Source organism: Polaromonas aquatica (genome assembly GCF_042659145.1).
Taxonomy (GTDB): Bacteria; Pseudomonadota; Gammaproteobacteria; order Burkholderiales; family Burkholderiaceae_C; genus Polaromonas; species Polaromonas aquatica.
The window spans coordinates 666,296-723,105 of sequence record NZ_JBHSRS010000018.1 but is presented as its reverse complement, the minus strand read 5'-3'; the positions used below and the strand labels follow the sequence as shown (position 1 = coordinate 723,105).

General features: G+C 62.6%; 52 protein-coding genes and 1 riboswitch (2 of these 53 running past the window's edge). Of the genes, 22 read left to right on the top strand and 30 right to left on the bottom strand.

Annotation, left to right across the window (positions count from 1 at the left end; translation table 11 throughout):
* From lplT to ACFQND_RS11895, 3 genes are all read left to right on the top strand, one after another.
* Nucleotides 1–703, top strand: partial view of a lysophospholipid transporter LplT gene (gene lplT, locus ACFQND_RS11905; RefSeq protein ID WP_371438462.1) — the 3' portion only. Its footprint begins 578 nt before the window's first position; only the last 703 of its 1,281 coding nucleotides appear in the window; the start codon falls outside the window, past its left edge; its stop codon occupies nt 701–703.
* A 158-nt stretch (nt 704–861) separates the two neighbouring features.
* Nucleotides 862–1,728: an EamA family transporter gene (locus ACFQND_RS11900; protein WP_371438463.1), complete on the top strand. Its 867-nt coding sequence runs from the start codon at nt 862–864 to the stop codon at nt 1,726–1,728.
* An 88-nt stretch (nt 1,729–1,816) separates the two neighbouring features.
* Nucleotides 1,817–2,308, top strand: coding sequence for a glutathione peroxidase (locus ACFQND_RS11895; RefSeq protein WP_371438464.1), 492 nt, complete (start codon nt 1,817–1,819; stop codon nt 2,306–2,308).
* Nucleotides 2,309–2,383: 75 nt separating this feature from the next.
* Here the strand turns inward: ACFQND_RS11895 and ACFQND_RS11890 are convergent, their stop codons facing one another.
* From ACFQND_RS11890 to ACFQND_RS11845, 10 genes are all read right to left on the bottom strand, one after another.
* The gene (locus ACFQND_RS11890) at nt 2,384–3,064 is read right to left on the bottom strand and encodes a helix-turn-helix transcriptional regulator (RefSeq protein ID WP_371438465.1); all 681 of its coding nucleotides are present in this window, start codon (nt 3,062–3,064) and stop codon (nt 2,384–2,386) included.
* A 31-nt stretch (nt 3,065–3,095) separates the two neighbouring features.
* Nucleotides 3,096–3,557, bottom strand: a complete 462-nt coding sequence (locus tag ACFQND_RS11885; protein ID WP_371438466.1) for an EVE domain-containing protein — start codon at nt 3,555–3,557, stop codon at nt 3,096–3,098.
* A gap of 10 nt (nt 3,558–3,567) precedes the next feature.
* Nucleotides 3,568–3,945: a VOC family protein gene (locus ACFQND_RS11880; RefSeq protein WP_371438467.1), complete on the bottom strand. Its 378-nt coding sequence runs from the start codon at nt 3,943–3,945 to the stop codon at nt 3,568–3,570.
* 73 nt (nt 3,946–4,018) lie between these two features.
* On the bottom strand, nt 4,019–5,239 hold the full coding sequence (gene glcF, locus ACFQND_RS11875) for a glycolate oxidase subunit GlcF (RefSeq protein ID WP_371438468.1): 1,221 nt from the start codon (nt 5,237–5,239) through the stop codon (nt 4,019–4,021).
* A 5-nt stretch (nt 5,240–5,244) separates the two neighbouring features.
* Nucleotides 5,245–6,015: a YoaK family protein gene (locus tag ACFQND_RS11870; RefSeq protein WP_371438469.1), complete on the bottom strand. Its 771-nt coding sequence runs from the start codon at nt 6,013–6,015 to the stop codon at nt 5,245–5,247.
* Nucleotides 6,016–6,017: 2 nt separating this feature from the next.
* Complete coding sequence (gene glcE, locus ACFQND_RS11865) at nt 6,018–7,127, bottom strand: glycolate oxidase subunit GlcE (protein ID WP_371438470.1); 1,110 nt, start codon at nt 7,125–7,127, stop codon at nt 6,018–6,020.
* Between the two features lie 124 nt (nt 7,128–7,251).
* Nucleotides 7,252–8,181 carry an SMP-30/gluconolactonase/LRE family protein gene (locus ACFQND_RS11860; protein WP_371438471.1) on the bottom strand — a complete coding sequence of 310 codons (930 nt, stop codon included), beginning with the start codon at nt 8,179–8,181 and terminating at the stop codon, nt 7,252–7,254.
* Between the two features lie 182 nt (nt 8,182–8,363).
* The gene (locus tag ACFQND_RS11855) at nt 8,364–9,806 is read right to left on the bottom strand and encodes an ammonium transporter (protein WP_371438472.1); all 1,443 of its coding nucleotides are present in this window, start codon (nt 9,804–9,806) and stop codon (nt 8,364–8,366) included.
* A gap of 40 nt (nt 9,807–9,846) precedes the next feature.
* Entirely contained in the window at nt 9,847–10,185 is a 339-nt protein-coding gene (gene glnK, locus ACFQND_RS11850) for a P-II family nitrogen regulator (RefSeq protein ID WP_007873831.1), read from the bottom strand.
* 64 nt (nt 10,186–10,249) lie between these two features.
* Nucleotides 10,250–11,059: a TorF family putative porin gene (locus ACFQND_RS11845; RefSeq protein WP_371438473.1), complete on the bottom strand. Its 810-nt coding sequence runs from the start codon at nt 11,057–11,059 to the stop codon at nt 10,250–10,252.
* A gap of 208 nt (nt 11,060–11,267) precedes the next feature.
* Between ACFQND_RS11845 and ACFQND_RS11840 the strand changes: the two genes are divergently transcribed.
* Nucleotides 11,268–12,812 carry a YifB family Mg chelatase-like AAA ATPase gene (locus tag ACFQND_RS11840; RefSeq protein ID WP_371438474.1) on the top strand — a complete coding sequence of 515 codons (1,545 nt, stop codon included), beginning with the start codon at nt 11,268–11,270 and terminating at the stop codon, nt 12,810–12,812.
* Nucleotides 12,813–12,833: 21 nt separating this feature from the next.
* Here the strand turns inward: ACFQND_RS11840 and ACFQND_RS11835 are convergent, their stop codons facing one another.
* From ACFQND_RS11835 to metH, 3 genes are all read right to left on the bottom strand, one after another.
* A complete protein-coding gene (locus ACFQND_RS11835) occupies nt 12,834–14,159 on the bottom strand; it encodes an HdeD family acid-resistance protein (RefSeq protein WP_371438475.1) in 1,326 nt (441 codons plus the stop codon).
* A 166-nt stretch (nt 14,160–14,325) separates the two neighbouring features.
* Entirely contained in the window at nt 14,326–15,129 is an 804-nt protein-coding gene (locus ACFQND_RS11830; RefSeq protein ID WP_371438476.1) for an outer membrane lipoprotein, read from the bottom strand.
* A 262-nt stretch (nt 15,130–15,391) separates the two neighbouring features.
* Nucleotides 15,392–18,214, bottom strand: coding sequence for a methionine synthase (gene metH / locus ACFQND_RS11825; protein WP_371438477.1), 2,823 nt, complete (start codon nt 18,212–18,214; stop codon nt 15,392–15,394).
* Nucleotides 18,215–18,228: 14 nt separating this feature from the next.
* A riboswitch (S-adenosyl-L-homocysteine riboswitch) is annotated at nt 18,229–18,325 on the bottom strand.
* A 74-nt stretch (nt 18,326–18,399) separates the two neighbouring features.
* On the opposite strand from metH, the gene ACFQND_RS11820 reads away from it, so the two are divergent.
* Entirely contained in the window at nt 18,400–19,008 is a 609-nt protein-coding gene (locus tag ACFQND_RS11820; RefSeq protein ID WP_371438478.1) for a cyclic nucleotide-binding domain-containing protein, read from the top strand.
* 105 nt (nt 19,009–19,113) lie between these two features.
* Here ACFQND_RS11820 and ACFQND_RS11815 read toward each other — a convergent pair whose 3' ends face one another.
* A complete protein-coding gene (locus tag ACFQND_RS11815) occupies nt 19,114–20,160 on the bottom strand; it encodes a homocysteine S-methyltransferase family protein (RefSeq protein ID WP_371438479.1) in 1,047 nt (348 codons plus the stop codon).
* Between the two features lie 70 nt (nt 20,161–20,230).
* On the opposite strand from ACFQND_RS11815, the gene ACFQND_RS11810 reads away from it, so the two are divergent.
* The 4 genes from ACFQND_RS11810 (at nt 20,231) to ACFQND_RS11795 (ending at nt 26,258) form a co-directional block, all read left to right on the top strand.
* Nucleotides 20,231–20,623 (top strand): rhodanese-like domain-containing protein, encoded by a 393-nt coding sequence (locus ACFQND_RS11810; protein WP_371438480.1) that lies wholly within the window; start codon nt 20,231–20,233, stop codon nt 20,621–20,623.
* On the top strand, nt 20,535–22,541 hold the full coding sequence (gene recQ, locus ACFQND_RS11805) for a DNA helicase RecQ (protein ID WP_371438481.1): 2,007 nt from the start codon (nt 20,535–20,537) through the stop codon (nt 22,539–22,541). Before ACFQND_RS11810 ends, recQ begins: the two co-directional genes overlap by 89 nt.
* Before the next feature lie 178 nt (nt 22,542–22,719).
* Nucleotides 22,720–24,441: a sensor domain-containing diguanylate cyclase gene (locus ACFQND_RS11800; RefSeq protein ID WP_371438482.1), complete on the top strand. Its 1,722-nt coding sequence runs from the start codon at nt 22,720–22,722 to the stop codon at nt 24,439–24,441.
* Nucleotides 24,442–24,551: 110 nt separating this feature from the next.
* Nucleotides 24,552–26,258, top strand: a complete 1,707-nt coding sequence (locus ACFQND_RS11795) for a sensor domain-containing diguanylate cyclase (protein ID WP_371438483.1) — start codon at nt 24,552–24,554, stop codon at nt 26,256–26,258.
* A gap of 76 nt (nt 26,259–26,334) precedes the next feature.
* Here ACFQND_RS11795 and ACFQND_RS11790 read toward each other — a convergent pair whose 3' ends face one another.
* The 8 genes from ACFQND_RS11790 to ACFQND_RS11755 form a co-directional block, all read right to left on the bottom strand.
* On the bottom strand, nt 26,335–27,351 hold the full coding sequence (locus ACFQND_RS11790; protein ID WP_371438484.1) for an ABC transporter substrate-binding protein: 1,017 nt from the start codon (nt 27,349–27,351) through the stop codon (nt 26,335–26,337).
* 120 nt (nt 27,352–27,471) lie between these two features.
* Nucleotides 27,472–27,801 (bottom strand): 4Fe-4S dicluster domain-containing protein, encoded by a 330-nt coding sequence (locus ACFQND_RS11785; protein ID WP_371438485.1) that lies wholly within the window; start codon nt 27,799–27,801, stop codon nt 27,472–27,474.
* The gene (locus ACFQND_RS11780; protein ID WP_371438486.1) at nt 27,798–29,444 is read right to left on the bottom strand and encodes an FAD-binding protein; all 1,647 of its coding nucleotides are present in this window, start codon (nt 29,442–29,444) and stop codon (nt 27,798–27,800) included. Before ACFQND_RS11780 ends, ACFQND_RS11785 begins: the two co-directional genes overlap by 4 nt.
* Nucleotides 29,445–29,621: 177 nt before the next feature.
* Nucleotides 29,622–30,608 (bottom strand): Bug family tripartite tricarboxylate transporter substrate binding protein, encoded by a 987-nt coding sequence (locus ACFQND_RS11775; RefSeq protein ID WP_371438487.1) that lies wholly within the window; start codon nt 30,606–30,608, stop codon nt 29,622–29,624.
* A gap of 34 nt (nt 30,609–30,642) precedes the next feature.
* Nucleotides 30,643–32,283: an FAD-dependent oxidoreductase gene (locus ACFQND_RS11770; RefSeq protein WP_449301351.1), complete on the bottom strand. Its 1,641-nt coding sequence runs from the start codon at nt 32,281–32,283 to the stop codon at nt 30,643–30,645.
* An 81-nt stretch (nt 32,284–32,364) separates the two neighbouring features.
* Nucleotides 32,365–32,919 (bottom strand): VOC family protein, encoded by a 555-nt coding sequence (locus tag ACFQND_RS11765; RefSeq protein WP_371438489.1) that lies wholly within the window; start codon nt 32,917–32,919, stop codon nt 32,365–32,367.
* Nucleotides 32,920–32,959: 40 nt separating this feature from the next.
* On the bottom strand, nt 32,960–33,316 hold the full coding sequence (locus tag ACFQND_RS11760) for an NIPSNAP family protein (protein ID WP_371438490.1): 357 nt from the start codon (nt 33,314–33,316) through the stop codon (nt 32,960–32,962).
* Between the two features lie 5 nt (nt 33,317–33,321).
* A complete protein-coding gene (locus ACFQND_RS11755) occupies nt 33,322–34,302 on the bottom strand; it encodes a fumarylacetoacetate hydrolase family protein (protein WP_371438491.1) in 981 nt (326 codons plus the stop codon).
* Nucleotides 34,303–34,535: 233 nt separating this feature from the next.
* Here ACFQND_RS11755 and ACFQND_RS11750 point away from each other — a divergent pair, with 233 nt between their 5' ends.
* Nucleotides 34,536–35,357 (top strand): IclR family transcriptional regulator, encoded by an 822-nt coding sequence (locus tag ACFQND_RS11750; RefSeq protein ID WP_371438492.1) that lies wholly within the window; start codon nt 34,536–34,538, stop codon nt 35,355–35,357.
* 23 nt (nt 35,358–35,380) lie between these two features.
* Here the strand turns inward: ACFQND_RS11750 and ACFQND_RS11745 are convergent, their stop codons facing one another.
* Nucleotides 35,381–37,744, bottom strand: coding sequence for an ATP-binding protein (locus ACFQND_RS11745; RefSeq protein ID WP_371438493.1), 2,364 nt, complete (start codon nt 37,742–37,744; stop codon nt 35,381–35,383).
* 206 nt (nt 37,745–37,950) lie between these two features.
* Here ACFQND_RS11745 and ACFQND_RS11740 point away from each other — a divergent pair, with 206 nt between their 5' ends.
* Nucleotides 37,951–39,153 carry a threonine ammonia-lyase gene (locus ACFQND_RS11740; protein WP_371438494.1) on the top strand — a complete coding sequence of 401 codons (1,203 nt, stop codon included), beginning with the start codon at nt 37,951–37,953 and terminating at the stop codon, nt 39,151–39,153.
* A gap of 134 nt (nt 39,154–39,287) precedes the next feature.
* On the opposite strand, the gene ACFQND_RS11735 is transcribed toward ACFQND_RS11740, so the two are convergent.
* Nucleotides 39,288–39,749, bottom strand: coding sequence for a glycine zipper family protein (locus ACFQND_RS11735; RefSeq protein ID WP_371438495.1), 462 nt, complete (start codon nt 39,747–39,749; stop codon nt 39,288–39,290).
* A 133-nt stretch (nt 39,750–39,882) separates the two neighbouring features.
* Between ACFQND_RS11735 and ACFQND_RS11730 the strand changes: the two genes are divergently transcribed.
* Both ACFQND_RS11730 and ACFQND_RS11725 read left to right on the top strand, forming a co-directional pair.
* Nucleotides 39,883–40,038: a hypothetical protein gene (locus tag ACFQND_RS11730; RefSeq protein ID WP_371438496.1), complete on the top strand. Its 156-nt coding sequence runs from the start codon at nt 39,883–39,885 to the stop codon at nt 40,036–40,038.
* A gap of 477 nt (nt 40,039–40,515) precedes the next feature.
* A complete protein-coding gene (locus ACFQND_RS11725) occupies nt 40,516–42,375 on the top strand; it encodes a phosphoenolpyruvate carboxykinase (GTP) (protein ID WP_371438497.1) in 1,860 nt (619 codons plus the stop codon).
* A 133-nt stretch (nt 42,376–42,508) separates the two neighbouring features.
* Here the strand turns inward: ACFQND_RS11725 and ACFQND_RS11720 are convergent, their stop codons facing one another.
* The gene (locus ACFQND_RS11720) at nt 42,509–43,012 is read right to left on the bottom strand and encodes a hypothetical protein (RefSeq protein WP_371438498.1); all 504 of its coding nucleotides are present in this window, start codon (nt 43,010–43,012) and stop codon (nt 42,509–42,511) included.
* A 146-nt stretch (nt 43,013–43,158) separates the two neighbouring features.
* Here ACFQND_RS11720 and ACFQND_RS11715 point away from each other — a divergent pair, with 146 nt between their 5' ends.
* Nucleotides 43,159–44,115 carry a LysR family transcriptional regulator gene (locus ACFQND_RS11715; RefSeq protein ID WP_371438499.1) on the top strand — a complete coding sequence of 319 codons (957 nt, stop codon included), beginning with the start codon at nt 43,159–43,161 and terminating at the stop codon, nt 44,113–44,115.
* 74 nt (nt 44,116–44,189) lie between these two features.
* On the opposite strand, the gene ACFQND_RS11710 is transcribed toward ACFQND_RS11715, so the two are convergent.
* Nucleotides 44,190–44,372, bottom strand: a complete 183-nt coding sequence (locus ACFQND_RS11710) for a hypothetical protein (RefSeq protein WP_377413505.1) — start codon at nt 44,370–44,372, stop codon at nt 44,190–44,192.
* A 183-nt stretch (nt 44,373–44,555) separates the two neighbouring features.
* On the opposite strand from ACFQND_RS11710, the gene ACFQND_RS11705 reads away from it, so the two are divergent.
* Both ACFQND_RS11705 and ACFQND_RS11700 read left to right on the top strand, forming a co-directional pair.
* A complete protein-coding gene (locus ACFQND_RS11705; protein ID WP_371438501.1) occupies nt 44,556–46,085 on the top strand; it encodes a sensor histidine kinase in 1,530 nt (509 codons plus the stop codon).
* A 236-nt stretch (nt 46,086–46,321) separates the two neighbouring features.
* Nucleotides 46,322–46,930 (top strand): outer membrane beta-barrel protein, encoded by a 609-nt coding sequence (locus tag ACFQND_RS11700; protein ID WP_371438502.1) that lies wholly within the window; start codon nt 46,322–46,324, stop codon nt 46,928–46,930.
* 161 nt (nt 46,931–47,091) lie between these two features.
* On the opposite strand, the gene ACFQND_RS11695 is transcribed toward ACFQND_RS11700, so the two are convergent.
* Complete coding sequence (locus tag ACFQND_RS11695; protein WP_371438503.1) at nt 47,092–47,520, bottom strand: VOC family protein; 429 nt, start codon at nt 47,518–47,520, stop codon at nt 47,092–47,094.
* A 63-nt stretch (nt 47,521–47,583) separates the two neighbouring features.
* On the opposite strand from ACFQND_RS11695, the gene ACFQND_RS11690 reads away from it, so the two are divergent.
* Nucleotides 47,584–48,429 carry a metallophosphoesterase gene (locus ACFQND_RS11690; RefSeq protein ID WP_371438504.1) on the top strand — a complete coding sequence of 282 codons (846 nt, stop codon included), beginning with the start codon at nt 47,584–47,586 and terminating at the stop codon, nt 48,427–48,429.
* Nucleotides 48,430–48,770: 341 nt separating this feature from the next.
* Complete coding sequence (locus ACFQND_RS11685) at nt 48,771–49,334, top strand: hypothetical protein (RefSeq protein WP_371438505.1); 564 nt, start codon at nt 48,771–48,773, stop codon at nt 49,332–49,334.
* A 29-nt stretch (nt 49,335–49,363) separates the two neighbouring features.
* On the opposite strand, the gene ACFQND_RS11680 is transcribed toward ACFQND_RS11685, so the two are convergent.
* Entirely contained in the window at nt 49,364–52,195 is a 2,832-nt protein-coding gene (locus tag ACFQND_RS11680; RefSeq protein WP_371438506.1) for a PAS domain S-box protein, read from the bottom strand.
* Nucleotides 52,196–52,403: 208 nt separating this feature from the next.
* The gene (locus ACFQND_RS11675; protein ID WP_371438507.1) at nt 52,404–53,336 is read right to left on the bottom strand and encodes a LysR family transcriptional regulator ArgP; all 933 of its coding nucleotides are present in this window, start codon (nt 53,334–53,336) and stop codon (nt 52,404–52,406) included.
* A 129-nt stretch (nt 53,337–53,465) separates the two neighbouring features.
* On the opposite strand from ACFQND_RS11675, the gene ACFQND_RS11670 reads away from it, so the two are divergent.
* The gene (locus ACFQND_RS11670) at nt 53,466–54,773 is read left to right on the top strand and encodes a D-amino acid dehydrogenase (protein ID WP_371438508.1); all 1,308 of its coding nucleotides are present in this window, start codon (nt 53,466–53,468) and stop codon (nt 54,771–54,773) included.
* Here ACFQND_RS11670 and ACFQND_RS11665 read toward each other — a convergent pair.
* On the bottom strand, nt 54,755–55,708 hold the full coding sequence (locus tag ACFQND_RS11665; RefSeq protein WP_371438509.1) for a helix-turn-helix transcriptional regulator: 954 nt from the start codon (nt 55,706–55,708) through the stop codon (nt 54,755–54,757). The genes ACFQND_RS11670 and ACFQND_RS11665 overlap by 19 nt on opposite strands.
* A gap of 106 nt (nt 55,709–55,814) precedes the next feature.
* Between ACFQND_RS11665 and ACFQND_RS11660 the strand changes: the two genes are divergently transcribed.
* The 3 genes from ACFQND_RS11660 to map all read left to right on the top strand — a co-directional run.
* Nucleotides 55,815–56,315: a hypothetical protein gene (locus ACFQND_RS11660; RefSeq protein WP_371438510.1), complete on the top strand. Its 501-nt coding sequence runs from the start codon at nt 55,815–55,817 to the stop codon at nt 56,313–56,315.
* Nucleotides 56,316–56,390: 75 nt separating this feature from the next.
* Nucleotides 56,391–56,645, top strand: a complete 255-nt coding sequence (locus tag ACFQND_RS11655) for a ParD-like family protein (RefSeq protein ID WP_371438511.1) — start codon at nt 56,391–56,393, stop codon at nt 56,643–56,645.
* Nucleotides 56,645–56,810 carry the 5' end (the start) of a type I methionyl aminopeptidase gene (gene map, locus ACFQND_RS11650; protein ID WP_371438512.1) on the top strand. The gene runs 626 nt beyond the window's last position, so only the first 166 of its 792 coding nucleotides appear in the window; its start codon is at nt 56,645–56,647; the stop codon falls past the right edge of the window. Before ACFQND_RS11655 ends, map begins: the two co-directional genes overlap by 1 nt.

Here is a 56,810-nt window from a genome sequence, read left to right as displayed (position 1 = left end):
CCCAAGCACCGGCGTCGAGATGCGGCCCATGCCGCGCAACAAGCTGGAGTTGCTGCCCGACTTCTGGAACTGCAACGCCGCCCTGTGGCGCGACAAACTGGGCCAGATTTCACTGTCCACCACGACACTATTCTGGGGCGTGTCGGGCAATTTGCGCTACATCGTGCTGGCCTGGAGCGCCGCCGCGCTGGGCTACAGCACCACACAGGCGTCATCGCTGGTGGGTGTGGTTGCTATCGGCACGGCAGTGGGTGCGATTCTGGCGTCCATGCGCATGCGGCTGGACCAGGCCCCCCTGGTGATGCCGCTGGGCATCGCCATGGGCTTGCTGGTAATCCTGATGAACTTCATCACCAACGTCTGGGTGGCGGCGCCTTTCCTGATTTTGCTGGGCGGCCTGGGCGGCTTCCTGGTGGTGCCCATGAATGCCTTGCTGCAACACCGGGGCCATAACCTGATGGGTGCAGGCCGTTCGATTGCGGTACAGAACTTCAATGAGCAGGCCTGCATCTTGAGCCTGGGCGCCTTCTACAGCCTGTCCACCGGCCTGGGCCTGTCGGCCTTTGGCGCCATTACAGCTTTTGGCGTGGTGGTAGCAGGCTTTATGTGGCTGATCCAGCGCTGGCACAAAAGCAACTGCATCAAACACAAGGAACAGGTGGATCACCTGCTCAACATCGCCCGCAGCGATAACACCCACTGATGCAGGAAGACAAAGGCGGCAGGCAATTTTCCGCCGGGCCGCAGCAGGGCAGCGCAATGCCTGAAACCAGAAGCCCCGAAACCAACCAATTTTCCGCCGGGCCGCCCCAAGGAAAATTAGCCCCCTCGGGGGGCAGCGCATTACACGAAGTGAAAAGCGTGGGGGCGTTGCTTCCCGCATGCGCACTGGTGTTCAATGCCTTTGTCTGGGGCGTTTCCTGGTGGCCGCTGCGGCAACTGCAAGGCCACGGCCTGCACCCCCTGTGGGCTACCGCACTGGTGTATGTGATCGTGTTTAGCGGGCTGCTGCTGGTGTACTTCAAGAGCTGGCGCGGTTTTGTCGCGCACCCGCAGCTATGGCTGCTGGCCCTGGCTGCGGGCCTGACCAATGTGGGGTTCAACTGGGCCGTGACGGTGGGCGATGTGGTGCGGGTCGTGCTGCTGTTTTACCTGATGCCGGCATGGTCGGTGCTGGTGGCCTGGGTCATGCTGGGCGAAAAACCATCGGCCGCATCCCTGCTGCGGCTGGCGCTGGCCATGGCGGGCGTTCTGATCGTGCTCAAGACGCCCGACTCACCATGGCCGGTTCCGCAAAGCGGCGCCGACTGGCTGGCCCTGATGGGCGGTTTTTGTTTTGCAGTGACAAATGCCTTTTTACGCAAATTCAGCCACGCACCCAGCGGCTCACGCATGCTAGCCATGTTTGGCGGCGCCGGGGTGCTTGCCACGGTAGTCGCACTGGTTGGCATGTCGCAACAGGTGGTACCCGCCCCGGCCCTTCAGGCTGCGGGCATCCCGGTTCTACTGGGACTCAGCCTGGCACTCATGATCAGCAATGCTGCACTGCAATATGGTGCCGCACGGCTTGCTGTCAGCACAACCGCGCTTGTGATGCTGACCGAGATCCTGTTTGCCAGCCTGTCGGCGGCGGCGTTTGGCGCAGCCGAATTCACGCCGCGCATTTTGCTGGGCGGCAGCCTGATTGTGGCCGCGGCCGTGCTGGCGGCAATGGCGCCAGCGAAATAGGGCCCTCACGCTCGCTCTCTGCGCGTAACCCCTTGCCCCGCGTTTTTCGCTTCGCGTTACAGTGGCTGTTCACATCAGGAGCAGACTTATGAGCACCCCTAGCGTTTACGACTTTGAAGCCCGCCAGATCAACGGCAAGGACATCCCGCTGTCGGAGTTCAAGGGCAAGGTCATGCTGATCGTCAACACGGCCAGCAAGTGCGGGTTCACGCCGCAGTTCGGTGGGCTTGAAGAACTGCACAAGAGTTACGCGGACAAGGGCCTGGCAGTACTGGGCTTTCCGTGCAACCAGTTCGGCTCGCAGGACCCGGGCGCCGATGGCGAAATTGCGGAGTTCTGTCAGGTGAACTACGGCGTGAGTTTCCCGATGATGGGCAAGATTGACGTCAACGGCCCTGCGGCGCACCCGCTGTACAAATGGCTGAGTGCGGAGGCTCCCGGATTGCTGGGCAGCAAATCCATCAAGTGGAACTTCACCAAATTCCTGGTCGGCAAGGACGGCCAGGTGATCCGGCGTTATGCGCCGACCGACAAGCCAGCAGACCTGGCCAAGGATATCGAAGCGGCGTTAGCCGTCTGATATCTTAAAAAAGGGCTGTAGCCTCCGTTTTATGTGCGCAGACAGCTACCAAATCAATAGCAAAAAAGAAAAATTTCAACGCGTTTTGACAGTGCGCAGAAAGTCTGCCAGCGTGCGGCCGGCCTCGTGCCCGAAACGCTCATCCAGCGTTTTCAGCGATGCGATGCGGTCCATACGGAAGGCGCGAAAGTCCTGCCGGCTTTCACACCAGGCAGCCAGCGTCCACACCGTCCCCCAATAAAAGCAGCCCAGCGGCCACAACACGCGCCGGCTCTTTTTGCCTGCGACGTCGCGGTAATCGACATGCACCTTGCGGCGCGACTGCACGGCCTCGCGCAGCAACTGCAGGGTCTTCTGAGTGCCAGTGTCGAACACCATCGCGGGTGCATAAATCGGCAGGCTTTCCGCAGCGGCCCGGGTGGCCGCCGGCAGCACCGGGAAGATTTTTCCCAGCGCCGCCTCTGCACCCGCCGCCATGGACGGGTCCAGCCAGGCTTGCGCCAGCCGCACCGACGCCACCAGCGCGCCGGCTTCCTCCTGCGTGAACATCAGCGGCGGCAAGTCAAAGCCCACGCCCAGCCGGTAACCGACGCCCGCCTCGCCTTCTATGGGCACACCCTGATGCTGCAGGTCGGCGATGTCGCGGTAAATGGTGCGCTCCGACACCTCCAGCCGCTGCGCCAGAAAGTGGGCCGTGGTGAGGCGGCGGCCACGGATCAGCTGCACAAGTTGAAAGAGGCGATCGGCGCGGCGCATGGTCCGGACTTTAGCGCAGCAACAAAAGCACTCAGACAGCCTGGATGTGCAAACCCAGTTGCACCAGATCGGCCTGCATGGCGCGAGCGATCAGCCGCATGTCATGGTCGTTGACCTCAAACAGGCCGAAGCGGAATTTATAGCCCCAGCGCTGGCGGTCTTCCACAAACTCAAACTGGTCGAGCAAGGGCAGGATGGACGCCTCCTGCGCGGCGACATACGCCACATCGCGGCGGTACGGCACAAAGCCGTTGCCCATGTCGAATGCATAAGGCACCCCGGGCTGCACGATCCCGACAGAGACAAAACGCTGAAAATGATCGTTCGCGCCGAAGACGACCGTGGGCGAGTAGTACACCACCCGGTCACCCGCTGCAATACGCTTGAGTGGCGCAAGCTTGCCATGGCCGACCTGCATATACCCAATGGAAGCCGCACACCCGCGCCGGGCGTGTTCGGCGCTGGCCACGGCTATCCAGTTCCTGCGGCGCATGCCAGCAGCCTCAAGTCAGCGCGTGCAGGCCGACGCGGTTGCCATCCAGGTCGGTGATGTGGGCAAAAAAGCCCATGCCCGGCGGCAGGGCCTGGCGCGGCAGTGCAATTTTGCCGCCAGCCTTTGTCACGCGTACCAGGGCAGCATCCAGCGAGGGTGAAGCGTCCAGGTAAACCAGCGTGCCGCCAGTGCCAGGCGCGGGTGCGGCCGGGCCGCATATGAGGGCACCGCCAATGCCGTCCTTTTCAGCGTCATAAGGAAACACGGCTCCTTCGGAGGTCGCCATGTCTTCGCGGCGCATTTTGCAGTTGAGGACCACCTCGTAAAAAGCCTGGGCCTGGTCAAGTTTTTTGCTGGGTATTTCAAACCAGCTGATGACGTTTTTCATGAAAGCTCCTGATGCGTTGAGGAAGCCTCGATGATGCGAAGGGGCTACTGACAGCGTGTTGTCAGTAGCCTTGTCAGGTCATGGCGTCATCAAGCAACTCAACCCAATGCCGAACAGGCGTCTTGGTGCCGCTTTGCAGGTGGGTGATACAGCCGATATTGGCGGAGGCGATCACCTCGGGCTTCATCTCAGCCAGGTTTTCAAGCTTGCGGTCGCGTAACTGGTACGCGATCCCCGGGTTGAGCACGGAATAAGTCCCCGCCGAGCCGCAGCACAGATGTGATTCGCAACTGGCGACCCTGATCTGGAAGCCAAGCGCGCCCAGGTGCTCTTCAACACCGCCGCGCAGCTGCTGGCCATGTTGCAGCGTGCAGGGCGGATGGAAGGCGATCTGGCCGGCCCTGGCAGCGACGCGCGCCCGCAGGGGCTCGACCAGCCCGGGCAGCAGCTCGCTCAGGTCGCGCGTCAGTGCGCTGATACGCGCGGCTTTTTCAGCGTACTGCGCATCGTCCTTGAGGATGTGGCCGTAGTCCTTGACCGTGACACCACAGCCCGAAGCGTTCATCACAATGGCCTCCACACCCGCTTCGACAAACGGCCACCAGGCATCGATGTTGTTGCGCATCTCTGCTTTGCCGCCATCATGGTCATTCAGGTGAAACTTGACGGCGCCGCAGCAACCCGCCTTGGGCGCCACCACGGTTTCAATACCCGCCGCATCCAGCACACGGGCCGTGGCCGCGTTGATGTTGGGCATCATGGCCGGTTGCACGCAGCCTTCAAGCAGCAGGACCTTGCGGGCGTGGCTACGCCCGGGCCAGCTACCGGCGGACTGCTTCGCGGGCACCTTGTTTTTAAGCGTCGCAGGCAACAGGCCGCGCACCGCCTGGCCCAGCTTCATGGCGGGCGCAAACAGCGGCGACGGCAGGCCCTCCTTGAGCGCCCATCGCACTGCCGTCTCGCCCAGGGGACGCGGCACACGCTCATCCACCAGCTTGCGCCCTATGTCCACCAGATGGCCATACTGCACGCCGCTGGGACATGTGCTTTCGCAGTTGCGGCAGGTCAGGCAACGGTCCAGGTGCATCTGGGTTTTGCGGGTAGGCGCCTCGCCCTCCAGCACCTGCTTGATCAGGTAAATGCGGCCGCGCGGCCCGTCAAGCTCATCGCCCAGCAACTGGTAAGTTGGGCATGTCGCCGTGCAAAAACCGCAGTGCACACACTTGCGCAAAATCGCCTCCGCCTCAAGGCCGTCGGCGGTGTTCCTGAATTCAGTCGAAAGATTGGTCTGCATGATGTTCAGGAAGGCAAACGGGCGGCCCTGGCCTTGCGCCTCAGGGTGCGTCGCCAGTCCGAAAAAAGAGGTGGCACAGACAAGGCCAGCAGTCCAATGGCCAGAGGAACCACCCAGATAAAACCGATGTACTTGAAACCCACCGCACCCACCAGGCCGCCCGTGACAAACATGCCCAGCAAGGTGGCAAACAGGCGAAGCTTGATGCGATTGGCCCGCACCCGCGATTCCGGCGGGCGTTCCGTGCGGTTCCAGTAAAACAGTTTGCCCAGCTCGATGCCCAGGTCTGTGATGACCCCTGTCATGTGCGTGGTGCGGATCTGTGATGAGGAAATTTTACTGACCAGCGCGTTTTGCAGGCCCATGGTGAAAGCCAGCACCAGCACGGTCAGCGGAACGGCAAACGGTGTCTGGTGGCCTAGGGTGGCGCCCATCAAGCCAAAGACCAGCAGCAATATGGCCTCGACCAGCAAAGGCAGCGCGTATTCGCTGCGCAGCCAGTTGTGGCGCGACCAGTTCACCAGCACCGCCGTCACGGCGGCCCCGGCCGTGAACGCCAGCAGGGCACCGGCCGCGCCCAGCACCAGCTTCATGTTGCCGAGCACCAGGTTGTCGGCCAGCATGGATGCAAAACCGGTCATGTGCGAGGTGTACATGCTGACCAGCAAAAACCCGCCCGCATTGATGGCGCCGGCATTAAACGCCAGCATGCCGCCCAGCAGCCGGTTGGTCGAGGCCGTCCGGTGCTGTCCTGTGATGTGACGCAAGCGGCGCATGCTTACCAGTCGGCCGACATTCGGCCACGGTTGAAAATACCAGCAGGGTCAAATTCACGCTTGAGTTCGCGGTGAATCCGGTCCAGGGGCGATTTTAAAGCATCAAATCGGGCCATGGCCGCCGTCCCGACTGCGCCACCAGCTATAAAAAGAGTAGCATGCCCGCCGGCATGCGCAGCCACATCGCGCAACTGCTGCCCCTGCCCGGCATCCGCACGCACCCAGCGCTGGCCGCCATGCCACTCCACCAGCGGCGATTCAGGCAAGTCAAGCACAGGAGCGGTTTGCGGCACCGAAAGGCGCCACAAATCCTGTGTGTTGCTGCGTTGCCGGAACCACGGCAACTGCTGGTCGCGGCAGGCGAGCCAGTCGGCTGCGGCTTGGGGTCCGTCCTGCCTCTCGCCACCCAGGGTTTTGCAGGCAGCTTCGACCGCCGCTTGCGCGCCACGCAGCCGCAGGCAAAGCGTGCCCACACCGGCATCTTCCACCCAATAGCTCGCGTTGAGTGGCAATGGCCGGCCGCCCCAGGCATTGAGCCAGTCCAGCGCCTGCGCCTGGCTGCATTCAAAACTCAGCTTGGCCTCCATCGGAGCCATCGGCAGCACCTTGAGGCTGACCTCGGTGATCAGGCCCAGCGTGCCCATGGCGCCCACCATCAGGCGAGACACGTCATAACCCGCGACGTTCTTCATGACCTGGCCGCCAAAGGTCAGCAATTCACCACGGCCGTTGATGAGCTTCAGGCCCAGCACGTAGTCGCGCACAGCGCCAGCAGAAGCGCGCGCAGGACCGCTCAGGCCGCTGGCAACCATGCCGCCTACGGTCGCTACGCCTGCAAAATGCGGCGGCTCAAAAGGCAGGCATTGACCCTGTGCCGCCAGCAACGCCTCGAGTTCGGCCAGCCGCGTACCCGCGCCCACAGTGACCACCAGCTCGCTCGGCTCGTAACTGGACACACCGGCAAGCGCTGCGGTGTCAAGCAGTTCACCCTGCAGAGACTGCCCATAAAAATCCTTGCTGCTGCCGCCGCGAATGCGCAGCGGTGCGCCCCCGGCTGCAGCGATACGCACCCGCTCCGCCAGGGCGCCTGTGACATCAATATCTGCAAACATGGTGACGATGGTAAGCGGCTACGGGATCTGCCGTTTTGATTTTTTTGAACGTGGCCTGTTCAGATTTTTGCAGCGGGAAGCTTTTGCTGCGACAAAAGGGCCACCGGGCCGGTCTCTCATCGACTTAATCGATGAAAAAATTCACAGGCAGCCCCGGCACATCCATTTGCATGGAGAACACACAGCCCGAGCCGGGGAAAACCTGCAACTCGTGCTCAGGGCGGTTCTGGCGCGCGCTTGTGAGGTACAGCGTCTGCAAATCACTGCCCCCAAAGCACGGCATGGTGGGGCATTGGGCCGGCACGGCGATATCGGCCAGCAGTTCACCCTTCGGCGAAAGCTTTACAAGCCGCGCGCCTTCAAACATGGCAACGTAATAGTTGCCCTGGACATCTACAGCAGCGCCGTCGGGCCGGCCGCCGTAACCGGACATGCCCGACTGCCAGTCCGGTGGTTTGCCCGGCCACTGCCTGAAAACACGCTCATTGCGCATGGCGTTGCTTTCACAGTCCCAGTCCCAGGCGCGAACGGTGTGGCTGGGCGTGTCGGCCCAGTACACCGTCTTTTCATCGGGCGACCACGCCAGCCCGTTGGCGACCGTGGCATCGCCGGCCTTCAATTCCAGCAGGGGCTCTTCGCCATTGCGGCGATCGAGTGAAAAAAGTCTGGCCTGGCTGGCATCGCGTGGCTCATATATGGTGCCTGCCCAGAATCGGCCGCAGGGGTCAGCCTTGCCGTCATTAAACCGGGTGGTGGCTTTGTCATGATCCGCCGCCACCATGCACTGCAGCGTCCCGCCCCACTCGTGTGCGCGATAAATGCCATCACGCAGCGCAATCACCAGGCCCGTACCCTCGCCTGCCGCGTTGCGCGCAGGCGCGATGCAGCCGGGCTCGGAGGGCATGGACCAGCTCTGCACGCTGCCCATGAAAACATTCAGGCGATGGATCTGCCGGCCGGGAATGTCCACCCAGTAAAGCATTTGCTCATCGGGGTGCCAGAACGGCGATTCGCCCAGCGCGCTGGGTTGTTCTACAACGGTTTGCCAGGTCATCGGGGCTTTCCTTGGGCTCAGGTCTGTCAGACGCCAAGGTTAGCATTGCACCACGCACCGGGAATACAGGCAAAAAAAAGCCCACCAGCTTGCGCCGGCGGGCTGAACATCCAAAGGAGACTCTCTTTCGCTAACAGTGCACACTGGAAACCATAAGCCTCCAGGGTGCCCTTGTCAATTCATCAACGGTTGTAAGCGGTTTCACCATGCGAGGTGATGTCCAGGCCTTCGCGTTCTTCTTCTTCGCTCACGCGCAGACCAAGGGTCAGGTCGGCAATTTTGAAGGCGATGAAGGCAACCACACCGGACCAGACCACGGTGAGCAACACGCTCTTGACCTGGATCCAGACCTGCGCGCCCATGGCAAAGGTATCGGGCGTGGCGCCACCGGTTCCGCCCAGGCTTTGCGATGCAAACACACCCGTCAGGATGGCACCCAGGATGCCGCCTACACCGTGCACACCGAACACGTCGAACGCGTCATCGGCACCCAGCATCTTCTTCAGGCCATTCACACCCCACAGGCAGACCAGGCCGGCCAGCAGGCCCAGGACGATGGAGCCCATGGGCCCGACAAAGCCCGCAGCAGGCGTGACGGCAACCAGGCCGGCCACGGCACCGGAAGCGGCACCCAGCATGGAGGCCTTGCCTTTGTGCAGGCCCTCACCGGCGATCCAGGACAGGGTGGCAGCAGCCGTAGCGAGCACCGTGTTGATGAAGGCCAGGCCAGCCGTGCCGTTGGCAGCGCCAGCGGAACCGGCATTGAAGCCGAACCAGCCGACCCACAGCAGCGAGGCGCCAACCATCGTGAGGGTCAGGGAGTGCGGCGTGAACGCTTCCTTGCCGTAACCGAGGCGCTTGCCAACCATATAAGCACCCACCAGGCCAGCGACACCGGCGTTGATGTGAACCACGGTACCGCCGGCAAAGTCCAGCGCGCCGTCCTTGCCCAGCAAACCGCCACCCCAGACGATGTGGGCAATCGGCACGTAGCTGAAGGTGAACCAGAGGACCGCGAACAGCAGCACGGCAGAAAACCTGGCGCGCTCGGCAAAGGCACCGACGATCAGCGCCACGGTAATGGCGGCAAACGTGCCCTGGAATGCAACAAAGACATATTCAGGAATGGTGGTCAGCGCACCGAAGGTTTCGATCGTGACACCTTTGAGGAATATCTTGTCCAGGCCGCCAAAATAATTGCCGTCACCGGAGAAGGCCAGGCTGTATCCATAGAAGGCCCACAGGATGCTGATCAACGAGAAGATCACAAAAACCTGCACTAGCACGGAGAGCATGTTTTTGGAGCGGCCGAGACCGCCGTAAAACAGCGCAAGGCCGGGGATGGTCATCAGGATCACCAGCAATGTGGAGGTGAGCATCCAGGCCGTGTCGCCGGAGTCCAGCTTGGGGGCCGGCGCTGCAGCAGGTGCGGCAGGCGCCGGTGCAGCAGCGGCAGCAGGAGCCGCAGCCATGGCAGCTGGTGCTGCGTCGGATGCCGCTGCCTCGGCAGGTTTGGCCTCAACGGCGGAAGCGGCCGGCGCTGCCGCTGGCGCCTGGGCCAGCACGGCCGCGCCGGTGGCCAGCAGGCTGAACCCCAAAGCAAGGGAAACAAGTAGTTTTTTCATGTCAGTGTTCTCTTTTTTAGGCTTGTAAAAGGGCAGTTCCTTACAGCGCTTCCTTGCCGGTCTCACCGGTACGGATGCGCACTACTTGCTCCAGGTTGTAGACAAACACCTTGCCGTCGCCAATCTTGCCGGTGCGCGCGGCGCCTTCCACAGCTTCGATGACACGGTCGACCAGATCGTCGGACACGGCGGCTTCAATCTTGACCTTGGGCAGGAAATCAACCACGTACTCTGCGCCGCGGTAAAGCTCGGTGTGCCCTTTCTGGCGGCCAAAGCCCTTGACTTCCGTGACCGTGATACCTTGAACGCCAATACCGGAGAGTGCTTCACGCACCTCATCCAGCTTGAACGGTTTGATGATGGCTGTAACGAGTTTCATGTTCAGGTTTCCTACAGAGTGATCGACCGGAGCAGCAACACGACGTACCGCTGCTCCCGCCACATTACAGGGTTTTTGTCAGGGTGAAAATCAGGGTGCTCTTATTCAGCGACTTCGTGCTGCCGCCAGCGGTGTAGTTGAACGCCGCGTTATTGGCGTTGGTTCCGCCCTGCACATAACCACCCAGCGCAAGGCCGTTGCCGAGGTCATAGGAAGCGCCAAGGCTGTAATCGGTGTAATTTGGCACACCGCCAGCCTTGACCGCGCTTGTGAAGTAAGTCTGGCCAATCGCGGCCTTGAGGGTCCAGTTGGGCGCCACTTCCTTGGCAAAAGCGACATTCAGGTATTGCGTGCCGCGGCCGTCATTGGTGGCGTAACCGGTTCCGAAGTAGCCTTTGGACACCGTATTGGAGTACTTGGCCGAGAACGGTCCGTAGCTGGTACCGACATAAACCTCGGTGGTGTTTGCCTTGGTGGCATTCGGGTAGTAGTACTGCAGCGCGCCGACATCAAAACCCCAGTCGCCGACCGACCACTTGTAGCCGCCGTAGAAGTCCATCTCCAGCCGGGCGCGTTTGCCGGTGGTGTTGGCCACGTCAGGATCGGTGAAGCCCACGGTCGAGTTCCAGTTGCCGAGGTAAAACCCGCTGGCAAATGCGTAGTCGACGCCGCCCTGCAGCGCCGGCTTGAAGGCCGATGTACGCGAGGTGTCCTGGTCCTGGCCGCGGTACTTGTAATTGGTGGTCAGGCCGATGTTGAACGACAGGGGGGATGCCTCGGCTGCCGGGGCAGCGGGTGCAGCGGTTTGTGCGAACGCGGCGCCAGACAGGGCCAAGGTTGTTGCAAGTGCGATCTGGACGGGGACAAGTTTCATGAGGTGCTCCGCAAGGTTGTAAAAGTTAGCAAGACTATTCAAGCGAGTACCGTCTAGCATGTACCGTGCCAAGGCTAATTACCACAGGAAGGCCGGTCCACCAGTTCACCCGCAGGCACGTTACACCTGTAGCCTTAAAAACCATACCGCACCAAGTTGGCGCATCCATTGCGCACAACCTTGAAGCATTCAGAACGGGAGCCCCTTGATGAGCTTGTCTTTAGTGCATAGTCGTGCCCTGCTTGGCATGGAGGCACGGCCTGTATGCGTGGAGGTGCATCTGGCCAATGGATTGCCCAGTTTCACGCTGGTCGGGTTGGCTGAGACCGAAGTCAAGGAAGCCCGTGAGCGGGTGCGTTCAGCCATCCAGAACACCGGTCTGGAGTTTCCGGCGAATAAGCGGATAACTGTCAATCTGGCACCCGCAGACCTGCCCAAGGATTCCGGCCGCTTCGACCTGCCCATCGCGCTGGGCATACTGGCGGCCAGCGGTCAGATCGACTCCCAAAAGATGCAGGGCTATGAGTTTGCCGGGGAGTTGTCGCTGGGCGGCGACTTGCGACCCGTTCGCGGCGCGCTGGCCATGAGCCTGGCGATCAACGGCAACGCCAGCGACGTCAACGGCCCGCCACCCAGGCTGGTCCTGCCAGAAAGCAGCGCCCAGGAAGCCGGCCTGGTGCCCGGGGCCGAGATTTACAAGGCGCACCATTTGCTGGATGTTGTCAGGCAATTCCTGCCCGGCGACCTGATCCCCGAGGTGCTGGACGGCTGGAGCCGGGTACAGCCCGGCGAGCCGCAGCTGCACGCGCCCTATGCAGACATGGCCGACGTCAAGGGCCAGGCGGCGGCCAGGCGCGCGCTGGAGATTGCTGCGGCGGGCGGCCACAGCATCCTGATGATGGGTGCTCCCGGGTCGGGAAAGTCCATGCTGGCGCAGCGCTTTGCAGGTTTGCTGCCCGCCATGACCACCGAGGAAGCGCTGGAAAGCGCGGCCGTCGCCTCACTTGGTGGACGCTTTTCACTGGCCAGCTGGGCGCTCAGGCCAACCTGTGCGCCACACCACACAGCCAGCGCCGTGGCACTGGTAGGCGGCGGCTCACCACCGCGCCCGGGTGAAATATCACTGGCCCACCGGGGCGTCCTGTTCCTCGATGAACTCCCCGAGTTTCCAAGGGCCGCGCTTGAAGCACTCAGGGAGCCGCTGGAGTCCGGCCACATCACCATCTCGCGCGCCGCCCAGCGCGCGGAGTTCCCGGCCCGCTTCCAGCTGGTCGCCGCCATGAACCCCTGCCCTTGCGGATATCTCGGCTCCCACCTGCGGGCGTGCCGCTGCTCGCCCGACCAGGTATCGCGCTACCAGGGCAAGCTCAGCGGGCCCTTGCTGGACCGGATTGACCTGCATGTGGAGGTTGGCAGCCTGGCTGCCGACGAACTGGTCAACACGGCACCGGGCGAGAGCACCGGGGCCATCCGGGTCCGTGTGGTCAAGGCACGTGAACACGCCATTAAGCGCCAGGGCGGCACCAACCAGGCGCTGGACGGCCAGGCGATTGACGAGCAGTGCAGGCTGGACGATGCAGCCGCGAAATTCCTCAACACGGCTGCAGCCCGCCTGGGCTGGTCAGGCCGGAGCATTCACCGCTGCCTGAAAGTGGCACGCACGATTGCCGACCTGGCCGATGCGCCTGCCGTGCAGGTCTCGCATCTGGCAGAAGCCGTCCAATACCGCCGGGCGCTCAAGGCCGCGCACTGACCCCCTACCAGCGGCCTTTCTTCACAGGTCCTTTTTGGGGGCGCGCCGCCGCCACGCCTTCCACCACCGCGACAGGTTCAGCTTGAGGTCGCGCTGCGGGTGGGTGATGCGCCGGATCGCGCTGACGTAGTCAAGCGCCAGGCCCGGGGTCCACGCGATGGACTCCGCACGTACCCGCACACTTCCCGCCAGCCACATGTCTGGATGCACAGCCAGCCGCAACAAGGTACGCCAGAACGGTTTGTCGGCAAAAACCCCCTCCACCGCAGCGTCAATGGCCTCTGTCACGGCCACAGAACAGTTGCGGTGCGTCAGGTTATAGGTGTCGTTGCGCTGGTAGGCTTGCCAGAACGCCTCCAGGTGATCCGGGTTGAACACACGAAAACGGATACGGAAAGTCGATGGACGCGTGGCCTCTGCCTCCTGCGCATAGGATGGCAACCACATGCCGGGGTGGTCATTGCTGCTGGTGGCCCGGACCTGATGGACCACGTTTTTCTGTGTGATGGACAGGCGTATGCGCGGATGGTGGCTGATATACAGGCCGGGACCGCACTCGAGGGCCACATGGCCGGTCGAAACACTGCCCTTGCGCGAGAGGGAAAAGATATACCGCTCAATCAGCGGGAGCCGGACGCGCTCATCGTTCACCACGTCCAAAGCGGTCCAGACATGAACCACCATGGGCTCCGCACCCTGTTTTTCTGACACCGGGGCCGGGGCAGCATGCGGGACATCCGGCGAAGCCTCCCGTTTCCTTTGGTAGAGTTCAATGGCCGCGAGCCTTGAGCCGGCCGGCAGCCGCCGCAGGCGCCAGGCCCCCCGCACCAGCACAAAACCTCCGGCCATCAAGGCCATGCCCACACAAAACGAGACGTTCATCTCGGCAGGAAGTGGCCAATTGGTGGCCAGCAAGAGTGCCATCAGCAGATAGCCCCAGCCGATCAGGTGGGATGTACGCCAGCCCGGATGGCGGATGAGCAGGCTGGAAACAATCCGGACCAGGCCGTTAAAAATAAAGGCAGAAGCAAAAAGAAAACTGGTGGTCAGCGCGTTGTCCCACGGGAAATCCAGCAGCAGGCTGGCAAAAACCACCATGGCCGTGCCACGCAGCATCTCGAACCGGCGGCGGGCCCGCGTGTGGGTGGCACCCACAGCGATTTCCACCAGGCCCTGCAACAGCAGCAAGGTGCCCAGCACCCCGGTGGCGATATCCGCAACGCCATCGACCAGGTCGATCAGGACAATCGCAGCCATCGCCATGGCCAACACGCCTGCCACCAGGAAAACTTTCCAGCGCCTGATGAGCGCGTCACCGCCAAAGAGGATAAGTGCCAGCCTGAACATGCTTGCGCGTTGCAGTCAGTACGCAGTAAGCGCCAGCAGACGCTGCCTCTGCATGTGCAGAGGAACGGCCCGCGCCCCAGCCTCCAGCGCAGAGGTCGGCCCGCGCACGGAGGCAAACAACGGGACAGGTGATGTGTTGCCCACAGTCCTCGAAAACCGGCGCGGCTTAACCGCCCTGGTACACCGGTGCCGGCTGGACGACGTTGGGCGTTATGGGCTTGGGCGCGCCGTAGGTGGCGCCGTCGCTGGTGCGTATGGTTGAACCATCAATAGTGACGCGACTGCCCACGGCAGGTGGCTGGGCGACTTCCAGCGTACGGCGCGAGCCGTCTTCCATGTGCACACTCACCTGGTAGACGGTTTCCTTGCGCACGTTTTTCTCGATGGCATTGCCGGCAAAACCGCCGCCCACGGCGCCGATGATGGTGCCCAGCGTGCGGCCATTCCCCTGCCCGATCTGGTTGCCCAGCACCGCACCAAGCACCCCTCCAGCCACCGTGCCGACGCCCACGCCCGGTGGTTTGGTGGAACGTGTCACCGGCGTAACGGACTCCACCGAACCGCAAACGGCGCAAACCTGGGCGACAGGCGCCGGCGAGGGGTACGGCGAGGGCGCAGGTGTCACGCCCGAATAGCTGGGCGCGGTTGAAGGTTTCGGGGTCGGTTTGACCACCTTTTTGGCTGGCGCAGGCGCAGGTGCCGGCTTGGCAGGCGCTGCAACAGGTTTTTCAATCAGGTCATCTGCGGCAGTCGCCGATGCGGCCATCGCGGGCGCGGTTACGGCGGCCTGAGGCGCGGCAAGCGCCACCTGGGTTGCAGGGGGCGGCGCCGGAGTGCGCTGCTGGTAAATCATGGCGCCGCCCATGCCGAGCACGGCAACGCCCAGAATGCCGACGGCCGCCCACAAAGGTTTGTTGGCCGACGAGCCGGCCTGTTGACCGGGCTGTAAGTTATCGGTGGATGTGTTCATGGCAATTGCCCTCCAGGTTGAACCGGTTCGGATAGCTACGTGAAACCGAGACGAATACGTGTGCAGCTTTGGCAGGCTTGTCGCCTGCCCTCTGGCTGCCCCCTTGTGGCCTTTTTTGCAGTTTTACCACGCCGGGGACCACGCGCCTACCCTTCAACGTCCCCGGCTGCCAAAAGGTACACAAGGCACATGAATGAGCCATGTCTTTTTGTAAATGCCGCAGCCTGCCGGTGAAGCCACCGTAAAGCCGCGGGCCATACCTCTACAGATTGGGGGCCAGCAGTCGCTGCAGGTCCTCGGCGCGGGCACCGCGCCGCTGCGCGAGGTCCTGCAACTGGTCATCACCAATCCGGCCTACATTGAAGTAGGTGCTCTCGGGGTGGCTCAAATAAAAACCGCTGACGCTGGCCGCCGGGGTCATCGCCAGGCTTTCCGTCAGGGCCATGCCGATGTCTGCGGCACCCAGCAATTCAAACATGTCTTTTTTCACGCTGTGGTCCGGGCAGGCCGGGTAGCCGGGCGCGGGGCGTATGCCCTGGTATTTTTCGGCAATCAGGGCCTCGACCTCCAGTGACTCGGCCGGCGCATAGCCCCATAGGTCCTGGCGCACGCGCTGGTGCATGCTCTCGGCAAATGCCTCGGCCAGCCGGTCCGCCAGCGCCTTGAGCATGATGGACGAATAGTCGTCATGGTCGTCCTGGAAGTACTTTTCCTTCTTTTCTGCGCCCAAGCCCGCCGTGACGGCAAAAACACCGATGTAATCGGCTATTTTTGAACCATTCAGGCCTGCGGCCGCCGTGCTGTGCGCGCGAGCAGCTATCAATTCAGGAGCAAGATTTTTGGGCGCGACAAAGTCAGCCAGGCATCGGCTGGGGCGCATCACGCCTTCAACGGCGGTTTTCTCGCTTTGCTGGCGCAGGCCATACCAGGTCATGGCGACTTCGCTGCGCGACTCGTCGGTGTATATCTCGATGTCGTCGCCCACGCTGTTGGCCGGGTACAGCCCAATCACGCCGCTGGCCGTGAGCCAGCGCCCTTCGATCAGGCGGCGCAGCATGCGCTGCGCATCGGCGTAGACCCGCACGGCTTCCGTGCCGACAACCTCGTCTTTCAGAATCGCCGGGAAAGGCCCCGCCAGGTCCCAGGTCTGGAAGAACGGACCCCAGTCTATGAATTTCGCCAGTTCGGCCAGGTCAAAGTTCTTGAACACACGCCGGCCAATGAACTTGGGCACGGGCGGCGTGTAGTTCGCCCAGTCCATAGGCGTGGCATTGGCGCGTGCCTTGGCCAGCGGCCACATAGGTGTCTGCTTTTTATTGGCGTGCTGGCTGCGCACCTTGTCGTAATCGCTGTTGAGCTCGTCGATGTATTTGGTGGCCTGGTCTGACAGCAGGCTTTGCGCCACGCTCACACTGCGCGAGGCGTCGGGCACATACACCACCGGGCCTTCATAGTGCGGCGAGATCTTGACCGCCGTGTGCACCCGACTGGTGGTCGCGCCGCCTATCATCAGCGGAATTTTCTTGATGCGGAAATGGTCGTCCTTCTGCATCTCGGCCGCGACGTATTGCATCTCTTCCAGGCTGGGCGTGATCAGGCCGGACAGGCCCACGATGTCAGCGCCCTCGACCTTGGCGCGCGCCAATATTTCATGGCAGGGCACCATCACGCCCATGTTGACGACTTCGAAGTTGTTGCACTGCAGGACGACCGTCACGATGTTCTTGCCGATATCGTGCACATCGCCCTTGACGGTGGCAATGATGATCTTGCCCTTGGTCTTGACGTCGCCACCCGCAGCCTCAAGCAACAGCTTTTCGGCCTCAATATAGGGCAACAAATGCGCCACGGCCTGTTTCATCACGCGGGCGCTTTTCACCACCTGCGGCAAAAACATCTTGCCCTGGCCGAACAGGTCGCCGACCACGTTCATGCCGTCCATCAACGGGCCTTCAATCACATGCAGGGGCCGGCCGCCCTCGGCCAGGATGGCCTGGTACATCTCTTCGGTGTCCTCGGTGATGAACTCGTTCATGCCGTGGACCAGCGCGTGCGACAGGCGCTGGCGCACCGGCAGGGCTCGCCATTCGTTTTTCTTGCTGTCGTCTTTCGCACCGCTTTTTGCCGTCTCGGCGACCTCAATCAGGCGCTCGCTGGGCGTAAGTTCTTCCTCGCCATCCTTGTAAATAGGTTGGCGATTGAGCACCACGTCCTCGACACGCTCGCGCAAGGTCGGCTCAAGATCGTCGTAAACACCGACCATGCCGGCGTTGACGATGCCCATGTCCATGCCGGCCTTGATGGCGTGGTACAGGAACACCGTGTGAATCGCCTCACGCACCGGGTCGTTGCCGCGAAAGCTGAAGGACACATTGGAGACGCCGCCCGAGACCTTGGCACCGGGCAGGTTCTGCTTGATCCAGCGCGTGGCGTTGATGAAGTCGACCGCGTAGTTGTTGTGCTCTTCAATGCCGGTGGCAATGGCAAAAATGTTCGGATCGAAGATGATGTCTTCGGGCGGGAAGTCGAGCTCATCGACCAGCACGCGGTAAGCGCGTTCGCAGATTTCAATCTTGCGTTCATAAGTGTCGGCCTGGCCTTTTTCGTCAAAGGCCATGACCACGGCCGCCGCGCCATAACGCTTGAGCAGCTTGGCCTGCTCCTTGAAGGGCGCCAGCCCTTCCTTCATGGAGATCGAATTGACGATGCCCTTGCCCTGGATGCAGCGCAAACCGGCCTCGATCACGCTCCACTTGGAGCTGTCGATCATGATGGGCACACGCGAAATGTCCGGCTCGCTGGCGATCAGGTTGAGGAAGCGCACCATGGCCGCCTGGCTATCGAGCATGGCCTCGTCCATGTTGATGTCTATGATCTGCGCGCCGTTCTCGACCTGCTGGCGGGCCACGGCCAATGCGGCCTCAAAGTCACCGTTGAGGATCATGCGGGCAAAAACTTTTGAACCCGTGACATTGGTTCGCTCACCAATATTTACAAATAAGGTGCCCGCGCCAATGTTGACCGGCTCCAGGCCGGAGAGCTTCATGGGGGGCAGTACCACTGGGGGATTTCGAATTTCAGACACAACTCACCTTGCAACAAAGGTGAGCGTCGTTGCCGCAGAAGTTTCCGGGCAGAAACAACTGTAACCAAAGCCTGACGAAACGGTTGTTTCGCTGCAACGCTCCTTGGGTTACCATCATTTTAGTCGCTCGCGAAACCTTGCGCCACACCCGCGCCGCAGCAGGCAAAACTCCCGGAAAAAAATGTATGTTTGAAACCCTGTTTGGCAGGAATACGAGGGCGCAGGTCAGCGCACCCGAGCGTATGCGCCCCAAGGACCGTATGCGTGCCATTGAAGGCTCCAGCACCGCGGAACTGGCAGCCGAACTGCTGATAGCCCCGACCGCGCTGATGCAGCTCACCCCGAGTGAAGCACTCACGGTGGTCAGTTACATGATCCCGCGCAAAATTGCCATGGGCACCACCTTCATCGCCGAAGGCGACACGATGGATACCGGTTACATGGTGTTGCTGCTGGAAGGCGAGGTGACGATCGAAAGCATTGTCGTCAGCCGCCATGCGCCGGTGACGGTCAATGTGCTCGGCCCCGGCAGCCTGATCGGCGAAATGGGACTGGTGGACGGCCAGGCCCGCCTGGCCTCATGCACAGCGAGCACCGACGTGCGCTGCGCCATCCTGTCGCGCGAGGCCCTGGAACAGCTCAGCGCAGACAGCCCGAAAACAGCGGCCAAACTGATGTTCGCCGTCTCGCTGCGGGTGGCAGAGCGGCTGCGCGAAACTTCTGAAAAACTGAAGATGTACAGCCAGCTGGTACAGGCCATGCAGCAGGAAATTGATCATTTAATGCCGACCTGAGGCCCCCACGCTTTTCACTTCGTGTAATGCGCTGCCCCCCCGAGGGGGCGCTTCGCCTGCGGCCCGGCAAAGCCGGTTCCGCGGCTCTACTTGCGAAGACCCTATTCAGGCAGCTTCGCGGTAGAAAACGCCGGAACTCAATTCCCGCCTTGCCACCGGCGCCACCGCACTCGCAATCGCCTGGATGTGGTCCGGCGTGGTGCCGCAGCAACCTCCCACGATGTTGACCAGGCCTTCTGCGGCGAATTCGTGCAGCAGGCGCGAGGTCACATCGGGCGTTTCGTCAAAGCCGGTGTCGCTCATGGGGTTGGGCAGGCCGGCATTCGGGTAGCAGCTGATATAGGTGTCACCCGCCACCCGGGCCAGCTCCTGGATGTAGGGGCGCATCAGCGCCGCACCCAGCGCGCAGTTCAGGCCAACAGCCAGCGGCTGGGCGTGGCGAATGCTGTGCCAGAAAGCTGTCACAGTCTGGCCGCTCAAGATGCGGCCGGATGCATCGGTCACGGTGCCGCTGATGATGAGCGGCAGGCGTTCGCCGGAATTATCAAAATATTCGTCGATCGCAAACAGCGCGGCCTTGGCGTTCAGCGTGTCAAAAATGGTTTCCACCAGCAGCACGTCGGCACCGCCCTTGACCAGCGCCTCGGTCTGCTCGTAGTAAGCCTTGCGCAGCTCTTCAAAGCTGGTATTGCGCGCGCCGGGGTCGTTCACATCGGGGCTGATGCTGGCGGTTTTGGGGGTGGGGCCAAGGGCTCCGACCACAAAACGCGGTTTGTCCGGCGTGGAGAACTTGTCGCAGGCGGCGCGGGCAATGCGGGCTGATTCGACATTCATCTCGATGGCGAGGTCGGCCATGTCGTAGTCCGCCTGGGCGACGGTGGTCGCGCCGAAGGTGTTGGTTTCAATCATGTCGGCACCGGCGGACAGGTAACCCTCATGGATGTCCTGGATCACGTCGGGACGCGTCAGGCTGAGCAGCTCGTTGTTGCCCTTGACGTCCTTGTGGAAGTCCTTGAAGCGCTCGCCGCGGTACTGGGCTTCGTTGAGCTTGAAGCGCTGGATCATGGTGCCCATCGCGCCGTCAAGGATGGCGATGCGTTTTTCGAGGATGGCGGGCAGCTGCTGGCCGCGGGTGTAGGTGATGGGCTTCATGGCGGTCATTTTAGGCCGTCCGTTATTTACGCAATACTTTCCATGACAATATAGGGTTACGCCCCAAGACATGAAAAACCTACAACCCAAAGAAGCCTGGATCTGGCTGCAATCGCACCCCGACAGCCTGTTTGTCGATGTCCGCATGGAAATCGAGTCGCTCTACGTGGGCCGTCCACCCGGCGTGGTCAACGTGCCCTGGTACGAATACCCTGACCTGCAGCCCGATCCGCAAAAGTTTGCCGAGGCGGTCGAACGAGAAGGCACCGGCAAGGAGCAGCCGGTGTTGCTGATCTGCCGCTCCGGCAAGCGCACGCAGGATGCCGGCAAGGCCCTGGAAGCCGCCGGGTTTTCGGACGTACAGCACGTGGTTCATGGCTTTGAAGGCGAACTTGACGAGCATTTCCGGCGCTCGACGCAGTCCGGCTGGCGTTTTGACGGCCTGCCCTGGGAGCAGATGTAGGCCGCAGCCCTGCATCCAGCCTGCCCGTTTTACCCGCCCCTACGCCTTGTCATCCATCACACTTATTCCCACCCCGCTGGACATACTTGGCGAGGTCTTCGGTTACAGCGACTTTCGCGGGCCACAGCGGGCCATCGTTGACCATGTGATCGCCGGCGGCGATGCGCTGGTGCTGATGCCGACCGGCGGCGGCAAGTCGCTGTGTTACCAGATCCCGGCGATTGCGCGGCAGAACGCCGGCCACGGCGTGACCATCGTGATCTCGCCGCTGATTGCGCTGATGCACGACCAGGTCGGCGCGCTGCACGAGGCCGGTGTTTCCGCCGCTTTCCTGAATTCCACGCAGAGCTTTGAAGAAAGCAGCCAGCTTGAAAAGCAGATGCTGCGCGGCGAACTCACGCTGGTCTATGCCGCGCCGGAGCGCATCAACACGCCGCGCATGAAAGACCTGCTGCGCTCGCTCAACGAGCGCGGCAAGCTCAGCCTGTTTGCGATTGACGAGGCACATTGTGTGAGCCAGTGGGGCCACGACTTCCGGCCCGAATACCGCTCGCTCAGCCTGTTGCATGAAATGTTCCCGGACGTGCCGCGCATGGCACTGACTGCAACAGCCGACGCACTGACGCGGCAGGACATGGTGGAACGCCTCAAGCTGGAAGACGCACGGCAGTTTGTCAGCAGTTTTGACCGGCCCAATATCCGTTACACCATTGTCGAAAAAACCGATGCCACCAAACAGTTGCTGCGTTTCATAGAAAACGAGCACACAGGCGAGGCCGGCATCGTCTATTGCCAGTCGCGCAAGCGCGTCGAGGAAATCGCCGACATGCTGCAGGACGCCGGCCTCAAGGCCGCGGCCTACCACGCGGGGCTTGATTCGGCCGTGCGCCAGCAGCGGCAGGACCGCTTCCTGCGCGACGACGGCATGGTGATGGTGGCGACGATTGCCTTCGGCATGGGCATAGACAAACCCGACGTGCGTTTTGTCGCCCACCTGGACATGCCGAAAAACATTGAGGGCTACTACCAGGAAACCGGCCGCGCCGGGCGCGACGGCCTGGCCGCAAATGCCTGGATGGCCTACGGCCTGAACGACGTCGTGAACCAGCGCCGCATGATAGACACCAGCGACGCTGCCAGCGAGGAATTCAAGCAAGTGATGCGCGGCAAACTCGACGCGCTGCTCAGCCTGGCCGAAGACACACGCTGCCGCCGCGTCAGCCTGCTGCATTATTTTGGCGAAGACAGCCAGCCCTGCGGCAATTGCGACAACTGCCTGAATCCACCGGCAGTCTGGGATGCGACCGAGGCCGCGCGCAAGATGCTGAGCTGCATTTACCGCGTGCAGCAGGCCAGCGGCATCAGCTTCGGCGCGGGCCACATCATGGACATCCTGCGCGGCAAGCAGACCGAAAAGATGACGCAGTTTGCCCACGACAAACTTTCAACCTTCGGCATAGGCGCCGACCTGGCCGAAGCGCAATGGCGCGCCGTGCTGCGCCAGCTGATTGCAAAAAACATGGTGCGGGTGGATACCGAAGCCTTCAGCACACTGCAGCTGATGCCGGACGCACGGCGGGTTTTAAAAGGCGAGGCCAGCGTGGTGCTGCGCGAGCAGGCCTCGGCAGGCAAGGCCAGCCGGGCAAAAAAGAGCACCAAGACCTCCGTCAAGGGTTTGGCCGAAGCGGCGCTCAATGCCGGCGCGCTGGAAAGGCTGGCCAAACTCAAGGCCTGGCGCGCCGAGATCGCGCGTGAACACAACCTGCCGGCGTTTGTGATTTTTCATGACGCCACGTTGCGGGCGATTGCCGAACGTTCACCGCAAAGCCTTCCTGACCTGGAGGGTATTGCCGGCATCGGGAGCAAAAAGCTGGAAGCCTATGGCGCCGAAGTTCTGCGCATCTGCACCTCCGGCTGAGCACCCAATGGATTACGAATTTTGAAAAAACCGCCCATGCGGCTATCAATCCAGGAGCAAACCGCCTACCGCTCATCCCGGTAGCCCTGACGCCCGGCGCATGGACTGGCAAACAGGCCCCACCCTATTGCAAAATCGGGGGGTGCGCATTATTCAGCATATTGCTGGGAGGAGACATGTGGCGGCCCTGATACACCCGATGCTGGCTCTGCTTGCATTGCTGGCTGCCCTGCTGGTGCAGCCGGCGCGAGCCGAGGCGCCACCACTGGTGCTGGATGGCAACAACAGCCCGGCCTTGCTGGAACACTCGCTGGAAGTACTGCGCGACAGGACCGGCCAGCTCAGCATCGAGCAGATCGAACAACAGCCCGCAGCCGGGTTCACGCCGGTGATCCCCGGCAAGTCCTACACGATTGACAACGGCGCCTTGTGGCTGCGCTTTGATGCCAACATCAAAAGTGCGGCGCCGCACTGGCGGTTGACCATACCCATGCCCACGCTGGACGACGCGACCCTTTACTACCGCGACCAGGACGGCCTGTGGGTCAGGCAGCAGGCCGGTGACACCCGGACCATAAGCAGCCGGGCACAGGCCGGCCGCTACCCGGTGTTTGACCTGTCCCCGGAAACCGGGAAAACCGTACGTTACTACCTGCAGATACGGCATGTGCGTGTCCCCTACTCCATGCTTCCGCGCATTGTGAGCGACGCGCAATTCGTCGAAAGCCGGCAAAACGAGCACATGCTACTGGGCATTTATTTCGGCCTGGCCGCGCTGGCCGTCCTGCTGTCGCTTGGCAATGCACTGGCCTACCGCGACGCTGCCTTCGGTATTTTTGCGCTGTACGTCGCGATGTTCGCCAGCGCGCAGGCCACCTATACCGGCCTGGCCGGGCTGTACGTCTGGCCTGAGTGGCCTCAATTGAACAATGCCTTCGGCCTGCTGCTGCTGCTGCTGGCATCGGCCACGGGACTGTGGTTTGCACGCACGGTGATCGTGCCGCGACGCTATTCCCGCGCACTCGACGTGCTGATGCTGACGCTGATGCTGCTGCTGCCGCTGGCAGGCCTGCTGGACCTGGCCTTTTCCACACCGCTGAGCTTTTTATTGCTCCATCTGCTGATCAGCATGGGCATGGCCGCCCTGGTACTGGGTGTGGGCCTGGCGCTGTTCGAAGGCGACCGGGATACCCGCTGGGTGGCCCTGGGCTTCTCGCCGCTTTTGCTGGCCACGCTGCTGCCGCTGCTGCGCAACCTGGGCGTGGCCTCCTCCGGTTTCTGGACGGAGTATGGCCGGATCATTGCATCGGCGATTGAAGTGCCCATTCTGTTTTACGGGCTGCACAGGCGTGTGTCACAAAGCCGCAACATCAGCTCCCGCACCACGGCACTGCGCCATGCCGATCCGCTCACGGGCCTGCACACCTCCAGCGTGCTGCTGCGCAAGATGCGCCAGTCACTGGCCACGGCCGAACGTTACCAGTTGCCGTTTGCGCTGCTGATGGTGAACCTGGCCAACCTGGGCAGCCTGCAAAAACAGCACGGCCGCGAAACGGCGGACCGCGCCATGGTAATGGCCGCAGCCCGCATTCGCGGGGTCGCACAGGCCAGCGACACGGTAGCGCGGGTCGGCGACACCCAGTTTGCATTGATGATGGAAGGCCCTGTCAGCGTCGAAGCCGCCAACGATGTGGCGACCAAGCTCCTCGCCAGCGGCCTCAGGTCATCCAACCAACTGCCAGGCGCCGAGCCCCTGGTGTTCCATATTGCGGTGGGTCACATCGGCAAAGGTGCCGATGTCGCGGTAACCCAGGCCGAGGCCCGCCTTGCCCGCATGCTGCAGGCAGTCAGGACCATGGACGACGGTTCACGCAAGGCGATCCGGCAGGTGAAGTTCTGAAAATTCCGAAGAAAAGAGGCTGTAGCCCCCTGATTGCAAGCGCAACAAGCTACTGTTTTTATAGCGCTTTCTGGAGCATCAGGGCCATCACGGTATCAACCGCTTCTTTTGTGCGGTGCGCGCTCGCCCTGTGTATCCTGCTGGCAGCCGTCGCCAGCCCGGCAGCCCAGCCGGCACCGCCCCTGGTGCTGAACAGCGATACCACACCGGTCTGGCTGGACCCTTCGCTGGAGTTCCTGCTGGACAGCACCGGCCAGCTCACGGTAGACCAGATTGCACTGACGCCCGCTGAGCGTTTTACCCCGGTTGTCCGCAGCAAGCTGCACCATATTGAAAGCGGTGCCCTGTGGCTGCGCTTTGATGCGGTCATCGTTAACACGGCCTACGACTGGCGCCTGACCCTGCCGCTGCCCGGCGTGGACGAGGTGAGCCTGTACTTCCGCAATCGGGCCGGCCAGTGGGTGCATCAGCAGGCCGGCGATACCGTGCGCATGGACGTCTGGCCGCTGCCGGGGCCCTACCCGGTGTTTTCGCTCAGCCACGAAATCGGCCAGACCGTGACCTACTACATGCAGACTCACCACGCGCGCGTGCCGTTCTCGGCGCTGCCTCGCGTGGTCAGCGATACCCAGTTGCTCACCAGCCGCCAGTCCGAGCACATGCTGCTGGGTATTTATTTCGGCCTGGCAGCGCTGGTGATTGTGCTGGCGCTGGCCAATGCCCTGGCTTACCGCGACTGGGGGTTTGGCAGCTATGCGGTGTACATGACGATGTTCGCCGGGACGCAAGGTGTTTTTTCCGGCGTGGCAGGAGTCTACTGGTGGCCGTCCTGGCCGGCACTGAACAACGTTGGCGTCTTTTTGCTGCCGGTGGCGGCGGCCGCAACAGCCATGTGGTTTGTGCGCACGGTCACCGCGCCGCGGCGCTTTTCACGCGCGCTGGACTGGTTCGTGCTGGCGCTGATGGGCCTGCTGCCGGCCGTCGGTCTGTTGGACGCGGCCTTCCCGACCCCGGAAAGTTTTGCCATGATCAACACGCTGATCAGCGCGGGCATGATTGTGTTGCTGATGGTGGTCGGGGTCTCGCTGGTCGAAGGCGACCGCCACGCCCGCTGGATTGCTGCAGGTTTTTTGCCCGTACTGCTGGCCACGCTGTTCCCGCTGCTGCGCAACCTGGGGCTTATTTCCTCGGGCTTTTTGACTGACTACGGCATGATGCTGGCCTCCGCCGTTGAAGCGCCCATACTGTTTTACGGCTTGCTGCGCCGGGTGGCACAGCGCCGCGAACCGACCACGCGGGCAAGCGCACTGCGCACCGTCGACCCGCTCACCGGCCTGCATTTGGCCCAGGTGCTGGTTGGCAAGCTGCGCCAGGCATTGGGCACGGCCGGGCGTTATCCCCAGCCCTTTGCGTTGCTGGTCATCAACTTCGTCAACCTTGCCGAACTGCAAAGCCGGCACGGACGCGAAACCGGCGACCGCGCCATGGTGATGACCGCCGCACGCATACGCGCCGCGGCGCGCACCTCGGACACCGTGGCACGGGTGGGCGACAGCCAGTTTGCCCTGTTGATGGAAGACCCGATCAACGCCACTGAAGCGAATGACGTTGCCACCAAAATCCTCGCCAGCGGCCTGCGTCCTTCGAACGAGCTGCCGGATGCCGAGCCGCTGCTGTTTCATATTGCCGTGGGCCATCTCGGTGAGCCCGCCGGCGTGGCGCCGGCAGAAGCAGCGGCCTGCCTGGCGCGCATGCTGCAGGCCGCGCGGGACATGAACGACGGCTCGCGCAAGGCCATCCGGCTTGTAAAACTCTAATTATTTGAATGAAATCAGGCTCTAGCCTCCGTCAATCAAGCGCAACCAGCTATCAAATAAGTAGCAACCTCAATCATCAAACCGCCCCGGCAATTTTCCACTGCGTCACATCGAAGTCACGCCGGATCAGGTTTTCCGCCAGCAAAAAGCGCTTGACCTCCTCAATCAGCCTGATCCCTTCCGCTGGGTAGGCCGTGTCGGGGAAATGCGAGAGCGGGTAGGAGTCCTTCACCGCCGCCACCGGGAAACCGCTGGCCTCGGCATGAAAGGCGTAATACGCTGCGCTGTCGCGGCGGATGTCCTGCAGCGCCGCAGTCCGTGCGCGGCCCCAGGCAACGGGCAGGCCGGGCGCCGCAGCCAGCAGTTTTGGCGAAGCGATGATGACCGAGGTGCCGCGCAGCGATGGGTGTTTTTCAGCCTCGTCAATCACCGGGTAGCCGCGCGCTTCAAGCACCGGCCCGGTATTGATGGGTGCGGCAAATGCGGCCACAGCACCACGCTCCAGCGCCGGCTCGCCGTCACGCGGCAGCATGTGCACCACCCTGACTGATTTCAAAATGCCGGCCTCCTTGAGCAGGCCCAGCACATAACGGTGCATATAGGAGCCCAGTGCCACGCCAACCACCTTGCCCTCCAGCTCCTTGACGGTTTTGACGCCGCCGCGCGGCGTGAGCAGCCAGACATTCATGCCGACGTTGTCAAAACCCAGCAAGCTGCCCTGGAAGCCCTGCGCACGCGCCACCACGGCCGGCGTATCGCCGTAAATGCCGACGTCGAGATGCCCGGCCACAAAAGCTTCGTTGAGGTCCGGCCCGTTGGGAAACACACGGGTCACGACATCCGTGAAACCCAGTGGCGCCAGCTCACGCTGCAACTGCCCCTGCTGCAGGGCCCAGCCCGTGGCGGAAGCCGGTTTTTTCCCGGGGCCTATAAACCCCAGCCGCAATGCGCTGCCGGACGCCGCCGTTTGCGCGCGGCTCACGCCGGGCAATGCGAGTGATGCGGCAGCCGCAAGGGCCGAGCCCAGCAGACGGCGGCGTTGTGATGAATGGGAAGTTACGGTCAGACGTTTGGTGAAATTCTGGTCAGGCATGAGAGTAGTGAAATGTTTATTACTTTTCTACATCATTCGTGAACGCGAAGGCGAAGCGACGACAGTACAGACGTACGGCTAGCGAAGCCGACAAAGTGCACGGATGATTTAGAAATGGAATTAGTGGGCTCGTTTTAAAAGTTCGTAACTGGCATCTGCGCCGGCCGTGGGCTTGCGGCCTTTGCCCCAGCCTATGGCGCTGCGGTAGCTGCCCATCAGGGCCTGCGTGCCGTCCGCGTGTTCATCGACCACGGCGGCATGGTCGGCAATAGGCGCGACGTAAAGCGCGTCTTCCGGGCAGTACAGCTCGCACATGAAACAAGTCTGGCAATCGGCCTGGCGCGCAATCACAGGCGGCTTGCCCGGCACCATGTCAAACACATTGGTCGGGCAGGCGTGCACGCAGATGTTGCAGGCGGTGCAGCGTTCGGCGCTGACGATTTCAATCATGCAGTGGCCTCCACCGGGTTTGCATGCACAGACGGTGCAGCGTTGACGCCGTGCCTGCGTACCCAGACCTCATCCAGCCCGCCGCTGACCAGCCGGTGCTGCTGCGCCGGGTCAATCGCGGCATGCTCCTTGCGGCGGTGCATGCCGCGCGTTTCAGTGCGCTGCAAAGCGCTGCGGTACATCCAGCGCGAGGTCGCCAGCATGGCGGCGGCTTCGCGCGCACGCACGGCCTCCTGCGCATTGGCCGCGGGTGCACCACTGCGCAGGCGCGCCCACAGAGCGTCAAGCCGCTGCAGGGAATCTTCCAGTACATCGCCGCGTCTGTACCAATTGCGCTCGTACGGAAACACCTCGGCCTGCACGGCGCGTATCACTTCGGCGCTGTCGGGCGCATGGCTGCCCCGGCCTTGCAAAGTGACGCCGCCGGCACGCAAGGCAAGGCGTGCTGTGTTGCTGCGCACGCTGCGGCCAAACTCCGCCGCGCCCGCACCGGCCCAGAAACCCGACGACAGCGCCCAGGCCGCGTTGTGGCTGCCGCCGCCGGTAAAACCGCCGCAGATCAGCTCGCGTGTGGCCGCGTCGCCGGCAGCATAAAGGCCCGGCACAGAAGTGCCGCAGTCCTCGCTCACCACATGCAACCCACCCGTGCCTCGCACCGTGCCTTCCAGCCTCAGGGTCACCGGGAAGTGCTGCGTGAAGGGGTTGATGCCCTGGCGGTCAAACGAAACAAAGAAGTTGGGCTGGGCCGTACGCATCCAGGCCTTGATGTCGTCGTCGGCACGGTCCAGGCAGGCAAACACCGGCTGGGTTTGCAGGGTCTGGGCAATCACGCTGCGGCCGCGTGACGAACCCGCGCCTTCAATCGGCGAGCCATCCTTGTAATAAAAGGTCGCCCAGTTGTAAAACAGCGATTTGGTGACCGACGAGAACGCCGGGCCCAGGCCATAGGCATTGGAAAACTCCATGCCCGACAGCTCCGCACCCACCTCGGCCGCCATCAGATGGCCGTCACCGGTCAACACATTGCAGCCCAGCGCCCGGCTTAAAAAAGCGCAGCCCCCCGTGGCGATCACCACCGCACCGGCGCGTGCAACCCAGGTGTCGCCGCTCTGGCGATTGACGCCAGTAGCACCACACACCACGCCGTGCTCATCCACCAGCAGCTCAAGCGCCGGGCTGTGGTCAATGATGCGCGCGCCTGCAGCTTTGACCTGCTTGCGCATCAGCCGCATGTATTCAGGTCCTTGCAGCGAGGTACGGCGCAGTTGCCCGTCGGCATCCACCGGGAAGGGGTAGCCCCATTCGGTAAGTTTGTCGACGTTGGCCCAGGTCTGCGCCAGCACACGGTCCATCCACGCATGCTCGGCCAATTGCCCGCCCATGGCGAATCGGCTGGCCTTGGCGGTTTCACGCGCATCACCGACCGGCGAGACGTGCCACAGGCCGGTGCCCGAGGGCGCGGTGGCGCCCGATGTACCGCAGTAGCCCTTGTCGGCCAGCAAAACTTTTGCGCCTGTCGCAGCCGCACTGATCGCAGCCCAGGCGCCGGCCGGCCCGCCGCCAATCACCAGCACATCGACATCATGTCGCACTGATCCGGCAGCGCTGGACAGCGCTTGTGTATCAAAATCCCTTGTTCCCATCGTTCACACTCCTTGATTCAACCGCCGGATGCATCGAGAGGTCGAAGCGCGCAGCGGAGGGCCAGTTTAGGAAGCGATCACATAAATGGGAACGAATGGATTTCTATATCCTTAGTGCTTATTTGTAGGTTGGAGAAACGAAACGCCTGATTCAGATCGAGCCAAGGCGCCAGGGTATCAGGGCGCCGGTTTGATATTGGCGCTCTTGACAACGCTGCGCCAGCGCTGGGTTTCGCTTGCGATGAAATCCGAAAACTCCCTGCCGGTCAGCATGGCGCCCTCACCGCCGACCGCAATGACACCGCTCCTGAACGCCGGGCTGTTGCCGATGGCGGTCAGTTCCTTCTCCAGGCGCTGGATGATGGCCGGCGGCGTGCCGGAACGAACCAGGATGCCGAACCAGCCACCGACCACAAAGTCCGGAATTCCAGCCTCCGCCATGGTGGGCACTTCAGGCAACAGGGGCGAGCGCTTCTCGCTGGTGACCGCCAGGGCCCGGACCTGGCCGTCCTTGATGCGAGGTGCAATCCCGGCAACGGCTGCCGGCATGATCTCGATCTGTCCCCCCAGCAAATCAATGATGGCCGGGCTGCCTCCTTTATAGGGCACGTGCACGATGTCCAGGTCAAAGCGGGACTTCAACAGCTCCCCGACCAGGTGCACATTGGTTCCGCTTCCCGGAGAGCCAAAATGCAAGGCGCCGGGCCGGGCTTTGGCGAGGGCGATCAGGCCCTTCATGTCTTTCGCCGGCACGCGGGAATTGACCACAAACACCGAAGGTATCTTGGTAACAAGGGCTACCGGGCTGAAGTCGGTGGCGGCATTGAACGGCAGCTTGGCCGTCATGTGTTCGGCTATGCCGAAAATCTCCGCTGTGCCCATGAACAGGGTGTAGCCATCTGCCGGCGCCTGCGCCGCTGCCGAGGCACCGATGAGGCCGCCGGCACCGCCCCGGTTGTCGACAATGACGGACTGCCCGAGGCGCTCTCCAAGGTGATGGGCCACCAGCCGGCCCACGATGTCCGTGCTTCCCCCTGCGGGAAAAGGCACGATCAGGCGAATCGGCTTGTTCGGATAGTCCTGGGCCAGCGCGCCGCCCAGGCCCGCAGTGCATACCAGGAACAAGGCCAACAGGGCACGGGAAAATTGATTCTGACGGTACATGCTGAGTCTCCGGATGAGGTGTCAATGTCAGGCGTCAACCAGCCTTGTGGCCAGCGGGGGCTACGCCTCGCACGGTGTCGATGATTTGCTGCGGGTTCTCCGGCATGGCATCGCCGCGCCAGGCGCAATGCCCATCAGGACGCACCAGCACCAGCGCCCGCTCATACAGCCCGGCGATGGCGGGAGAGGAAATATCCACCACCGTCAATGGCATGCCACAGGCACTGGCGGCGGCAGAAAAAGCACTGGTGTCCGGCGGGGTGGCGCCCAGCCTCAGCAACACAAAACCACGGCCAAACAGGTCCAGCGTCGAACGTCCGTCGGCGAGCCAGGCGTGCGGTGCGCGATGCCCCGGCCTTGTGGTCGGCACATAAAACCGCGGGCTGTCCGCATCGGCAGTGCTGCCATCGGGCACGCAGATGGGTGAATTTTCATAGCGGTAACCCAGGTGTATACCCAGCGTTTCCCATTCGGTATGGGTTGCCAGTGCGATCGCGTCACCAACCTCGCTGCGCAGGGCTTCGCCTTGTGCAGAAGACTCTTCAATCACCGCACAGTCCTTGACGGACTTCAATGCGAAATAGTTGTGCGCGGAAGCATTGACGTTGCGCACCCCGATCGGCAGGCGCTCGGCCGAGTAGCTGTCCAACAAGGCCGGCCCGCCCCAGCCCTTGAGCATGGCTTCGAGCTTCCAGCCCAGGTCAACGGCGTCGCCCATGCCGGTGTTCATGCCAAAGCCGCCGGTCGGCGACATGGTGTGAGCCGAGTCGCCGGCGAGGAACACCCGCCCTTCGCCATAACGTTTGGCCGTCAGCTGGCTGCGACGCCACGGCAGGGCGGACAGCACTTCAAAAGGTACATCGTCGCGACCTATGCCGCGGCGAACCCATTGATCCGCGTCGCGGCAAACCTGCTCGACCTGCTCGGCATTGCTGACCACCGTCAGGCGCCAGAGCTCCCGCCCGTCCATGGCACTGATATTGCCCCAGAAGCCCTTTGGCCCGAAAAAGAGATAACGCTCAGCCTCACCCTTGTCATGACTGGCCAGCAAGGCGGAAGACCGGAAAAATATGGCCGCGGAATGATCCAGCGTTGGAGTGCCTTCCATCCCGATGTCCAGCTGGTTGCGCACCGTGCTTCCGGCACCGTCACACCCCACCATGTATTGCGCGATGACAGTTTCCTGCCTGCCGGTTTCCAGATCGGTAATTTCCGTGATGACCCTGTCGCCTTCCTGGCGAAAACTGTCCACGCGGGTGCGGTAACGCAGGTCCACGCTGTCGTATTCCTTGACACATTGGGACAGCAGCGGGTCAAACCAGAGTTGTGGGCAGCGCCACTTCTTCTCCGGGCTCTCTGCCGGTGCGGCATCCTCTTCCAGGCTGGGATAGGGATGGCGCGCCAGGAAATGGCCGGCGATGTTGGTACAGAACACCATGTTCAAACCATAGTCGCGGCGAAACGGCGTTTGCCGGATGCGTTCTGCGATGCCCCAACGGCGGCAGATTTCCATGGTGCGCAGACCGATGGCGCCGAGTTTTGGTGTCTTGATCGTGCCGTCACGCTGCTCCAGCAACATGCACGGGATACCGCGCCACGACAACTCCAGGGCCAGACCCAGACCCACAGGCCCGGCGCCGACGATCAGCACCGGGGTTTCAACTTTCTTGCTCACTGAATCCATTGCTCTGCTTTCATTTGATTTCGTTTTGACTGCAGGCCCGCACAAACACGAGGCGCGCCGCACTACCGTGGCTCAAGCCTGCTTTTCACGGGCATAACCCGATTGCGAGCCGTACAGCTTGTCGCGCTGCGACCAGTCATGCGTCTGCTCCCACAACGCCAGCACCTCGGGTGCCTCCTCTTCAAAATCCCGCAGGCGCTGCGGCGGGCAGGTTCTTGCGGTCAGCTCCAGCCGGTGGCCCGACGGATCGAAAAAGTAGATGGACAGGATGAAGTCGTCATGATTAGTGGGGCCAACCACCTTGACGCCTTTGGATTCAAGGTCGGCCTTGGCCTGCAGCACGGCATCTACGTTTTCCACCTCGAATGCAAAATGCTGGATCCAGTCCGGCGACTCCAGGTCCTTCATGTTGCCGGGGTCCTTGGGACATTCAAAAAAGGCGATGGCGCTGCCATCGTCCATTTCCAGGAAGATGTGCACGTGGGGGCTGTACTTGCCGGTGGACGGCACATGGTCCTCGCCCATGGCGTGGGAAAACTTCAGCCCCAGCACTTCGGTATAAAAATTCACGGTCTCGCGCGCATCCTTGCAGCGGAATGCTGCGTGATGCAGTTTTTTGCACAACATGATGGGTCTCCTTTTTTTTAAACAGCTTGAATGGATTTCGCTACTGCGAAACAGGTGTCTCGTCGACTGCGCAGGGGTTCTGCCACTGCGGCTTGAAGAAGGTCGTGGGCTTGAGGATTTTCGACTCCTGGCTGACCAGCAAGGGGAGCATCCGGCGCACATACGCCTGCCACTGGGGATTTGCCAGAAGTTGCGTGCGGCGTTGCTCCCGCTCGGCCAGATCCGTATAGGCCCAAAGATGCACGATCTGGTTGAGTGTCCCGAATTCGACGGTGTAATAACCCACCATGCGGCCCAGGATCCGGCATTGCACCGCCAGCCCTTCAGCCTCATAAAGGGCCAGGTAGTCGCGCCACTTTCCTGGCTGCGTGGTGTAGGTTCTTTGTTCAACCAGCATGGTGTTCAGGCCGCTTCTATGCTTTGTTCAATGGCGCCAAAAATCGACTGCCCCCTGGCATCAAACATCTCGATGCGGACCACATCGCCAAAACGGAAAAACGGCGTCTGCGCCTTGCCATATGCCAGTTCCTCATGAATGCGGGCTTCGGCAATGCAGCCGAAACCCGAACGCTCATCCTGGTTGGACACCGAACCAGCCCCGATGATGGTTCCGGCGCCCAGGCTACGCGTGCGCGCCGCATGCGCAATCAGGTCGGGGTAGGTAAAAAACATGTCCACACCTGCATTCGGCTGCCCCATGCGCCGGCCATTGACTTCTGAAATCAGGGGCAAGCTCAGCTTGAAACCATCCCAAGCCTCACCCAGCTCGTCTGGCGTCACGGCAACCGGCGAGAAGCTGCTGGTCGGCTTGGCCTGCATAAAACCAAAGCCCTTGGGCAACTCGGTTTTGGTCAAGGCACGCAGGGTGTAGTCATTGAGCAGCATCACCAGCTTGATGTGCTTGCGCGCCTGCTCAGCGTTCGTGCCCATGGGGACGTCATCCAGCACCACCGCCACTTCGGCTTCATAGTCGGCATCAAACTCTTCACCCGGCAGGCGCATCGGCTCCCTGGGGCCGCAGTAACGATCCGACAGGCCCTGGTACATCAGGGGTTCGGTCTTGTAGTTGTTCGGCATCGCGGCACCGCGCGCCTTGCGGGCTTTTTCCATGTGGTGCAGGTAGACCGATCCGTCCAGGAACTGGTAGCCGCGCGGAAACGGGCTGGCCAGGTCCTCCACCTTGAGCGCAAAGGCATCGCCGCACTGACCGGCCTGCAACTTCCGATAGACATCCTGCAGGCGGGGCTCGGCCAGGCTCCACTGGTCCATCGCCTGTTGCAAGGTATGTGCGATCTCCGGAACCGCCACCGCCTGGCTGAGTTCACGGTTTACTACGACCAGGCGGCCATCCCGGCCGCCGCTTTGAAGACTGGCGAGTTTCATTCTTTGATTTCCTACAGGTTTTGTGTGGGCCACCCGACGCTTTTTCCTGCACCGGATGCAGCAGCGGCCAATGATGCGGTTGCCACCTGCGGTTCATCTACATTTGTCCATTCAATGGACATCAAATTGCACAGGACGAGCAAGCGTCCACGCAAAGCGACGGTCTAATAGCAGTGACTTCACAAAGATCCTGTGCAGTTTTTATTTGTCCATTTGATAAACAAGGTGACATGATGAAAGAAGCAGCCGGAGAAATGAAAGGCACGCTCAGGCGGGCCTTTTCAGTGATGCGCTACCTGGCCACGGCCGGCAGCCGGGGCGCAGCCCTGACCGACATTGCCAAGTACGTTGGCCTGCCCCATCCGACCGTGCACCGGCTGCTGCACCAGCTCATTGAGGAGCGCATGGTCCGGCAACTCGAATCCGAAAAGCGCTACACCTTGGGGTCACTGACTTTTGAGCTGGGGCTCTCCGCGGCACAGCAGTTCGATATCCGCGGACTCTGCCGTCCTGTGCTGGAGCGCCTGGCGCTGGAAGCGGGCGACACGGCGTACCTGGTGATTCGCAGCGGCGACGAAGCGGTATGCATAGACCGGCAGGAAGGCCCCTCACCGATCCGGGTGATGACCCTGCAGGTTGGCAGCCGCCGGCCCCTGGGCGTAGGCGCGGGCGGCCTGGCGATTCTCGCGGCCCTGCCCACCCCTGAGCAGCAAGCCGTTCTTGACACGGTTGATGCCCAGATAGCCGGCGTCTGGGGCCTGCCACGCGACTTCCTGCAAAGCTCCATTCATGATGCCAACCGCCAGGGTTATGCGCTGATCCGCAATCGCGTGACGCCCGGGGTTAGCGCCATCGGCATGCATTTTTCGGATTCCATGGGGCGCCCCTTCGCCGCATTGAGTGTGGCGGCCATCAACAGCCGGCTGACCTCAAGCAGGATCAAGACAGTCTCGGCCTTGCTGACGCGCGGCGTGAGCAACATCCGCCAGGCACTGCGCACAACCAACGGCCGGTGGACTGCGCCACAGCCAGGGCCGGCGACTTCAATGGACTGAAGGAGGCACCGGCGCGCAGGCACTCAGTGCATGAACCCCATACTGCGCGCCTCGCGCACTTCGGGCTTGATGCGGTGCTCGGCTTCAAGCTGGCTCATGAACTCATCGGGCGTGAATGTCGCCGCGAGGATGTCGGTCTGGCGCTTAACGGCTGCGAAGTCGCCTGGACAGATTTGGGCCAGTCGCGCCAGCCGGGCTCGCAGGTCTGCTGTCAATAGCGCAGCATCACCGGCCAATGCTTCTGTCACAAACATCGTTTCACGCTGCGTTGCCGTCAGCGGCTTGAACTTGATCTTGAAGGTAAAACGCCGCAGTGCCGCCTGGTCCAGGCTCTCCAGCAGGTTGGTGGTGCAGATGAAGATGCCGTTGTAGCGCTCCATGCCCTGCAACATCTCGTTGACTTCGGTAACTTCATAAGTGCGCTGCGCGCCGCGCCTGTCCTGCAAAAAGCTGTCGGCCTCGTCCAGCAGCAGCACCGCCTTTTCGGTCTCTGCCTCCCTGAACATGGCAGCCATGTTCTGCTCGGTCTCGCCTACATATTTGCTCATCAGGTCGCTGGCCTGCTTGATGATGAGCGGCTGGTCCAGCGCCCTGGCGATGTGCTCACCCAGGGCGGTTTTCCCGGTGCCGGGTGCGCCGTAAAAACACAGGCTGCCGTGGCCGCGGCTCTTGAGCGCCTCGACAATGCGCGGCACCTCGAAACGCGATTCGACATTGAGCATGGCCAGGTCGTAAGTCGTCACACTGCGCCGGCCTATCGCCTGCTCCTTGTTGCCCAATGCCACATCGGCATTTTTAAGCTGCCGCTCTATCAGCGACTCCATCAGCGCCGGCCGGCCGCCTGCCAAAACTGCCTGCATGCCTGCAGCGTCCACCTCGGCATCCATTTTTTCCTCGGGCGCGCTGGCCAGGCGCGCAAAGCGCACCGCCGTGCGTATCTGCGCCGGCGTCAGCCCCTTGCGCGCCGTGAGTTTGGCGACAAAGGCATCATTGACCTGCACGCCTTCCAGCGTCTTGCGCACCACCACTTCACGCGCACCGGGCGGCGGTGAGCGTAACTCCAGGTGGTAGGCAAACCGCCTGCGAAAAGCCGGGTCGATCTGCTCGATGCGATTGGTGACCCAGAGCGTGGGCACCGTGTTGGATTCCAGTATCTGGTTGACCCAGGCCTTGCCATTGACGGAGCCGTTCACGGGCGAAGGCAACTGTTCCGAGCGCGCCATCAGTTGCGCGGCCTCGTTCGAGATAGGCGGAAAGACGTCTTCCACCTCGTCAAACAGCAGCGCCGAATGCGTGCTGCCCTTCAGGAAAACCTGCGCGATCTGCAGGGAGCGGTAACGGTCGCGCCCGCTCAGCGAATTGCCGTCGCGGTCGGCGTATTCGACTTCAAACAAATCCAGCCCGGCGGCGTGCGCCACAACCTTGGCGAGCTCCGTCTTGCCGGTGCCGGGCGGCCCGTAAAGCAGCACGTTCACGCCCTGCTCCTTGCCGGCCACTGCATTGCGCAGCAGCGATACCAGCACGTCTGCATCTTCCTGGACAAAAGCAAAATCCGCGAGCTCCAGGCTGCTGGGCACTGCGGGCCGCGTGAACACGGCCATCAGCTCATTCTGGTCGCGGTACTCGCGCATCAGCACTGGCGGCAGTTTTTCACTGACCTTCATCAGGTCCGCCAGGTCGGTGATGTTGTGTTCGGAGATCAGGTTCTCTACCATGCCTATGCGCTCAAGCCGCGACCCGGCCCGCAAGGCTTCGGCCACCTCGTGCGCCTTGACACCCGCCACGTCGGCAATCGCCGCATAGGCCTCGGGCGCATTGTTGACCTTGAACTCGACCAGCAGCGAGCGCAGGTCGCGCTGGTAACGTGCCAGCGTTCCGTAGAGCAACAGTGCACGCTCTGCCCGATTGAGCAATAGCAGGTTGGCCAGTGCATCGATGTTTTTTTCGACCAGCGTGGACTGCTTTTTGAGTGCCTGCGTCAGCCATTCACCCGTGGCCGCCAGCACGGACAGCAAATCCTTGGGCTGGTCCTTGGCATGCTCATCGAGGTAGAAAAAGAGCGTGCCCTCTTCATAGGGACCGCGCCAGGTGCCGTGGCGCACGAGGAATTCGGCGTCGCTCAGGGTTTCATGGCCAAGCCAGAACTCGTTGTCCTTGCAGCGGCGCCCCAGGAACTCGCGCAGGCGCTGAATGGCGGGGAGCGGCCAGACCAGGTGCCGGCCGGAGAGCGACAGCAGGCTGTTGAGGTCACGCCGCACATTGAATTTGGCGCCCTGGCGCGCGGCCAGCGTCAGCACGAAGTGTGAGCACATCAGGTCCAGCACCGGCGCCTGCTTCAGGCCGGGGGACAGCAGCCATTGCTGCTCGCTCATGGAACGTTTGCTCATTAACAAACTCCCGGTTTGTAAAGAACTTTGCCGAACTCCCTCCGACAAGACCTCACCATAACGCAGCTTCGCGCATCATGGAAGACGCGTCCGGGCAACGAACGTGTGGAATTCGCCACACACCGCCTTGCTGCGTCCCATAATCCATCAAATCAGCGGCAACCGGCCCCACAGCGCAAGTGACCCGTCGGTTACAAAGGACTTTTATGCTCACCCTGACCGATATCGAAAACGCCGCCTTGCGCCTGCAGGGCCACCTGCTGGATACGCCCTGTGTAGAGTCGCGCACACTGTCACAAATTACCGGCGCGCAGGTTTTCCTGAAGTTTGAAAACCTGCAGTACACCGCCTCCTTCAAGGAGCGTGGCGCCTGCAACAAGCTGGCGCAGCTTTCAGACGCCGAGCGGCGGCGCGGCGTGATCGCCATGAGCGCCGGCAATCACGCCCAGGGCGTGGCTTACCACGCGCAACGCCTGGGTGTACGCGCCGTGATCGTGATGCCGCGTTTCACGCCCGGTGTAAAGATCGAACGCACACGTGGCTTTGGCGCCGAGGTGGTGCTGCACGGCGACAGCCTGGAAGAATCCCGGGCCCACGCGCTGCTGCTCGCGGAAGAACAGGGCCTGGTGTTTGTACACCCCTACGATGACGAAGCCATCATTGCAGGCCAGGGCACCGTCGGGCTGGAGATGCTGCACGCCCTGCCGGAGCTCGACACGCTGGTGGTCGCGGTGGGCGGCGGCGGCCTGATCGCAGGCATGGCTACGGCAGCCAAAGCTATCACCCCCGGCATTGAAATCATTGGCGTGCAGACCTCACGCTTTCCGGCCATGGTCAATGCCATCAAGGGCACGCATCACCCGCAAGGCAGCAGCACGATTGCCGAGGGCATTGCTGTGGGAACACCCGGCGAGATTACACGCGAGATCATCGCCCGGCTGGTGGATGACATGGTGCTGGTTGAGGAAGGCGACATAGAGCAGGCCATGGTGATGCTGCTGGAGATTGAAAAAACACTGGTCGAAGGCGCAGGCGCGGCGGGCCTGGCGGCGCTGCTCAAGTACCCGGCGCGTTTTGCCGGGAAAAAAGTCGGGCTGGTGCTGTGCGGTGGCAATATCGACCCGATGCTGCTGGCCGCCATCATTGAGCGCGGCATGGTGCGTGCCGGCCGGCTGGCCCGCATCAGGGTCAGCGTGCGCGACGTGCCCGGCTCACTGGCCAAGATCACCGCGACCGTGGCCGACGCCGGCGCCAATATTGACGAGGTGCATCACCAGCGTGCGTTCACCATGCTGTCGGCGCAGAACGTGGAAATCGAGCTGGTGATTCAGACGCGCGGGCGATCACATATTGAACAGGTGCTGGCCGTGCTGAATGCTGCGGGGTTTGAGGCTTCAGAGCAGCACTAAAAACCGGAAGGTGACGCAGCCGAAGGGATGCCTTCGCAAGCAGGGACCGCGGAACCGCCTCCGCCGGGCCGCAGGCGCAGCGCACCCTCGGGGGCAGAGAGTTACACGAAGTGAACGAACGTGGGGGCCAACATCTAGTTCCAGCCTATCACTTCAAAACCTCTTTCACTCAGGCAGCGCTGAACGAAGTGGCGATAAGTGGTGTTTGGCCGGTCATTGTGGAATGCCCCAGACACCGCACCCGCCGAGCCACCGACGGCGGCGCCTATGGCGCCCGAGCGCAACACATCGCTGCCCCGGCCCGTGAGGAGCGCGCCCACCGCAGACGCCACCCCGGCTGTTGCCGCGCCCTCCCCGGCACGCCGGCCGACTTCATTGGTCTTTTCGTCCGGCGTGAGGCCGGTAGCGACGGCCCGGGACATGCAGGCACTGGCTTCTGCCTGGCCCTGCGCGGCACCCACGCGGTTCAGCGTGGCGTTTGGATAAAGCACGGGTTTGGCGGAAGGGCTGTTGGGGCCGGTCGCGGCACAACCCGCCAGCCCGGCAAAGGCCAGCGCCGAGGCGCACAAGGTAATCAATTTGACCAGGGTGTTCATGCAGGAGCTCCATTCAAGCTGCCCAGTCTAATCATGTTCGGCAGGCCCTTTTGCCCGTGCGCGCACGGGATTCCTGCCCCGCGCCCCGAAAATGTAAAATAGAAGGAGTTTTTCCAAAGTTTCAGGAATCCCCATGTCCAAACCCGCAGACCAGACCACCCACGCCAACCCCGCCGCACACGAGCCGGACGCTGTTGAATCCATTGCATTTGCCGCGCCTGTCATCCTGCCCGTCGTCGGTGGCGTACTGATGTTCCTGCTGGCCTTTATTGCCGTTTTCATGGCCTGAAGTCGCCACCTTCCGGCGCATTGGCGCGCCGGATCTGCGGGAGCCCAAAGACCCGCAAACACCAAAAACAGCCCGCGCCTTGCGGGCTTTTTAACGTCTGCACAGCCCCAGCCTCAGGCACATAAAACATGCATAACCTCATGCAGGTTTTGCATATCTTTTACCCAAAACTGTCAGATAACAGGCGGCCGAAGTTCTTAAAATGAATTTTCTGGTCAGCGCCTGAAACACAAAAAGCACGGCACCTCCTGCTTTTTGCCTTTACGCTGCAGCGCTTGCCACGGCTGCAGCCTCACCCGCCGATCAGTGCTTTTGATACCGTGTTTTTCCCGCGCCCAGGCCCAACGGAGCCGGCCTGGCAGGGTCAAGCGCCATTTCGACAAACGCCTGAGACCAGGGCTGCCGCCCAACGCTGCAGCCCGTGCCACCACTCCCCAGACGCTTGCCGAAATAACGTTTTTAACTTTGGAGTTTTCGATGAACCATCCCGCAATGCAAGGGCTCAACCTGAATACGCCCAGCTACGTCAAGAACGCAAAACTGATCGCCTGGGTGGCCGACATGGTGGCCATCTGCAAACCCGACCAGGTCTACTGGTGCGATGGCAGCGATGCCGAGTACCAGCGCCTGTGCCAGCAACTGGTGGACGCCGGCACCTTCAAAAAACTCAACGAAACCAAGCGCCCCAACAGCTTCCTGGCCTGCAGCGACCCCACCGACGTGGCCCGCGTGGAAGACCGCACCTACATCTGCTCGGCCAAAAAGGAAGACGCCGGCCCGACCAACAACTGGATGGCCCCGGCCGAGATGCGCGCCACGCTGGCACCGCTGTTTGACGGCTGCATGCGCGGCCGCACCATGTATGTGGTGCCGTTCAGCATGGGCCCGCTGGGCTCACCGATTGCACACATCGGCATTGAGCTGTCCGACAGCCCCTACGTTGCCGTCAACATGAAGATCATGACGCGCATGGGCAAGCCGGTGTTTGACGTGCTGGGCGTGGACGGCGAGTTCGTGCCTTGCGTGCACACCGTGGGCGCACCGCTGGCCGCAGGCGAAAAGGACGTGAAGTGGCCTTGCAACAAGACCAAGTACATCGTGCACTACCCCGAAACGCGCGAGATCTGGTCTTTCGGCTCCGGCTACGGCGGCAATGCGCTGCTGGGCAAGAAGTGCTTTGCACTGCGCATCGCCTCCAACATGGGCCGCGATGAAGGCTGGCTGGCCGAACACATGCTGATCCTCGGTGTGACGAACCCCCAGGGCAAAAAATACCACGTCGCAGCGGCCTTCCCGTCGGCTTGCGGCAAGACCAACTTCTCCATGCTGGTGCCACCCGCCGGTTTTGACGGCTGGAAAGTCACCACCATCGGCGACGACATCGCCTGGATCAAACCACAGGCCGACGGCTCGCTGCGCGCCATCAACCCCGAGGCAGGTTACTTCGGCGTGGCCCCCGGCACCAATTTCCACACCAACCCGAACTGCATGGCCAGCCTCGACAAAAACGTGATTTTCACGAACGTCGGCCTGACCGATGACGGCGACGTCTGGTGGGAAGGCATGGAAAAAGACGGCCCTGTGCCATCGCACCTGATCGACTGGCAAGGCAAGGACTGGACACCGCAGATCGCCAGGGAAACCGGCGCCAAGGCTGCCCACCCGAACGCACGTTTTACCGTCGCCGCCATCAACAACCCGGCCCTCGACAGCGCCTGGGACGATCCAAAGGGCGTGGTGATTGACGCCTTCATCTTCGGCGGCCGCCGCTCCACCACCGTGCCGCTGGTCACCGAAGCCCGCAACTGGGTCGAGGGTGTCTACATGGCCGCGACCATGGGCTCGGAAACCACAGCTGCCGCAACCGGCCAGGCCGGCATCGTGCGCCGCGACCCGTTTGCCATGCTGCCGTTCACCGGCTACAACATGAGCGACTACTTCCAGCACTGGCTGGACATGGGCGACAAGCTTGCGGCAACCGGCGCAAAACTGCCAAAAATCTACACCACCAACTGGTTCCGCAAGGGCGAGGACGGCAAGTTTGTCTGGCCCGGCTACGGCGAGAACATGCGCGTGCTCAAGTGGATGATCGACCGCCTCGAAGGCAGCGCCAAGGGTGCCGAGAACGTGTTCGGCGTCAGCCCGTCCTACGAAGAACTCAACTGGACCGGCCTGGACTTCAGCGCCGAGCAGTTCAAGACGGTCACCAGCATCGACAAGGCCGCCTGGCTCCAGGAGCTGGAGTTGCATGCCGAACTGTTCAAGCAGCTTGAGCACCACCTGCCCAAGGCCCTGACCGACACCAAGGCCGCCATCGAAAAACGCCTGGCCGCCTGATGGGCCTCTCCGTCCAGGCGCTGTGAACAACAGTGCCCGGTCAGGACGCAAAAAAGCCACCTGAAAAGGTGGCTTTTTTTATGGCCTGATGCTGCAACCCAAAGGCGCGGCACCGGCCATCAGCGAATCACGCTTAGATGTAATTGCGCTGGTAGGCACGCAGCATCGAGCCACCGGCCTGGACCTTGCGCACTACGGCGGGCACGGCCTCGGCTTGCTCGTACTCGCTACGGCTTTGCGCGACCTGCAGATCGGCCATCACGCGCGGGTCCGACTTGGCCATGGCCCACAGACGCTGGTCGGCGCGTGCTTCTGCCAGCGCACGGGACCAACTGTCAAGGCCGGCTTTCATGCGTACGGCGACATTGCGCGCGGTACCTGCAAACGATGCCAGCACGGCAAAGGCCACGGCCCAGACCGCAATCCACATCACCAGCAGATGGCCTTCGGTGACGCTGTCCATCACCTGGTAGGCCACCACCATGACGGCGGCGGCAATGGCGGAAAGCAGCAGCGTGGCCAGGCCGCGCGTGCCGGAAAACCCATGACGCAGCTGTTGTGCGGCCTCGATAGCCGACTCAACACGTGCGACGCCTGGGTGCTGATTGGAATACTTGATTTGGACGAAGCTGGTCATGATGGTTCCCCTTGGTAGTCAGTACCCGTCAGAACAAACTCAGCGGGTACAGGTATGTTAGGGTTACTACTGATGTTATTCAAGTTTATCTTCATGATTCAGGTTATTCATACTAGTGATAATCAAGGAGCTTTAACGGGAAAATCATGAACCAGCCCAACTTCCGCACACTGGACCTGAACCTGCTCCGCGTTTTTGACGAGGTGATGGCCGAGCGCAGCCTGACGCGGGCGGCGCGCAACCTGTCGCTGACGCAGCCGGCCGTCAGCAATGCCTTGCGCCGCCTGCGCGAAACGCTGGGCGACGAGCTGGTGCAGCGCAGCGGCCAGGGCATGGCCCCCACACCGCGCGCCGTCGCCATCTGGCCGGCCGTACGCGAGGCGCTGCGGCAGTTGCAGGAATCGCTGGTGCCCAACGCGTTTGTACCCGCCGAGGCCAGCACCACCTTTGTGCTGGCCATGGCCGATGCAACGGCCGCCAAACTCATCCCCGGCCTGGCCGAAACACTGGAGCACGAAGCGCCGGGCGTGTCGATACGCGTAGTTCCGCTGACCACACGCGATCCGCGGCGCCTGCTGGATGAAGAAAGCTGCGACCTGGCGATAGGCTACTTCCCCTCGGTACTGGCCGACCTGACGGCCCGCGCCCAAAGCGGCGAGCCCATGCCGTTTTTGTTCCAGCGGCTGTATGACGGCGAATACGTCTGTGTCATGCGCAGGGACCATCCGCTGGCCAGCGGCCCGCTCACGCTCAACCGCTATTGCGCCGCGCGCCACATGCTGGTGAGTTTTTCGGGACGGCCTTACGGGTTTATCGACGAATCGCTGGCTTCGCTGGGACGCAAACGGCATGTGGTGCTCACCGTCAACCAGTTTTTCACCGCCGGCCGGGTGGTCGCCAACTCCAACCTGCTGACCGTGCTGCCGCGGCACTTCGTCAGCGTGACCGGCATCGCCGAGCAGCTGGAGTTCCGGCCCTTGCCCTTCAGTGTGTCGCCAGTGCATGTCGATGCCCTCTGGCACCGCCGCTCCGAGCAGCAAAGCGCCCATATGTGGCTCAGGCAGGCGGTCAACCGGGCAGCTGAAAAGGCATTTACCGCCTGATTTTCAGATAAATAGAGGCTGTGGCCGGCGCAGCATGAGCGCCACCAGCTATCTTATTAATAGCAAACAAACGCTCAGCGCACAACGCTGAGATAGGCGCAAGCCGCGCTGCGCAGTTCCTGCGCCTGCTGCGGGTTGCGGCCGGCGCGGGCTTCGGCGCGTTCCATCAGGTTTTGGGCCACGCCTTGGCCATCGCTGGCGCCTGTCGCGGGGGCGAAAGGCATCAAACGGACGATTTGGGCAAACAGGCTGTTCATATAAAAGTCGCCACACGGGCGGGTAAAAGTTGCGATGACTAAAGATTAAGGGTTTTCCCTAGTATTTCAAACCTAATATCCGCCAAAACCCATGCAAACCCTGCATGAGCAAGGACGGCGCGTGACATGGCCGGGTTCTGCGCAACGGCTTAGTCGCCCCCTGAAACCGCTATGCTTGGCGCCATGTCACAACCCTCCTCCGCACCTTCTGCGCCGGCGCAGGCGGCGGCACTGCCGGGCGAAGCGCTGCTGCGGCAGATTGCGGCCAATATCGACGTCATGCTCTGGTCCTGGGACCCGCAAAGCCAGCGCATCAGCTATACCAACCCGGCTTTTGAGCGGTTTTGGGGCCTGTCCGCGGCATCGATGGCGGGCGACCCCTGGCAGTGGCTGGCTCAGGTTGACGCCGGTGAACGCGAGCGTGTGCGCTCACTGCAGACCAGTGCGACAGCGCGTACGGAGGACTACCGGGTCAAGCGGCCCAACGGCGATATTGCGCGCCTCAGCCAGCGTGCCCTGCCCATGCACGGGCCGTCGGGGCAACTGCTGCGCATCATTCACCTGGCCAGCAACATCACCTGGCAGGTGGACACGTCCAAGCAGTTGCGCGTGGAGATCGACAGGCGCACGGACTCGGAGGCCAAATACCGGGCAGTGGTTGAAAACGTCAGCGAGGGCATCCTCGTCACGGCCAATGGCCGCATCCTGTACGCCAACCCCAAGGCACTGGAGTTCACCGACGTCGACGAGGAAACCGCCAGGTCAAAACCGTTCATCGAGTTCATACATCCGGACGACCACAGCATGGTGCTGGATAACCACAGGCGGCGCCTGAACGGCGAACCGGTTCCGGAGCGCTACCAGTTCCGCGTCCAGCATGGCGCCAGCCCGACGCGCTGGCTGGAAATCAGCGGGGTGATGTTCGAATGGCAGGGCGCGCCGGCCACGCTCAATTTCCTGAGTGATGTCACGCTCAAGCGCCAGGCGGAGCAGGACATGCTCAAGGCCCTGACGCATGAGCGCGAACTGTCGGAGCTCAAGTCACGCTTTGTGGCCGTGGCCTCGCATGAGTTCCGCACGCCGCTGGCAGCCATCCTGTCCTCGGTGGATCTGCTTGACGCCTACGGCAGCAGCTTTCCGGCGGAGGAGCGCCGAGAGCTGCTGGAGCAGATCAAGACCGCCGTGGCGCGCATGAGCGGCATGGTCGAGCAGGTCCTGCTGACCAGCCGGCTGGAGCTGGGCACCTTCAGGTTCGACGCCGCGCCGCTGCTGGTGCCCGACTGGCTGGTGCAGATGATGGCCGAACTCGAACACGGCAACCGCCAGGCCGCGCGCATCTCCGTGACCTGCGACGGGCTGGACGCGCCGCGCATGGCGGACCAGCAGTTGCTGCGGCACGTGGTCGTCAACCTGCTGAACAATGCGCTCAAGTATTCGGACCCCGACACCCCGGTGCAGTTTGCGGTCGCCGGCGTGGGCGACGACCTGCAGTTGCGCATCAGCGACCAGGGCATTGGCATTCCCGAGGCCGACCTGCCGCACCTATTCGGCCGATTTCACCGCGGCACCAACGTCGGCAACATTTCGGGCACCGGCATAGGCCTGAACATCGTCAAGGAATGTGTCGACCTGCACCAGGGAACGATAGCGGTAAGCAGCCAGCCAGGGCAAGGCGCGACATTTACCGTGCGGCTGCGCGCGCCGCTGGCCTGAGGCCGGCGCGGCAGGGCCGATGGGGTACTTTCTGGAGGGCGCCTGCATTCGCGATGTCACTCGCGATGTCACACCAGGCAGTCGCAAAAGCACAACAAAACGCCGGCTGCAGTCTTTACGTTTTCAATGCTGCGCTTTTTAATACCGCTTAGCCGCAACCTGGAGGCTTTCAACCGCATTCCGGCAAGCCAGGGGCTGCGTGCAAATCCGACGTTCAATTCTTCAAGGATAAAACCATGAAAAGGATTCTGATCGCCACGGCACTGCTCGCAGCATCGCCGGCATTTGCGCAAACGGCTGCGCCCGCACCGTTTTATCTCGGCCTGGACGGCAACTACCTCAACCTGAAGGTCCCGATGGACTCGCCTCCAGGCGGTTTCAACGGCCGTTATGACCTGAAGAACAACACCAGCGCTGTCCGTCTCTTTGGCGGCTACCAGTTCACCCCCAACTGGGCCGTGGAGCTGGGTTACCTTTCTTCCGGCAGTTTTTCCATGAGCGAGACCGATGCATTTGGCACCGTCCAGTCCAATATGAAAATCAGCGGCCTGGAGTTGAGTGGCGTGTACAAATTCACCCAGGGCGTCTCCGGCCTGTTCCTCAAGGCGGGCGTGACCCAGTTCAAGGTCAAAGGTTCGTCGCGCGACACGGCAACGGGTACGGGCGTTGTCACCACGGACAGCGGTTCGATATCAGGCAGTGGCGCGCTGTTCGGGATAGGCTACGAAACCACGCTCTCCGGCAGCCTCAGCGGGCGCATCGGCTTTACCCGCTACCAGCGAGTTGCCGGCGAAAGCGACGCGAACATCAACGCGGTTTACCTGGGCCTCAAGTACAACTTCTAGGCCTGCGCCGGCAAGGCGCGGTCTTTGGCGTGAGGCTGCGCACGCCGATAGCCTGGGGTCGCGCCTGCCTGCAGCGCGCTTAATGCTCCTATTTTAATAGCTGACTGCACTCATGCTCAGCCGGCCACAGCCACTATTCGCTTCAAAAAAAGGCGCTTTTTTCAGTCCGGAATGACAAACTGCGGGTTCCAGGCCACTTCCCACAAATGCCCGTCCGGGTCCTGGAAATAACCGGCGTAGCCGCCCCAGTTTTTGTGCTGCGCCGCCCTGACGATGGTGGCACCGGCGCGGCTGGCCTGCGCCATCACCACATCGACTTCCTGCTGCGAGTTCACGTTGTGGGCCAGCGCAAAATCCGCCGCGCTGCGCCCGCGCTCCGCTGGCACCAGCCCCGTATCGTGCGCCAGGCTGGCGCGCGGCCAGAGCGCAAGCTTGAGGCCAGGCTGAAGCTCGATAAAAACCACGGCGCCGTTCTCAAACTCCTCGCCGATGATGCCCGGCGTAGCCAGTCCCAGGCCGTTGCGGTAAAAGGCCAGCGACTGTTCCAGGTTATCGACACCAAGTGTGATGAGGGTGATGCGCGGTTTCATGGCAGCGTTCTCTTTCTGCTTGCATTCAAATCGTGTGAGCCTTCTTTATCGCACAATCACAGGGTGAACATCCAGCTTATCTCCGACCTCCACCTTGAATCCCATCCGTACTTCAGCGTGCAGCCCGTCCCAGGCGCCGACCTGCTGGTGCTGGCCGGCGATGTGGGCTCCTACCAAAGCGGCTCCCTGCTGGGCAGCCTGAACATTCCCGACTTCGGGCTTGGGCGCTTTTCGCCCCTGCCGGTGTCGCAAGGCGGCGCGGGCTGGCCCACGCCGGTGTTTTTCCTGCCTGGCAACCACGAGTACGACGGCCTGGATTTTGACGAGACGCACACCCGCCTGCGCGAGACCTGCGAACGGCTGGGCATGGTCTGGCTGGAACGTGAAGTGGTGGTGTTGCAGGGTGTGCGTTTTGTCGGCTGCACCTTGTGGGCCGACTTTGATGCACTGGCGGCGGACCCCACGGGCAAACACCCTGTTCCGCTGGCCGAGCAGCTCAAGGCGCGCGACAAGGCCTTCCGCGCGGCGAACTACTATCTCAAGACAAACCACGCCTTCCGCAATGGCGAGCCCATGCTTGCCGAAGAGATGCGTGAAGAGGGCCTGAAAAGCCAGGCCTGGTTGCGCCAGGCGCTGGCCGTGCCGTTTGACGGCACGACCGTGGTCATCACGCACTTTGCGCCCAGCCTGCTGAGCGCCGACCCCCGCTACGGCCTGACGCCGGGCACGGCCGGCTTTTGCAATGCGCTGGACGACCTGCTGCCGCTGGCCGATGTCTGGATGCACGGCCACCTGCATTGCGCCATCGACTATGTGTCCCAGGGCTGCCGTGTGGTGGCGAATCCGCTGGGCTACCTGCAGAAGGGCGAGCAGGCGGCGTTCAGGCCTCACAGCTACATCACTGTTTAAACGCCTGCCGGTCGGCACGACTGCCCTGAATATGGATGGGGTAGGCTATTGGGGCTTAGCGCTTTGCCCCCTTCGAGCCATAACGTATCCGATTGGTAAAGACCTCGCGTTAACCGCGCGCCTCCTGCTATTTCGCGCCCCGAGCGAAACTTTAGCCAGGACGGCGGACTCTACCCCTCACACAGCGTTTGATTTTTTGGGCATGAAATCCACACGGATTAAACGAATTGTTCCAATTTTTTGATTGCTGTGTGCAGGGTCGCCGGAGTATCTTGCATATATCTTGCATGCGGGTTTTTCTGAAAGACGTCTGCACCATAGCTAAGCGACTGGAGAGCACCATGAGAACCGACATGATCCGCACCTCTTCCTATGTCCTTGTCTGGCTGGCCGCCATAGGTCTGGCCGTGGCCCTCGCGGTGGCCACGCCGAATGAGTCCAGCGTGATGGGTCACATGCCCTCGTTCACCTCACAAACCCTGACGCGACAGCCCGTGACCGTACCGGGTGGCCTGCCGGCCGACCGGACCCTTGCGCTGATCACTTTCGGGCGCGGCCAGCGGGCCCAGGCAGAAAGCTGGATCGAAGGCCTGAACCTGAACAAGGATGGGAGCATCGCCTGGATGCGCATGCCGGTCATGAATGACCCGGGCACACCGACCGGCCGCATTGCGGTGGAAGACCGCTTGTTGCAGCATTACCCTGCCGATACCGAGCGCGCCAAAATGGTGCCGATTTTCACAAATCGCACCGACTTCGTGCGCTCCGCCGGCCTGAATGGCACAGACCAGGGTTATGCCGTGGTGGTCAACCGCCGCGGCGAAGTGCTTGCCCGGGTCGAAGGCAAGTTTGATGCGGAAAAAGCCCAGGTGCTGCGCGAAACGCTGCAGGCACACGGCCTGTAGAGGTTTTTCCAGGAACCTGTTTATGGCATCTAAAACTTCACCGCACCCAGCGTGAAGTAAAAGGTGGCTCCCTTGCCCAGGGCGGACTCGCCCCAGACCCTGCCGCCGTGGCGCAGGATGATGCGTTGCACCGTCGTCAGGCCAATGCCGGTCCCGGGAAATTCGGACGGTGAGTGCAGGCGCTGGAAGGCATCAAAGAGCTTTTCCGCATAAGCCATGTCAAATCCCGCGCCGTTGTCCCGCACAAAATAAATCGTCTCCCCGGCGGCGTTGATCTCATGGCCAAAGGCGATTTCGGTGTGCTCCGTGCCGGCGCTGAACTTCCAGGCGTTGCCCAGCAGGTTGCCCAGCACCTGCTTGAGCAGGCGCGGGTCCCCTTGCACGACCAGGCCCGGTTCAACCTGCACACGGACCTGCCTGCCAGGCTCTCGTTCCTGGTAGCCGCCCAGCAGGGCCGTGGCCATGGCGCTCAGGTCCGCCGGCTCCCACTGCAGCGGCGCGCGCGATATTTGCGCCAGGGACAGCATGGCGTCGATCAGGTCGCCCATCTGGTTCACTCCGGCACGTATGCGCGTGAGGTAATGCTGGCTGCGTTCGGCATGCGGGCCGGTGATGGCCTTGCGCAGGCTTTTTTCGAGCAGATTGCTGAAACCGTCTATGGTGCTCAGCGGCGTGCGCAGGTCATGGGAGACCGAATAGGAAAACGCCTCCAGTTGCTTGTTCGCAAACTCCAGCTGCGCCGTGCGCCGCTGCACACGCTCTTCCAGGCCGGCATTGAGCTTCAGGATTTCTTCCCGCGCGCGTTTGCGCTCGCGGATGTCGGTGTTGATGCACAGCACGCCATTGACCTGGCCCTGCTCGTCGCGTACCACCGTCCAGCGCGCCTCCAGCCACACCACGGAACCATCACGCGCGACCTCCTCCAGCTCGCCGGTCCAGTCGCCGTTGCCGGCCAGGGTCTGGCGCATGGCCGTGGCCAGCACCTGCGGGCGCCGGTACATCAGGTCCTCCATGGTCCGGCCCAGCACCTCTTCGGCGGTCCAGCCGTACATACGCTCGGCGCCCTTGTTCCAGTAGCGCAGCGTGCTGTCAAGGTTGCGCAGCATGATCGCGTCCTGTGCCCGGTCCAGCAGCGAGGCCTGCTCATGAACCTTGAGGGCGGCCTGCCGCGTGGCCTCCTGGCTGCGGCTGCGCTCCAGCCGCGCGCGCAGGCTGCCTATGCCAAACGCCAGGTTGTCGGCCAGCTCCTGCAGCAGGCCGACCTCGTCGTCGAGGAATTGCAGCATCTCATCGGAGTACAGGCACAACACGCCGAAGCTGCGTTGCCCGTCATGCAGCGGCAGGCACAAGGCATTGCGGTAGCCACGCTGCAAGGCTTCTTCCTGCCAGTGAAACTGCTCGCCGCTTCGGCTGATATCGCCGCTTTGCGCGGGTTTTCCGCTGCGCACGGCCCGCCCGGCCGGGCCCTGGCCAATCGTCTGGTCCTCACGCCAGCTCAGCCGTATCGTGGCCAGGTAGCCATCCTCCACACCTGCATGGGCCATGGGCACAATGCTGCGCGACTCGTCATCCTGCGCATAACCGACCCAGGCCATGCGGTAGTTGCCGACCTCCACTGCCACGCGGCAGATTTCCGCCAGCAGGCCGGTCTCGTCGTCAATGCGGTTGATGGCCATGCAGGAACGGCTGAGCATCTCCAGCGCCCGGTTGGTGCTGGCCAGCCTCAGGTCGGCCAGCTTGCGGTCAGTGATGTCGCGCGCCGTGCCCACCACGCGCACCAGTTCCCCGGCCGCATCCAGCACCCCGCAGCCGTTGTCGCGTATCCAGCGGATCTGGCCGTCGGCGGAAACAATGCGGTACTCCACATCGGACACCCCGCCCGCCCGGGTGAGCTCATCGGCATGCGCCAGTATGTAGCGGTCCTCCGGCAGCACCGCCTCCATGTAAGAGTTCGGGTCGGCATACAGGCTCTCGCAGCTGCGCCCCCATATCTTCTCGTAGTGCGGGCTGACGTAGGCGATGCGGCCTGTCTTGCCGTCCCAGTTGTAGAACACGTCCTGGACGTTTTCCGCAAGCTCGCGAAACCGCGCCTCGCTGCCCACCAGCTCTGTTTCGGCTCGGGCGCGCTCCAGCGCAATGCGGGCCAGGCGGGTTGCCGTGGCGATGGACTCCAGGTCGCTGGCCTGCGGCTGGCCGGGGCTGCGGCGGTACACCGCAAACGTCGCCAGCACCTCGCCAAGCCCCGACAGCACCGGGGCGGACCAGCAGGCGCGCAGGCCATAGGTGCGCAGCAGCCCGCGAAAGTTTTGCATCAGCGGATCGCGCTCCGTATCTTCGACCACCACCGCTTCCTTGCGGTAAGCGGCCGTGCCGCAGGCACCCACGCCTTCGCCGATCTGCAGGCCGTCAATCGCCTGGTTGTAGCTGTCCGGCAAACTGGGAGCCGAGCCGTGGCGCAGCAGCTGGCCCTCCAGCAGCAGGATGGAGCACAGGCTGCCGGGCGAGCGTTTTTCAATCAGCAGCACGATGGCGTCCAGCGACTGCTGCAAGCTGGCACCGCCCGCGATCAGGGCCAGCACCTGCTCCTGCGCCAGGGCAAAACCCTCCGCATGCTGCTGTTCGGTGCCGTGGTCGGCCACAGCCGCAATGGCGGCCGCTGCAGCGCCGGCCATCAGGCGGTCGCCCAGCCACCAGGCGCAAGCCACGCCCCAGCACAGCGCAAGCAGCACCAGCAGCAACTCCAGCGGCCTTGAGGCGACACGCTCGTTGGCCGCGGCAAGGCCGGCCAGCAGCCCAAGGGGCAGCAACGCAAGCAGCACGATCAGCAACAGACGGGAACGAAACCCCAGCCGATTCAGCATAGCGTGCACCTTGCCCTTTCACCGCATCGCGGCATGTTGCGCGCGAAGGCCTCTAGTGTGCGGAAACAGGGCATTTTTGTAAATGGACCGGGCTGTCGCAGCCCCGGCCGGGTCGGGATACACATGGCGCTTACAGGTTTGATCTTGTGCCTTGAGCTTACCCCCCAGCGCCGGGGTGCAGGCCGGAGGTTCGTTTGATGGCCGGCGGCTACGGCCGGCCGTCCGCAGTTGCCAGCGCGGCGCCAGCGGCCTGCTTCAGCGCCGCAGTCAGGGCGTCCAGCACCTCCGACGCCAGGTTCCAGCAGTGCCAGTAGAGCTGTATCGGCAAGGTGTGCGCGGGCGCCACGTTGACGAGCTGCCCCTGCTCCAGCAAGCCCTGCGCAAGCAGGCGCGGAACCACGCTCACGCCCCAGCCCGCCAGCACTGCACGCACCTGGCCCTCGGACGAGGGCACAAACAGCTGGTTCAGCGTGACGCGTTTGAGCCCGAAAGCCTTGCCCACAAACTCGGCCTGCATGTCGTCCTTGCGGTTGAAGGCGACAAACGGCACATCGCGAAAGTTGTGCGCCGTCAGCAGCCCCTGCGCACCCAGGCGGGCCTGCGCAAAAGCCGGCGCGGCAATGGCGATGTATTCCATCGCACCCAGCGGCGCCACCCTGCAGCCGCGCAAGGCCTGTTTGAGCGTGGTGACGCAGCCTAGCACCTGGCCTTCGCGCAGCCACTCGTGGGTGAAGTCCTGGTCGTCGGTGATGATTTCCATGGGCAGGCCCTGCCGCGCCAGCCCGGTGAGGGCCTGCAAGGCCCAGGTGGCAATGCTGTCGGCGTTGATCGCTATGGAGATGCGCTCCTCTTCCCGCGCGCCGCCCAATGAACTCGGCGCCAGCTCCTGCAGGTCGCGCTCCAGGTCCGCGCGCAGCAGGCGCAGCATCTTGGTGTGCTTGAGCAGCAACTGCCCCGCCGCAGTGGCATTGAGCGGCCGGCTGCGCACGATCAGCACCGTGCCGACCTGCGACTCCAGCGCGCGCAGGCGCTGCGACACCGCCGACTGCGTGATGGACAGGCGCTGCGCCGCACGCTCGAAACCGCCCTCTTCCACAATGGCGGCCAGGCACTCCAGGGCGTCGGGGTCAAAGGTGCTCATGTCTGCAATGCTGCCAAAGCTCTGTTTGTATTAGTCATGCTGATGTTTTCAGCAAGAGTTTAATTTTGCTTTTAATTGAAAGCAACTTGCGGCACACTTTAAAAAAGCAAAGTGGTTCGGAGGCTCGGCATGAAAGTCATTGTTTTGGGCGCAGGCATCATCGGCGTGAGCACGGCCTGGCACCTGCTCGAGCGCGGCCATGAGGTCACGGTGGTGGACCGCCAGCCGGGCGCCGCGCTGGAAACCAGCTTTGCCAATGCAGCGCAAATCTCCGTCAGTTACTGCGAGCCCTGGGCCAACCGCGATGCGCCGTTCAAGGCCTTCAAGTGGATGTTCCGCAACGACGCGCCGCTGCTGTTTCGCCCGCAATTCGACCTGCAGCAGTGGCGCTGGGGCCTGCAGTTCCTGGCGCAGTGCAATGATGCGGCGTTCGAGCGCAATGTGCAGCAACTGGTGGCGCTCGGCGCCTACAGCCATGCCGCGCTAAAGGATGTGGTGAGGGCCACAGGCATCAGGTTCGACCGGCTGGAGCGCGGCATCGCGCACTACTTCACCGACCAGAAATCCTTCGACACCGCAGGCGACGCGGCCGCACTGATGCGCCGCTACGGCGTGGAACGCCGGGTCGTGAGCCGGGACGAACTCCTGAAGATAGAACCCGCATTCACATCATTTGCGCAGCACATTGTGGGCGGCACCTACACCGCCAGCGACGAAAGCGGCGACGCACGCGTGTTCACCCAGGCGCTGGCCAGGCACTGCGCCAGCCGGGGCGCGACTTTTTTATACGGCCACGACATCACGCGCCTTGAGAAGGCTGGTGGCGCTATCGAATCCATAGCTGTCTGCGCGCGCAACACGGGGGCCAGGGGCACAAAAGCTCTTGAATTAAAGGCCGATGCGGTGGTGGTGGCCTGCGGCTCCTTCAGCGCGCCGCTGCTGCGCACGGTCGGCGTGGACCTGCCGATTTACCCCGGCAAGGGCTACAGCGCCACCTTCAAAATTCTCAAGCCCGAACTGGCCCCTTACGTCAGCACGATTGACGACGAAGTCAAATGCGCCATGAGCCGCCTGGACGGACATTTACGGGTGGCCGGCACGATTGAAGTCGGCGGCTACGACCTGTCGCTGGACACGCCGCTGGCCAGGGCCCGTTGCCGCATGCTGGCCAGGCGCATCGAGGAAGTGCTGCCCGGCGTCTGCGATACGCGGCTGGAGGAAGAAGGCGGCACGCCCAGCTTCTGGGCCGGCCTGCGCCCCGCTACGCCGACCAACATTCCCTATATCGGCCAGACCAAAGTGCGCAAGCTCTGGGTCAATGCCGGCCACGGCACCCTGGGCTGGACGCACGGCGCAGGCTCGGGCAAGGCGATGGCCGAACTCATCAGTGGTGAAAAACCGGCGATGGCCTTTGGTTTTTACGGCGCGGCGTGCTGATCCAGCATCTGCTGCGCCACGGCGCGTAAGGCCTCACGCAAGGCCGGCGGCTCGCGGATCTCGAACTCACAAGCCAGAGCCATCAGCTGCCGCGCAAACCACGGCAGGTAATCGGTCTGGCTGTGCAGCAGCACACCTTCTTCGGTCGGCTGGAACACGCCTATGTTTTCCGGCAACTGGCACTGCGCAGCTTCAAGGCCGGTGCGCAGCAGCACGCTGACCGACACGGCCCGCGGGATGGTGGCCAGGCCGCGCGCCAGGTGCTGCACCGCATTGAAGTCCGCCGGCGGCGTGAACACCGCATTCAGCGCCTGGACCTGCCGGACCCGGTCCAGCCGGAAGGAGCGCAGGCCGCCGCGCAGGTGGCACAGCCCCACCGCATACCAGCGCCCGCTCCGGAAGGCCAGGCCGTAAGTGTCGAAGTCCCGCTCGCTCACCTCGCCATCGGCGGCCTGGTAGGCCAGGTGCACACGCTGCCAGCCGTGCGCTGCGGCGCTCAACGCCAGCAGGGCCGTGTTGTCGCCCGGCGCCACCGAGCCGCGCAAATCCAGCGTCACCGTCTCGCCCAGGGCGCGGATACGGTTTTTCAGGTTCTGCGGCATCACGCGCTCCAGCTTGGCCTGGGCGCTTTGCACGGCGGGCGCGGCTTCGGCCAGGCCCAGCCCGCGCGCCGCCACCAGGCCTATCGACAGCGCCAGCGCCTCATCGTCGGTGAACATCATGGGCGGCAGCTTGAAACCGGCAATCAGGCTGTAGCAGCCATAACGGCCGCGCTCGGCCACCACCGGGATGCCCAGGTCTTCGAGCTTGCTGATGTAGCGGCGCAAGGTGCGGCCGTCCACCTCCAGCCGCCGCGCCAACTCGGCGCCGCTCAGGCGGCCGTGGGTTTGCAGCAGCTCCAGCACCGTGAGCACACGCGTCGTGGGGGAATACATGCAGAAAGTCTAGCGCTTAATCAGGGCTGAAATTGCCCTATTACCTTTTTAGACTTGGTTTTACGGCGCCGCACACGGCCCGCAAGACATCAACCGGAGGAAGGCCATGACAGAAACTTTATTCGCCCCAAGCCCCGTCCTGGAGGACGGCCGGCACGACTTCAACTTCATCACCGGCCGCTGGCTGGTCAGCAACCAGCGCCTCGTCCAGCGCCTGCAGGGCTGCACCGAATGGGAAGACTTTGACGCCGTCCAGGACGGCGCCCTGCTGCTGGGCGGGCTGGGCAACATGAACGACCTCATAGCGGAAGATATCGGCCCGGTCGGCATGGCCCTGCGCTTTTTCAACCCGCAAACCCGGCTCTGGAACATTTACTGGGTCAGCCACCGCGACGGCCTGCTGCAGCCGCCCGTGACCGGAGCGTTCAGCAAGGGCGTGGGCCGTTTTGAAGGCATGGACATGCATGAGGGCCGGCCGGTCCGCGTGCGGTTTCTGTGGACCGGCATCACGCCTACCAGCGCCCGCTGGGAGCAGGCATTTTCCGAAGACAAGGGCCGCAACTGGGAAACCAACTGGGTCATGACGCTCAGGCGGCCGGTTTATTAAGGCTCCGCGTTCCGGACAGGGCCAGAATATACGAAACACATATAATTCATATATGTTTCATATAAAAGGCTGTTTGTGGGCATTGTAAAAATTTCGGACCTGATGCATGAGAACCTGCGCGTGGCGGGCAACGCGCTGAGCAGGTCCATCAATGCACAGGCAGAGCACTGGATGCGCGTCGGCATGTTGACCGAAATGCACCCGGAGCTGGACCACCGGGAAATCTGCCAGCTGCTGGTACGGGCTGAACTCGCGGGGGGGCTGGACATCACCGCGGCCGTCACGGCCCGACCCGGCAAGCCCCGCGCATCCTCGACCGGCAAACGCTGATGGCTCGCGGCGTTTCCATCAAGTCCGCCGAAGATATCGAAATGGCGCGGCGGGCCGGCACACTTGCCGCAGCAGTTCTCGGCATCATCGGGCCACATATCGTGCCCGGGGTAAGCACGGAGACGCTGGACAAAATCTGCCACGACCACATCGTGAATGTGCAGG

Bases quoted from the DNA above. Each gene is read 5' to 3' on its own strand.
- ACFQND_RS11735 (WP_371438495.1), bottom strand. From the start codon at position 39,749: ATGAACACCCTGGTCAAATTGATTACCTTGTGCGCCTCGGCGCTGGCC.
- ACFQND_RS11790 (WP_371438484.1), bottom strand. From the start codon at position 27,351: ATGCCTGACCAGAATTTCACCAAACGTCTGACCGTAACTTCCCATTCA.
- ACFQND_RS11680 (WP_371438506.1), bottom strand. From the start codon at position 52,195: ATGCTGAATCGGCTGGGGTTTCGTTCCCGTCTGTTGCTGATCGTGCTG.
- ACFQND_RS11665 (WP_371438509.1), bottom strand. From the start codon at position 55,708: ATGTATTCCCCCACGACGCGTGTGCTCACGGTGCTGGAGCTGCTGCAA.
- ACFQND_RS11730 (WP_371438496.1), top strand. From the start codon at position 39,883: ATGTCCAAACCCGCAGACCAGACCACCCACGCCAACCCCGCCGCACAC.
- ACFQND_RS11700 (WP_371438502.1), top strand. From the start codon at position 46,322: ATGAAAAGGATTCTGATCGCCACGGCACTGCTCGCAGCATCGCCGGCA.
- ACFQND_RS11725 (WP_371438497.1), top strand. From the start codon at position 40,516: ATGAACCATCCCGCAATGCAAGGGCTCAACCTGAATACGCCCAGCTAC.
- glnK (WP_007873831.1), bottom strand. From the start codon at position 10,185: ATGAAACTCGTTACAGCCATCATCAAACCGTTCAAGCTGGATGAGGTG.
- ACFQND_RS11885 (WP_371438466.1), bottom strand. From the start codon at position 3,557: ATGCGCCGCAGGAACTGGATAGCCGTGGCCAGCGCCGAACACGCCCGG.
- ACFQND_RS11760 (WP_371438490.1), bottom strand. From the start codon at position 33,316: ATGCTGGTTGAACAAAGAACCTACACCACGCAGCCAGGAAAGTGGCGC.
- ACFQND_RS11765 (WP_371438489.1), bottom strand. From the start codon at position 32,919: ATGTTGTGCAAAAAACTGCATCACGCAGCATTCCGCTGCAAGGATGCG.
- ACFQND_RS11815 (WP_371438479.1), bottom strand. From the start codon at position 20,160: ATGAAGCCCATCACCTACACCCGCGGCCAGCAGCTGCCCGCCATCCTC.
- ACFQND_RS11870 (WP_371438469.1), bottom strand. From the start codon at position 6,015: ATGCGCCGCTTGCGTCACATCACAGGACAGCACCGGACGGCCTCGACC.
- glcE (WP_371438470.1), bottom strand. From the start codon at position 7,127: ATGTTTGCAGATATTGATGTCACAGGCGCCCTGGCGGAGCGGGTGCGT.
- glcF (WP_371438468.1), bottom strand. From the start codon at position 5,239: ATGCAGACCAATCTTTCGACTGAATTCAGGAACACCGCCGACGGCCTT.
- ACFQND_RS11775 (WP_371438487.1), bottom strand. From the start codon at position 30,608: ATGTACCGTCAGAATCAATTTTCCCGTGCCCTGTTGGCCTTGTTCCTG.
- ACFQND_RS11660 (WP_371438510.1), top strand. From the start codon at position 55,815: ATGACAGAAACTTTATTCGCCCCAAGCCCCGTCCTGGAGGACGGCCGG.
- ACFQND_RS11820 (WP_371438478.1), top strand. From the start codon at position 18,400: ATGTTTGAAACCCTGTTTGGCAGGAATACGAGGGCGCAGGTCAGCGCA.
- ACFQND_RS11685 (WP_371438505.1), top strand. From the start codon at position 48,771: ATGAGAACCGACATGATCCGCACCTCTTCCTATGTCCTTGTCTGGCTG.
- ACFQND_RS11720 (WP_371438498.1), bottom strand. From the start codon at position 43,012: ATGACCAGCTTCGTCCAAATCAAGTATTCCAATCAGCACCCAGGCGTC.
- ACFQND_RS11835 (WP_371438475.1), bottom strand. From the start codon at position 14,159: ATGTTCAGGCTGGCACTTATCCTCTTTGGCGGTGACGCGCTCATCAGG.
- ACFQND_RS11845 (WP_371438473.1), bottom strand. From the start codon at position 11,059: ATGAAACTTGTCCCCGTCCAGATCGCACTTGCAACAACCTTGGCCCTG.
- ACFQND_RS11810 (WP_371438480.1), top strand. From the start codon at position 20,231: ATGAAAAACCTACAACCCAAAGAAGCCTGGATCTGGCTGCAATCGCAC.
- ACFQND_RS11755 (WP_371438491.1), bottom strand. From the start codon at position 34,302: ATGAAACTCGCCAGTCTTCAAAGCGGCGGCCGGGATGGCCGCCTGGTC.
- ACFQND_RS11670 (WP_371438508.1), top strand. From the start codon at position 53,466: ATGAAAGTCATTGTTTTGGGCGCAGGCATCATCGGCGTGAGCACGGCC.
- ACFQND_RS11780 (WP_371438486.1), bottom strand. From the start codon at position 29,444: ATGGGAACAAGGGATTTTGATACACAAGCGCTGTCCAGCGCTGCCGGA.
- ACFQND_RS11745 (WP_371438493.1), bottom strand. From the start codon at position 37,744: ATGAGCAAACGTTCCATGAGCGAGCAGCAATGGCTGCTGTCCCCCGGC.
- ACFQND_RS11855 (WP_371438472.1), bottom strand. From the start codon at position 9,806: ATGAAAAAACTACTTGTTTCCCTTGCTTTGGGGTTCAGCCTGCTGGCC.
- ACFQND_RS11880 (WP_371438467.1), bottom strand. From the start codon at position 3,945: ATGAAAAACGTCATCAGCTGGTTTGAAATACCCAGCAAAAAACTTGAC.
- ACFQND_RS11710 (WP_377413505.1), bottom strand. From the start codon at position 44,372: ATGAACAGCCTGTTTGCCCAAATCGTCCGTTTGATGCCTTTCGCCCCC.
- ACFQND_RS11840 (WP_371438474.1), top strand. From the start codon at position 11,268: ATGAGCTTGTCTTTAGTGCATAGTCGTGCCCTGCTTGGCATGGAGGCA.
- ACFQND_RS11895 (WP_371438464.1), top strand. From the start codon at position 1,817: ATGAGCACCCCTAGCGTTTACGACTTTGAAGCCCGCCAGATCAACGGC.
- ACFQND_RS11860 (WP_371438471.1), bottom strand. From the start codon at position 8,181: ATGACCTGGCAAACCGTTGTAGAACAACCCAGCGCGCTGGGCGAATCG.
- ACFQND_RS11675 (WP_371438507.1), bottom strand. From the start codon at position 53,336: ATGAGCACCTTTGACCCCGACGCCCTGGAGTGCCTGGCCGCCATTGTG.
- recQ (WP_371438481.1), top strand. From the start codon at position 20,535: ATGGCTTTGAAGGCGAACTTGACGAGCATTTCCGGCGCTCGACGCAGT.
- ACFQND_RS11750 (WP_371438492.1), top strand. From the start codon at position 34,536: ATGAAAGAAGCAGCCGGAGAAATGAAAGGCACGCTCAGGCGGGCCTTT.
- ACFQND_RS11830 (WP_371438476.1), bottom strand. From the start codon at position 15,129: ATGAACACATCCACCGATAACTTACAGCCCGGTCAACAGGCCGGCTCG.
- ACFQND_RS11705 (WP_371438501.1), top strand. From the start codon at position 44,556: ATGTCACAACCCTCCTCCGCACCTTCTGCGCCGGCGCAGGCGGCGGCA.
- ACFQND_RS11890 (WP_371438465.1), bottom strand. From the start codon at position 3,064: ATGCGCCGCGCCGATCGCCTCTTTCAACTTGTGCAGCTGATCCGTGGC.
- ACFQND_RS11715 (WP_371438499.1), top strand. From the start codon at position 43,159: ATGAACCAGCCCAACTTCCGCACACTGGACCTGAACCTGCTCCGCGTT.
- ACFQND_RS11785 (WP_371438485.1), bottom strand. From the start codon at position 27,801: ATGATTGAAATCGTCAGCGCCGAACGCTGCACCGCCTGCAACATCTGC.
- ACFQND_RS11695 (WP_371438503.1), bottom strand. From the start codon at position 47,520: ATGAAACCGCGCATCACCCTCATCACACTTGGTGTCGATAACCTGGAA.
- ACFQND_RS11740 (WP_371438494.1), top strand. From the start codon at position 37,951: ATGCTCACCCTGACCGATATCGAAAACGCCGCCTTGCGCCTGCAGGGC.